Source organism: Streptomyces sp. NPDC002306, assembly GCF_053593435.1.
Genome location: NZ_JBSFCK010000027.1, coordinates 1 through 56147, shown reverse-complemented (window position 1 = coordinate 56147; position 56147 = coordinate 1). Strand labels below are relative to the sequence as shown.

Sequence of the window (56147 nt, the reverse complement as noted above, 5' to 3'; positions counted from 1 at the left end):
GCCATGGCACCTCGAACAGTGGAAAGCCGGCGGCCCGGAGGGAGGAACGGTCGGCGGGGGGCCGGTCGGCCAGGCCCAACGAGTCCGCCGAGCCGCCTTGAAGATTCGCATCGACCCATACTGTGCCCGAACAGCGACGGGCACCATCAGAAGCGACTTCTTGATGCGGGCCGTGCGGACACCAGGGCTGTTGCGACGTTCGCCGACCAGCTGATCGCCGGCCCGGTGAGCAGGAGACGCCGGCGTTCGTCACGGTCAGAGCGTGGCCCCAGCGGGACCTGACCGAGGGCGCCTCCGACCATCAACGCTGTGCGTGGCAGAGCGCTCCACGGCGTTCCCGTGACTCATGCGCCAGCTGCGGGAACGGCGCCCGGTACATGCCGGTCGGCGGCGGGGAACCCCCGCGGACGCGGTCGTCGCTGCGAGAGACGCCGGGACTGCGGACGCACGCGTGGGCAGGAGGGCGCCGCCTTTCACCGTGTGTCGGCGAGATCGTGGACGATGTCCCTCGTGGCGGGGTAGAGCGCGGTGTACGACGCGTACAGGCGGTCGTACACCGCACGGGTAGGGGCCTGGGGCCGCACGGTCGTCTCGGTCACGGCCCAGTCCGTGTCCGGCGGTACGTGTCCGAGCCCGACCGCGCAGAGCAGGGCGTCGCCGTAGCAGGCTCCGATGGTCTGCGCCGGCACGTGTTGTTCCCGGCCGGTGACGTCGCTGACGATCTGGGTCCACAGTCCGCCCTTCGTGCCGCCCCCGACCGCGACGATGCGCCGGATCGGGTCGTCGGGGTCTTCCAGGAAGTCGAGGATCTGGCGGACGCCGAACGCGATGCCCTCGTAGGCGGCCCGGAACAGGTGGCCGCGCGTGTGCCGCAGGGTGAGGCCCGCCACCACGCCTCTGGCGTGGGGGTCGAAGATCGGGGTCCGCTCGCCGGCGAAGTAGGGGAGCATCAGCAGGCCGTCCGAACCGGCGGGCACGGCCTCGGCCTCGGCGACCAGCGTGTCGAAGGGCGCTCCTCCGGTGACCTCCTGGAGCCACTGTGTCAGGGATCCCGAGGTGGACATGCCTGCCGCGATGGTGCGCCGGCCGGGTTCCACTCCTGCCGTCGTCCACAGTTTGGGGTGTGCCCGGTAGTTGCCCAGGACCTGGACGAAGAACAGGGTGGAGCCGTACATGAGCATGAGGTCGCCGGGATGCCGTACGCCGGCGGAATGGGCCTCGGCCCAGGCGTCGACGGTACCGGCGGAGACAGGTGTGCCGACGGGGATCTTGGTGGCTTCCGACGCCGTGGCGGTCACCGTTCCCACGACCTCGTGGGGGTGGACGAGTCGGGGCGTCTCCAGGTGGCCCGCGATGTCCGGGAGCCAGTCCTGCGCCCACGACCCGGCATGGATGTCGTACAGCGGGTCGCACTGGCTGGCCGTGTGGTGGTCGAGTACGTAGGCCCCGGTGAGCTTGGCGGCCAGATAGGAGTGGGAGTTGTACCACCTCCTTCCGCGCGCCCATTCCTGTGGCTCGTTGCGCTGCATCCACAGCATCTTCGGGCCCACGGCCTGGGTGCTGAGAGCTTTGCCGCAGCGTTCGAAGACGGTGTCGGCGCCGAGCCGCTCGGTGAGGTCGTGGATCTCCTGCTCGGCCCGGCCGTCGATGCCGTAGAGGATGGCCGGCCGCACAGGCTCCACGTCGCCGTCGCAGACCAGAAGGCAGGGGCCGACGCCGCTGACGCAGAGTCCGGCGAGGGTGTGGGGGCCGATCCGGTCCATCAGTTCACGGGCCACCGCGCTGAGGTCGTCCCACCAGACGGCGGCGGCGTCCACTTCGGCCCAGGACGGTCTGGGCAGCGACATGGAGTGATGACGTACGGCCGTCGCCACCACGGATCCGTCCAGCGTGGTGAGTACGCCCTTGGTGCTGGCGGTGCCGGTGTCGATGCCCAGCACGAGTTCGCTCATGGCGAGGTGTCCGTTCCGTCGTCGAAGGCGTGGCAGGAATCCTGTGAGGACAGGATGCGGGCACAGACCGGCGGGCGCTCGAAACGCAGGACGAAGCCGTTCGCGTCTTTTCGAGTCGTCGCCGCCGGTGGTGAACTGACGGAGTGTTCGGTCGGTTCGCGCGTACGCCGTAGCGGTGACGACCTGGTCCTGTGCCGATATCCCAGCCGCAGACCCCGTCGGCGAGCGGGAGACGCCCGACGCCGTGGACCTATGCCCAGGGCTATGCTCCGGCGTTCATCACCGCGTGGGCGAGCGCGGCCCCGGCTCGGCACGGGTCCTGAGTGTCGTGCCGCTGGCTGAGCTGCCGAGTCCGTAGCGTCTGCTCGACATCAGCCCTGCAGCTGTCGCGCGCTGGGCTGCCGGGATCCGATGCGGTCCCCGGACCTTCGCGGCTTCGCCCAGGACCGTCTGGGCCTGGGCGAAGGCGATGTGCGTGCCGCCCAGCCGTCATGCCCCCGGCGATTTCCTCGCCGGGGGCGCAACAGGCCCCGCGACGAGTCAGAAGAGCCCCTTGTAGCCGGCCCAGCCGTTCGCGATCTTCGTACGGGAGCCGAAGGTGCCCTTGCCGGTGCCGTTCTGCCGGTAGAGGTTGCCCGCGGTGTCCCGGGCGAGGATGTCGGCCTTGCCGTCGCCGGTGATGTCCCCGACGCCGACGACCGTGTTGTACGTGCCGCCCCAGATGCCGGCGATCTTCACCCGGGACGTGAAGGTTCCCTTGCCGCTGCCGTAGGCGCGGTAGAGGTTGTTGGCCTTGTCCTGGAGGAGGAGGTCGCCGATGCCGTCACCATTGAGGTCTCCGGCGCCGACGATCTTCTTGTAACCCTTCCAGTTGTCGTAGAGCTTCACGCGGGACGACAGCTTGCCGGTGCTGGTGCCCTTGTAGAGGTAGACGGCACCCGTGGAGGGGTTGCGGGCGATCAGGTCGGGGCGCCCATCCTTGGTCACGTCACCGGGTGCGGTCAGGACGTCGTATTGGGTCCAGCCGCTGCTCGCAAGCGTGGTGTACGGCGTCGACGGCTTCAGTGCCGCCCCGCAGGCCGGCTTGTACAGGCGCAGTGCGCCGCTGCTCAGCCGGATCAGGACGTCGTTGCAGCGGTCGCCGCTGAGGTCGCCGATCGGCACCGCTCTGACCGAGGTCGGCCAGCCGCTCGCCGAGACCTTCCCGGAGAGTTTCCCGGACCCGTCCCCTTGATGGAAGGTGAGGGATCCTGAGGAGTTCAGCGTCAGGAGGTCGCCGACACCGTCGGGCAGCGACGAGCCGCCGACGTGGTCCCGCCACACTGCCGTGCCACCCGTCAGCCGGACCGTGCCGGACTGGACCAACGCCGCGCCCTGCCCGTCGGCCGGCACAGCCGTCAGCGTCCAGGTGTACGAGCCGTTGGCGAGCAGTTCGCCCGTCGTGCCACGGCCGTCCCACGCTGCCGCGATCGAGTATGCGGCGGGTCCGCCCGCGCGCGTGGCAACCACACGGCCCGTGGCGCGTTGGCGTATCTCCACCTTCCAGGAAGCCGCCGATTCGGACAGCCACCATTCGCCGCGCCAGGAGAGCGGCGTCGCGTCCGTCTCCACCCGTGTGGCGACGCTCCGGTAGGGAGAGACCAGCGCCGCCTCGGGGCGCCCGGTGTTCAGGACGTGGACGGCCTGGTCCAGCGTGGAGTACGCGAGATCACCGTCGCGGGGGTCGAGCGCCACGAGCCCCGCGACGTCGGTCCTCCACCGCTGGACGGCCGTCCCGGTCTGGAGGCCGTAGACACCCAGCCCCCCATGGTCGTCCCGGACGGCGACGGCACCGCCGCCGAGGTAGGCCTGCCCGGTGGCGGTAAGCGGGATGCTCTTCTTGGACTGGAGGTCGTACACGCCTGCCGTGTACGGGGCATCGCTGACGTAGCACTTCCAGTACAGCCATCGGCCGACGGCCTGCAGATCGACCATGGAGGTGCACTTGGTGCTCACGGCGAAGGATGTCAGCGAGGCCCCGGTGCGCGCGTCCTTGGCGGTGACCGTGCCGCCCGGGGCCGAGGTCCACACGGTGGTCCCCCAGAGGGCAGCCGTCTGGTACGGCTCCTTGCGCAGGACCTTGCCGGAGTTGATGTCGACGACCCGGAGTTCGCGGCCGCCGCCGGCAGGGATTCCGTCGACCAGCACCAGGTTCTCGGATGCCCCCAGGATCCTCGTGTGGGCCTCGGCATCGTCGAAGGAATCCTGGAGTCCCGTCTCGATCGGGCTGCCGGGAAACGCCTCGCCCCTGCCGACGACGAACAGCTTGGGCTGCCAGGCACCGTTCACGCTCACTGCCCCGCGGTACACGGTCCGGCCGTCCCCGGTGGGATACAACTCGGGGCACAGACCATTGCCGACGCTGCATTGGTTGTACGGGATCGGCAGGCTGCCGCCCGGCACACGCTCGCCGTATCCGGGCGCGGCCTCGGCGAGCGGGCGCCGGTACGCGGAGGTGACTCGATCGCCGTACTCCAGAGTCGTAACGGTGCCGTGATCGAGCGTAAGTCGCTGGAGCTGCATCGGGACCGGCAGGATACGGAGCACACGCGTCGCGTACGGCACGGCGTCCGCTCCGGCGGTGATGTCCTGCCAGCCGTAGTCCTGCGCGGACTGGCCGCCGACGAGTTGAAGGCCGCCGTCCGGCCGCACAGCGATCCGGTCCGCCACGGCACGCGCGAGAAGTGTGCGCTCGCCGGAACCGTCGAAGGGAACGGCCACGACCTTCCAGATGGACGCCCCGTACTCCTTCTTGCCGAGCGAGGAGTCGTAGCGGCCCACGATCAACGAGTCGCCGACGACGCCGAGCACCTTGGCGTCCTTGAGGTCGACCTGAACCTCACGCTGGGGGGTGTCGAACCGGCCCTGCTCATAGATCCGCACGCCGCCGGCGCGAGGGGTGACCACCTGGAGCGCGGTCACCACGGAACTTCCGTACACCGTGCCGGAGGGCAGAAACGTGGCTTCCGCGGTACGGAGATCTACCCAGGCGTACTGTACGAATTCTTCCCCGGGGACGTTCAGAAGTGGGATGAACCCGTGGATGCCGGCCCGTCCGATACCGATGCCGTGGGCCCCCTCCGGCAGGCCTGTGACCCGACGGTCCACCGTGGTCCCGTTCTCATTGTTCAGCAGATGAAGCTCGGTCCACTGGCCGCCGGCGCCTCCGCCCAGGGTCAACACGGTGGTCCCGATCGTTCTGCTGTACTTCTGCCCCTGAGGGATGGTGACAGTGGTGGTCTCGTCGGTGACCATGTTCCGCAGCAGTACATCGCCCGTGCCCCCGTCGGGCCGCAGCGCCACGACGTCCGATGCCGCGCCGTAGTACTCCACGGGGTCGTACAGCCCAGTGCCCTCGAGCTTTCGGGTCGAACCGTCCGTGCCGGTCCACTCCAGTCCGAAGGGGGCGTTCCTGCTGAGGGCAGTGTGCAGGAACCCGGAAGGCCCGACGCTCACCACAGAGCCGGAGCCGGGTGCGACGCGCATGGTCGGGGCGATCGTGGTCTCGCTGAACGTCCCGCCGACCGCGGAAGCGGTCCAGGAGGCCGGACCGGCAGCCAGAGACAGAGATACGACCGCTGTGGCGGCGACAAGACTGAGTCGCGCGGAGCCATGACGAGCCAACGGAACCCTCCCCAGGTATTGAGACGGGACGTGCACCGTTCTCCGGCGCCCCTGACCCCCCGGCCAACACATCCGTCTCGTAAATACGCTGATCCTACAGGCGCTTCACCGACTCCCGGAGGGTGCCCTACGGCCGTCTGCGGCGTCGGTCCCGACAGGGCGGAGCATCGTGCCCCGAGGCGGGACGCGCCATGCTTGACCGCCTCGGCCGAAGAGTCGGCGGCCGTCATGCTTCCAATCGCTGGGCCGAACACTCCGCGACCGTGGCACGGGTCCGCACCACCCCAGCCGGGTGTCGCGGGCGAATTCATCAAGCCGTTCCCTTCGAAGGGAGTGCAGAAGCGTCCCTGCGAATCAGGGCGCACGCGTTCGGCCCTGCGGGGCTGCCGACCTGCGGGCGCGGGCTCCGGCTGTCCGGCCCCGGCCAGGTGAGTGCCGTCGCCGATACACAAGGAGGAACAAGGTGAGGACGAGGGCGACGACTTTCACCCCGACGGAGATGTCCGAGGCCGCAATTGTCGTAGCGAGCGCCCACAGCAGACTCCCTGCGTTGCAGGCCCTCAGCAGCCGCCTGGCGACCAGCCGACTCCGGGTGACGGGCATCGCCGGCTCGGTACGGGACCGGCGTGCCGCCTCCGTCTCCGCCTGGGCAGCCCCGTCCGCCGTCTTCCTTGCCTGACTCGCCGTCGTCACCCTGCTGGGGCCCGTCTGGGCCGGGACACGTGGTGGTTCGGTCGGAGCGGGAGGCGGCAGGAGCGGCGTGGCGGGTCGTGACGGGCCGGGATCGAGCTGCGTCGGCCGGGCGGCTGGGAACGCGGTGGGGGCCGCGGCCATCGCGCTCACCGCGTACCGGACTTCTGTGGCGGTCTGCGGACGGTCGGCCGGATTCTTGGCCAGCAGGGCGAGGATCAACTCGTCCCAGGCCTGCGGCAGTCCCGCGCGCAGCAGGCTCGGTGGAGCGGGAGGTTCGGTGATGTGCTTGTGGAGCACCACGTGCCAGGCGCCTCCCTCGAACGGCAGCCGCCCGGTGACCAGTTCGTAGAGTACGACTCCCAAGGAGTACAGATCGCCTCGCCCGTCGACGTCTGATTCGCCGCGGGCCTGTTCCGGCGGCATGTACGCCGGTGTACCCACGACCGATCCCGTGGCGGTCAGCGTGGTCGATGCTCGGGTGGTTCCGTCGAGGAACCGGGCAATGCCGAAATCGAGCACCTTGACGACCCTGGCGTCGGCGAAGGCCGTGTCGTCCCCGGTGAGCGCGATGTTCGCGGGCTTCATATCCCGGTGCACCACCCCCGCGGCGTGGGCCGTTCCGAGCGCGCGGCACAGCTGATCGGTCCAGCGAGCCACGTCGTCCAGCGGAGGAAGCCAGCCGGCGCTCTTGAGCAGACGGTCCAGCGGGCACCCGTCCAGCAGTTCCATCACCAGGTACGGCACCTCAGGACCATCGCCCATCCGCGCCGTACCGAGTTCATGGACTGTCACGATGTGCGGACTCGACAGCCTCGCGACGGCCCTGGCCTCGCGCACGAACCGGGCAGCGGCCGTCCGGTCCTGGGCGTAGGCGAGTTCGGTGATCAGTTTTACGGCCACGTTGCGGTGCAGGTTCGCGTCGTAGGCGCGCCACACCTCGCCCATGCCGCCGGACCCGATCCGCTCGATCAGGCGATACCGCCCGTCCAGCCGCCGTTCCGACATCGGGTCCCCCTTGTGATGGCCGGTTCCAGGTCCGGCGGCGTGCGTAGCGTCCCTGGTGGGAGCGGTATGGCCCATGGAGCGTGTTGCGGGAGTGCCCGCACAGCGTCTCCGATCGCCTGCGGCACGGTTCGGGTGCTCAGGACGGCTGCTGTTCCCGGTGCAACGGCGCCGGATGCGATGCACCTTCGGCGCCGTGCCCCGCGGTAGCCGCCGCCGGCACCGTGTCCTGCCCCGTACGGACCTCTCAGCTGGAGGTCTCGGTCCCGTCGAGTTCCGGGGCAGGCGAGGCGCCCCTGGATCGGGCCTTCCGCAGCGACATCATGAGGCCGGCCACCACGGCCCAGATGCCGATGAGTGAGGCCAGCGGGAACAGTGTGTCGAAGCGGTCGGTGAACGCGATCGTGGCGGACGCCAGCGAGTAGGCCAGCCCGCCGACGACGCCGAGCGCGAGGGTGGTCGGGTTGCCGACGGTGCGGGTGAGACCGCCGGCGACGGCGAGGGCTGCGATGCCCACACCCCACAGCGGATCGATGATCGTCTCGTTCCACGTCTGCACGTGGTAGATGACCGTCTTCTCGCCGCCGGCGATCCCGTCCGCACCGAGAGCGGCGAACAGGTGCAGTGCCATACCGATCGTGGTGACGACGGCGATGACCGAGAAGGCGCCGGTCACGGCGGTCATGCGGGAGCCGAGGCCGTCGCGGCGCCGGAAGGCGAGGATCGCGGCAGCGAAGCACACCGTCGCCGTCAGCAGCAGTGCATGCGAGGGGTACCACATCGAGTCGACCATCATGTCGTGCAGCTGGTCGACTTTCGATCCCCTGCCGCTGTCAGCGGGGTGGAGGGCGCCGCCTGCGAAGAAGGCGACCCCGCCCAGTGCGAGGAGAAGTCCGGCGACCTGTTCGGGGCGTCCGGAGCGGGGCAGTTGGGTGTGGTGCCGAGTCGATGTGCTCATGGTGGTTCCTCCGGTCGGGACGAATCGGTGGTTCCACCGTGTCGGTCCCGGGGGTTTCGGAACACGGTGCGCACCCTGCACCTCGACCAGGGATAACCCTCATCCGTGAGCGTTGCCGCTGTGCCAGCATGGCTGTATGTCAGCGGCCATGGAGGCGCAGGACCAGGTCCCACCGACGCTCCGCGAAGCCGGGGCGGCACTGGTGGCGCTGGTGGTTGCGACACTCGTCGGCTACGGCTGGTATCTCGGCTTTCACCTGGACAACGTGCACAACGGGCTGATCGGCGCCTCCTTCACCGCGGTGGGGCTGTACGTCGTCCGGATGCGGCCACGGCACCCGGAAGGGTGGCTGTTCGTCGCGACCGGCGTGCTGCACGCGGTGATGTTCTTCGGCCGCCAGTACGGCCTGCACAGCGCCGCCCTGGTCGGAGCGTCCTGGCTCGGCTGGATCGGGGTGTGGCCGTTGCCGCTCGCTATCGCGCTGGCCGGGTGGACGCTCATGGCGTTTCCTGACGGGCGGCTCCCCTCACCGCGATGGCGGTTCGCCGTCGCAGCGATGATGGCCGTCGCTGCCGTACTCGCGGTGGTGTCCGCGCTGTGGCCGGTGGAGTACGACCGGGTGGGACTGGCCGCCGCGCACCCGCTGGACGTGCCGGGCGGCGAAGCGGCGGACCGCTTCTGGTACTACGCGCACTACAGCTATCTGGTCTTCCAGGTGTTGTGGACTGTCGCGATCGTGATGCGCATCCGCCGCGCGCGTGGCGACGAGGCGCGCCAGATGCGCTGGCTCGTGTGCGCGGTGCTCGCGGCGATCCTGCTGCTGGTGGCGGGCCTGCTGGCGTTCGGCAGCCCGCTTCTGGGCCTGCTCGCGCTGCCGCTGATCCCGGTCGCCGCGGGACTGGCGATTCTCAAGTTCCGGCTCTACGACATCGACCCGGTCATCAACAAGTCTCTCGTCATCGGGGTCATGCTGCTGCTGATCACGGCAGCGTACGTGGCGATCGTGGTCGGTGCCGGAGCCGTGGTCCCGGCGGACGAACGAGCCCTGGCGCTGGTCACGACAGCCGTCGTCGCCGTCGCGTTCGAGCCGTTACGGCGGCGGGCCCAGCGCCTGGCGGATCGTCTCGTGTACGGGCATCGCGCGACGCCGTACGAAGCGCTGTCCCGGTTGTCGGCCCATCTTGAGGACCCGCCGCAGGAGTTGCTCGATGCCGTCGCGGCCACGGTCGCAGGAGGGGTCGGTGCCACCGAGGTCGTCGTGTGGGTGGGCGACGAGCATCGCCTCGAGCCGCAGGGCCGGTGGCCGGCCACGACGGTCGAGGCGGGTCCGGCAGCGCTCGCCGGGCTTGCCGGGTCGCGTCGGCTGGTTCGGCCCATCGTCCACCGCGATACCGTGCGCGGCGCGATCACGGTCCGCAAGCCGACGGGGGAGTCACTCAGCGCCACGGAGGCCCGACTGCTGGCGGACCTGGCCGCGCAGACCGGGCTGATCATCGGGCAGCAGCAACAGGCGCAGGAGGTCCAGGCGGTGGCCCGCCGGATCGTCACCGCCGAGGACGCGGCCCGCCGGCGCATCGAGCGCGACCTCCACGACGGTGCACAGCAGCGACTCGTCACCCTGGGGCTGGAGTTGGGTGCTCTCGCCAAGCAGGCGGAGGCAAACGGGGCGGCCATGGCGGATCGCGTCAGACACGCGCGGTCACAACTGCTCGAGGCCACGGCCGAACTGCGTGAACTGGCCCGTGGTCTGCACCCGATGGTACTGGCCCAGTCGGGACTCGAACCCGCGCTCGCCGCGCTCGCGGACCGGTCGGCGATCCCGGTGCGCCTGCACGTGGCCCACGCCGATCGCCTGCCGGGCAACATCGAGGCCACGGCGTACTACGTGGTGAGCGAGGCACTCACCAACGCCGTCCGCCACTCGGGCGCGAGCGTACTCATCATCGACGTGGCCCCGGCCGAAGGCGGCCTCGGCGTGGAGGTCACCGACGACGGCCGCGGCGGAGCACGCCCAGGACCGGGAACAGGACTGCAGGGACTGGCGGATCGCCTCGCAGCACTCGGTGGCCACTTCCAGGTCGACAGCCCCTCCGGCGGCGGCACCCGGGTCAAGGCGGTGCTGCCGTGCGAGTGATGGTCGCCGACGACGCGCTGCTCTTCCGCGAGGGAATGGCACGCATCCTCGCCGAGGAGGGCTTCGACGTGGTGGCCCAGGCCCGGAACAGTGCTGAGCTGGTCGGGCTCGTCCGCCGCGACCCGCCGGACGTGGTCATCACCGACCTGCGGATGCCGCCGGGCTTCGCGGACGAGGGCATCGAGGCCGCCGCCGAGATCCGCAGCTTCGCCCCGCAGGTCGGGCTGATGCTGTTGTCGCAGTACGTCGAGGTGCATCACGCACTACGGCTGATGGAGGAGTTCGACGGTGCGGTCGGCTACCTGCTCAAGGACCGCGTGTCCGACCTCGGCGCCTTCGCGGCCGACGTACGACGCCTCGCCGGCGGAGCCGTCGTGATCGACGCCGAACTCGTCTCCAGGCTGGTCAGCCGACGCCGCGAACGCGACCCGCTCGCCGAACTCAGCGACCGGGAGCGGCAGGTGCTGGCGCTGATGGCCCAGGGCCTGTCCAATGCCGCGCTGTCCGAGGAACTGGTCCTGAGCCCCAAGACGATCGAGGGCTACGTACGGAGCGTTTTCACCAAGCTCGGCCTGGAGCAGGGCGAGCGCGAGCACCGGCGGGTACAGGCGGTGCTGCGGTTCCTGCGCTGTCGATGAGAATGCCGTTGCTGTCGGTGGTTACGTGCCTGTGCGGTTCACGGTGACGACGACTGACGGCCGGCGGCGGCTGGTGAACCTGAATTCGTCATGTCGGCGTTGCCACTGTGCTGTTCGGGCGAGGGCGGGAAGGCGCTGACGGGTGCGTGATCACCGGGCTCCTTCGGGCGTTCGCCGACATGGTCCGACACCAGCGCGGACAGTTGCTGCTGGAGTGGATCCCGGCAGGCCGAGCAGGACGCACCGAAGCCCATGAAGAGCTTCGCCGGCTTCCTCCGCCAGGGCCTCGACGCGGTGACCGCCGGTCTGACCCTGCCCTGGAGCTCCGGGGTGGTCGAGGGCCATGTAAACCGGGTGAAGACACTCAAGCGAGCCATGTACGGCTGAGCTTCGTTCGAACTCCTCCGTACCCGCATCCTCGGAAACGGCCCATGAGACAGTCGGACACGGCTCACTGATCACCACAGAGAAGAAGGATCCATGAGACCGTTGCCCCCCGTCACCAACCGTGACGAGTTCGATGCTCTGGTCGTCAGAACCGACTACCTCGACGACCAGGCATGGCAGGACGTGGCGGCGGCACTGATGGAGCCCTGGGGAGACAGGCCGTACGAAGCGGACGTCCACTTCATCGATGATCCGGCCTGGTCAGGGGCGACCGTTGACGAGGTTTTGTCGGCGGTCCGCGGCGACGGCAGTCTGGCCGTCGTCTTTCTCGCCGACGGTACAGCCATGCAGGCCGAGAGCCACCCGCTGTTGGCGGTCACCACGCTGACGCGGGAGGAATGCGTGGACGAAGAAGACTACGAACAACTGACCGAGTTCGGCCGTGATTTCCGCGTCACCCCCGCAAGACTCCACGAGGTCCACGCGAACCTGAGCATCGGGAACCTGGGCTTCGAGGAGTTTGCGGCATGGGCTCACGATGATCCCGAGGGGATCTTCCGGTCCTTCTGAACGGGTTCACGGAACTGCGGCCAAAGTCGTTTTCAAGGCTCTGGCCGCAGTTCCGTGAAACGGCCAGGTGTCGGAAGGGCGGCCAAGGTCGATTGTCAGCGGGTCGTGACAGAGTGCGCGGTCATGGAGATCGACACGTTCTGGGACGTCATCGAAGCCGCGCAAGCCGGGGCTGCCGCAACGGGCGAGCCATTTGACGAGGTTCTCGTCAAGCAGCTCGCGGATAGACCGCGGCAGGAGATCCTGGAGTTTGCGGAACGCTTCGATGAGCTGCACGACGCCCTGTATCGCTGGGATGTGTGGGCGGCTGCTTACCTCATCGGGGGCGGGTGCTCCGACGACAGTTTCATGGACTTCCGCGCTGGTGTGATCGCCTTGGGCCGTCAGTGGTACCAGCGCGTGGCCGCTGACCCCGACAGCCTCTCCGCGCACCCTGATGTCGTTGAGGCTGTGAATGGCCGGGACCGTTCCGAGGTGCTGTTCTACGAGGACGTGAACTATGCGGCCGGCGGTGCGTTCGAACGGATCACGGGTGATGCGGATGCCTTCTACGAAGCCTGGCGCAGTTTCCGCGTGGCTGATACACAGAGCGACAACGCGGTTGATATGGGCGAGGATTTCGACTTCGACGACGACAGGGAGATGAGCCGTCGGCTTCCCCGTCTGGCAGCCCAGTTCCTTGGCACAAGCCCCTGAAAGGGGCTCCCGCAGTTCCGTGATAGTCATGACTGGGTGAGGATGCGGGCTCGGAGGAGTTGGAACGAGGCTCGGCCGCACGTGGTTGGTTTGAGTGTTTTCACGCGGTTCACGTGTTCTTCGACCACGCCGGAGCTCTACCGGAGGGTGAGTCCGGCGGTCACGGAAGTGTCGCGGCCCCGCAGCCAGACCATGGCCCGGGTGAGAGTACAACGGCCTTTCATCCAGGACACGTTGGTATGTGCTGTGTCGACACCTCTCCTGATTTCGGCAGTCCGGTCACCGGCCCGGCCGAGCGGTGGACACAGCCTCCACCACGAGGACGTCGGAGGAGGCGCTGACGCGCTCCACTCGCACATCGATCCCGGGAAACAGCACCGCCTCGACCGTCTTGCTCGCCATGCCGGGACATACTCAGCCGAAACGATCCCGCGCTCACCTCCCTGGCCTGGGGAGTCACGGAACTGCGGACAGAGCCGTTTTTGAGAATCGCCATCACCTTGTCAGAGGGCGGTGCGAATCATCACGGTGGTCGGCCCCGGCTGTGCTACGACGAGGTGGACTGCTGCGGGGAGCGGAGCACGAGCAGGGTGATCTCGCTGGGGGCGAAGATACGGAACGGCGGGCCCCAGAAGCCGGTGCCGCGGCTGGTGTAGAGGAGCGTGCGGGGGCCGTGGTGACTGAGGCCTGCGAGGGCGGGCTGGTCGATGCGGACCAGGTGGTGGAAGGGCCAGATCTGGCCGCCGTGGGTGTGCCCGGAGAGTTGCAGGTCGACGCCGCCGGCTGCCGCCCGGTCGATGAATTTGGGCTGGTGTGCCAGGAGCAGGACGGGCAGGTCGGGGTCGGCGCCGTTCAAGGCTCCGTCGAGGTGGGCGCGATGGCCGGCCAGCCCGGAGGACTCGGCCGTGACGTCATCCACGCCGGCGACCACGAGGGTGTCGCCTCCGCGTTCCAGCAGCAGATGACGGTTGCGCAGCGGCTCCCAGCCCAGCTCGTCCATCAGGTCGACCCAGCCCTGGGCCTCGCTGTAGTACTCGTGATTGCCGGTGACGTAGACGCGGGCACGGGTGGCCTGCACGGTAGCGAGAGGCGCGGCCTGCGCGCGACGGCGTTCGGCCGTGCCGTCCGCGATGTCGCCGGTGTGGCAGACCAGGTCGGCCTTGAGGGTGTTCACCGTCTCGCATACCTGTGCCGACCAGCGGGCGCGATCGAGCGGGCCGTAGTGGGTGTCGGTGATGAGGACGACGCGGGTGCCGTCCAACCCGGCGCCCAGGCGCGGGAGTTCCACGTCGAGGTTGCGCACGCGTGGCACACGGCGGGCCTCGGCGTACCCCCAGGCGAGCAGCACGGCGGTTACGCCGAGGATGGCCCAAGTGACGATTCGGGCCCGGTCCTGGCCCTCGCCGATGCCGGCCACGGTCAGCGCGAGCCGCAGCAGGACGCCGAGCAGAACCGACCAGGTGAACAGGACCCAGCTGATGCCCAGCAGGGTGTCACCGGCGATCGCCGCTCGGTCCTGCTGGCGTCGGCCGTGGCCGCGCCCCATGGCGAGCGGCATACCGACGAGGCCGAGGGCGAACAGGACGGTGCCGGCGAGCGTGACGGGCAACGGCCAGTGCTGGCCGGTGTGCAGGAGCATCCAGCACGGCACGGCCCACAGCAGGACGGGGGCGATCAGGGGGAGATAGCGCATCAGGCGGTGCAGTCGGCTCTGCCGTGGTGCTTGCGCTTCACTGTCGGCGGGGCGGGTGTTGTTGGTGTCGGTCACGCTTCCCCTTCTTGACCAGGCTGCCGTCTCGCGCACTGTATCGGGTCGTCCCCGGGCTGGCCGGACGTTGCTTGCATGGGCCCGGGACGTTGGGGCGAGGTGGCCTCTGCGGGTGGCAAGGCTCCAATGCAGTTACCGCAACCGTAGTCGCCCGCAGGAAAAGCCTCACGCCTCACCGCATGACCAGGCACGTCTCAGACGCCGTTGTCCTTGCGTGAGTGACGGGTGTGTTTTCGCTGGTCAGGTGTAGGTGCGGTGTTTCGGCGGCAGAGACGGGGTGTCGTGTCGTCTCTTGGGTGGAGGTGCTGGGGTGCCGTCGGTGATGGGGTTGCTGGAGGAGCATGAACGCGTCACTCGGCAGCGGGTGGAGGCCCTCCAGGCCGAGCTGCGGGAGGCGGAGGCGGTGTGGCAGCGGTTCGCCGGACAGGCTCCCGTAGTAGTACCTGTGCCAGTTCAGCCGTGGCCCCCGCACCCCGTCGGGGGTGCGGGGGCGGGGGCCACACACGAGGTGTCGCCGGTGCGCTTCGGCTGCTTGATGGCCGGTGTCCCCGCCGCCCGCCCCCTGGCTCGTTCCTGCGGCCGGCCCCGGCTACTGGTCGTCTGATCACGCGTGGGCAACCGACGGAATGGACCAGTCGTAACGTGGCTTCCGCCGGGTTGGATTCCCGCGCGGGAGTGCCCACCTACCCGCCCCTGAGCGTCGGCGCCGACGCGAACGCACGCATCACCGATGGGCCCGCCGAACCGACTGTGTTTCGTCACCTGGGGCGGCCCATTTGGTCGGTAGCCCCAGGTTGCTGGCCTCCCGCGATCCTATGTGTCACACCTCAGTGGCAGACTGGCGGCACAACGAAGCTCCGGAAGGGCAGGGCGACGCGGCAGGGTCACCCGTCGAGCGGCTGGCGCCACGGGGGAGATGCTCTGTGGCCGTGTCAGTTGAATACGTTGGGGGTCACGTTCACGTAGTGGCCGTCTCGGCACTGGACGGTGGCGTTGCCATTGCGGCCCCACTCACCGTCGTTGAGGTACGTACGGTGTTCGTAACGGCCGCCGAATCCGTCGTGCCACGACACCCAGCAGCCGATACCGGCCGAGGTGGCCGGCGCGGCGGGTGAGGCGTGGGCAGCGCCGGCGGTCAGCAGAGCAGCGCAGGCGGCCAGGCCGACGACGAGTCCCGGGCGGTGCTGCCAGATGGAGCGCATGGGGGGTCCCTTCGATCAGCGTGATACCAAAAGCTACCTTTTGGTTACGCAAAGTAGCGTAATGAGTCGATGCTGGCGCCCCTCGCAAGGTCGGGTCCTGGAGAGAGTTCGTCGACGGCGCGGGCAGCTCCGGCTCCGGGGCGGTCTCGCCGTACATGGCCGACGCGGTGTTCGGCTGGTGCGAGAACGGCGGCGGTACCTGCTGGATCGCCGGTATGGGCCAGGGCGGCCCGCTGACGGGATACCAGGCCGCACTGGGCGCGCTCGGCTCCGCAGTGACGATCGTGGTGACGCCGGACCTGTGGTAGGACCAGGAGGACGGCATCGAGATCGCCAAGACCATCGTCCGGCACTGCGCGGATGCCCGCAACCGGGTGGCGCTGCTGCATACCTCCAAGGAGGCGGAGCCGGCCGGCCTGCTCGAATTGAGCGAGGAGGAGCCGCAGTTCACCGCGCTCTACTACCCGTGGTTGAACGCAGCCGGCGCCGGCTGCGGGGAAGGGAAGGCGGTGCCGCCCTCAAGGCGTGTGGCCGGCATCTGGACCGTGGTGCTGCTGGCGGGCCCGCCTGCGCCCTTCCGGGAGAGCCTGGTGCATGAAGGTTGGCCGGTGGAACTGTTCGTCCAGACTGAGGCCGACTGGCGTCTTTTCGCCGAGCGGGAGACAGCGGCCCGTAAATCTCCGCTGCTGGCCATGTGCGCGGAAGGCATGTTGCTGGCCGATGCGGACGGGCTCGGAGCCGCGCTGCAGGCAGAATCCCCGGAACGGTTGGCAGCGGGGCCTCCTCCCGTATCAACGACAGAACTGGAAGACCTGCGGTACGCGCTCACCGACACCTTGGACGATCTTCGCGGCTGTACCGACCCGCTGGAGCGGACATACATTGTGGCCGACCTGCTGCAGCGCGCCTCAGAGCTGGCCCTGCTGACGGGTGGGCACTGGCTCGGCGGCGGCAAGTGGCTCTCACGGCGACTCGCTGCAGCCGAACCTGAAGTGCACGGTCGCCTGACAGCAGGCGCGGCTGCAGCGATGTCCAATACGGTCGACGGAACAGGCCACTTCACAGAAGCAGTGAGAGAAGTCCTGAAGTTGGCCGGCGGCCCCCGGTGATCTGAGTGCGGCCGCAGTTGGGACTGGGGGGTGTATCGAAATGGATCCCGGCCGTGGGATGATCTTGGTTCATGGCGCGTGGAGACCTGACGGATGAACAATGGGTTGTGCTGAAGCCGCTGTTGCCGAGGGGCGAGAAGCCCGGCCGGCTGCCGACACGGACCTGACGGCAGCTGATCGACGGCATACCTTTCGGGTCCGCACCGGCATACCGTGGCAGGACATGCCCGCCGAGTATGGGCCGTGGGGCCGGACGTACGACCTGTTCCGCCGCTGGCAGCGCAACGGCACCTGGCAGCGCATCTTCACCGAACTCGAGGCTCGGGCCGATACGAAGGACCTGATCGGGCTTCCCGCTACAACTCACACCACTCACCCAGAGGGCCGGCCGCCCGCGTCTGGGTGAAGTCTTGCACCAGGTCCCACGCCCGATCGATATCCAGGACAAAGTCGCCCGTGAACGCGGCGAGGTCGTCCATGATCGGGACGTCGACCTCGGCGCCCGAGGGCACGGTGCCGTCTCCTACGAGCAGAGACATCCGCTCGGTGTCACTCATCAGATGGACGACCGCGTGATCACCTCGGAAGGCCAGGATCAGCACCGGGAACTCCCTGTGTGGCGACCGAACCTCGACGTACCCCTCACCATGGGAACGCAGGTCGTTGAAGCGGTCTGACAGATCCTTCAACCCTGAACGCCTTTCAACCGGATGGAACTGTCCCGATTGTGGCGACGTCGCCGCCCACACCACACTCATCCAGCCCCTTCTCCCCACACAGGCCTTCGCCCACGACCCAAGGCCACGCTCCCACGCTCCACCACCACACGACTACTGGGACTGGGTTACGAGCTCTATGGAGTGCATTGCAGGTGGGAGCCGGCATGCCACCGTGATGTGCATGGACTGGGATGGCCGCCAGAATCCAGCGACACGTCAGCTCCGGCGCGGACGCCCCAGGAGAGCACTCGTGGCCGAGCTGCTGTCTTGTGCGGCCAGCCGAGGCCTGTTGTGACTTGTCGTGACCATTTGTGACCGGCCGGGCGTCGCCTGCTTCGGCTGGCGGCGACGAGGGGGCCGGTCCGGACGCGGCGGGCTGTGATCAGTCGTGGGGGGTGTCGGACGTGTGCGTCGATGCGGGGGCAGTGTGCCAGGAGCTGAGGATGCGCAGCGCGTGGTCCTCGGGGCTGCCGGGTTCCGCGGTGAGGACCATGAACGTGATGTCGGGGTCGTCGGGGCTGGTCCAGGTGTCGCAGTCGAGGGTGAGGGGGCCGACGAGCGGGTGACGGTAGCGTTTGCTGCCCGAAGTGGTGTCGGAGACGATCCGCCCGTTCCACCATTCGCGGAACTCGGGGCTGCGTACCGACAGCTCACCGACCAGGGTGGCCAGGCGCGGGTCGTCCGGGTTACCGGCCGTCTCCATCCGCAGCAGCGCCGCGCTGAGCCGTCCCGCGTCCTCCCAGTCGACGTACAGGCCACGCATGGCGGGGTCGAGGAACAACAGCCGTGTGTAGTTGCGCTCGCGCGGGGCCAGCTTGTCGAAGTCCAGGTAGAGGGCCACGGCGGCCGCGTTCCAGGCGAGGATGTCGTTGTAGCGGCCCAGAACCATGGCCGGCAGGTGGCCGAGAGCGTCGAGCATCCGCTGCACCGACGGCCGCACCCGCTGCACCCTGCGGCGGCGCGGGGCGGGTGTCTTGCCCGCCAGCTCGTACAGGTAGGCCTGCTGTGCCTCGTCGAGCCGCAGCGCCCGCACGAGGGAGGCGAGCACGGTCGCGGACGCCCGCAGGCGCCCCTGCTCGATGCGGGTGTAGTAGTCGGTGCTCATCGTGGCCAGGCGGGCGACCTCGTCGCGGCGCAGCCCCGGGACACGCCGGACGGTCCCGTCGTCGGCGAGACCGACCTGCGCGGGCGACAGCTCGGCCCGGCGCGCCTTGAGGAACGCACCGAACTCGGAGCGAGATGAACGCGCATCGGACATGACAGCCACTATGCCCCGAACAGCTCGCATCGAAAGGGGGAAGAAATCTTCCCTGGCAGGCGTCTTCCCCGGCAGGAACGTGCCTCTCCCGCACCACGGCGGCAGCGGGCAGCTTGGAGTCATGCGAACACACGTGACCTTCACCAGCGCCGGAATCACCCTCGCCGGCCACCTGTACGCCCCCGACACGGCCGCCGACGGCCCGCTTGCCGCCGTGGTCGTCGCCCACCCGGCCAGTGGCGTCAAGGAGCAGACCGCTGGCGTCTACGCCCAGCAGCTCGCCGACGCCGGCTTCGTCGCGCTCACCTTTGACGCCGCTTACCAGGGCGAAAGCGGCGGCACCCCGCGCGGCGTCGAGGACCCCGCCCAGCGCGTCGAGGACATCAAGAACGCCGTCTCCTACCTCACCACCCGTCCGGAGGCCGACCCCGACCGGATCGGCGCCCTGGGTATCTGCGCCTCCGGCGGCTACGTCATCCCGGCCGCGGTCACCGACCACCGCATCCGCGCCGTCGCGACGGCCAGCGCCGTCGACCTCGGGCTGAACTTCCGGGTGGGCCCGGACGGCACCCAGGATCCGGCTGTGCTCCAGGCCCTACTCGACGCGGCAGCCGCGGCCCGCACCGCCGAAGCCTCCGGCCGGCCGCTCCCGATGATGTCCGTACGCACCACCGAGGAGGAGGCACGCGCCGGAGGCCGCTACGCCCATGAGGGCTGGGAGTACTACTGCACCGACCGCGGCCGGCACCCGCGCCAGGCGGACGAGTTCACCTTCACCAGCATCGACAAGATCGTGAACTTCGACGCCTTCCACCTGATCGGCCTGCTCGCGCCGCGCCCGCTGCTGATGGTCGCCGGCGACGAAGCGGCCACTGCCTGGATGTCCGAGGAAGCGGTCAAGAAGGCGAACGAGCCCAAGCGGCTGCACTGGGTCGAGGGGGCCAGCCACATCGACCTCTACGACCGCTACGTCCCCCAGGTCGTCACCGAACTCGTCCCCTTCTTCACCGACAACCTCGCGGCCCGCACCGCGGACACGACGCTCTGACCTCCCCGACCGAGAGCGGTTCCGCGGCCCGGGCGAGTACCCGCGCCCACGGAACGCGCCCGTTCACCGCAGAAGGAAAAGAATCATGAACTCGTTGGACTCCTACATCACACTCGGGCGCTCCGGACTGCGAGTGAGTCCGCTGGGGCTGGGCACCATGACGTTCGGCGAGGACCACGGCTGGGGCGCGAGCGTCGAGACCTCCGAAGCGATCCTGACCGACTACCTGGATCGCGGCGGCAACCTGATCGACACCGCCAACGCCTACACCGACGGTCATTCCGAGAAGATCATCGGTGACTACTTCGCCGCGCGTCCCGGGCTGCGCGACCGAGTGGTGCTCAGCACGAAGTTCCTCTCCAACCTGTTCCCCGGCGACCCCAACGGCGGTGGCGGTGGACGCAAGGCGATGATCGGCCAGCTGAACGAGTCCCTGCGGCGCCTGCAGACCGACTACATCGACTTGTACTGGCTGCACGGCCGGGACCGCGGCGCCCCGATCGAGGAGACGATGAGCGCGCTGAACGACCTCGTCTCCGCCGGCAAGGTCCGTTACATCGCCCTGTCCGACGTCCCCGCGTGGGTCGCCGCGCAGGCGCAGACCATCGCCGCATTCCGCGGCTGGGCGCCGGTCACCGCGCTCCAGCTGGAGTACTCCCTGCTGGAACGCACCTCGGAGGGCGAACTGCTGCCGATGGCGCAGGCCCTGGGCATGGGCGTGGTGCCGTGGAGCCCGCTGCGGAGCGGGAAGCTGACCGGGAAGTACACACGCGACGGCGCCGGCGAGGGCAGCCGCGCGGGGGTGTTCGGCAAACCATCCGAACACGACTGGCCGGTCATCGATGCGGTCGCGCGGACCGCCGCCGAGCTCGGAGTCAGCTCCGCGGAGGTCGCACTGGCCTGGGTGCGGGGACGTCCCGGAATCGCCTCCACGCTGATCGGCGCCAGGACCGTCGAGCAGTTGCGGGCCAACCTCGCGTCGCTGGACGTCACCCTGACGCCCGAGCAGCGCGCCACGCTCGACCAGATCTCCGCACCGACGCTTGATTTCCCGGCCACGATGGCCGGCATGAGCGCGAGTGTCGCTTTCGGCGGAATGACCATCGACGGCACCACCTTCCCGGCCATGAATATCGCCGGGAAATACTGAACGGGCCGCCGCCGTGCGTCGGCCGTGTGTCGGCGATCGATGGACGGCCGCCCTGGCGGGTCCGCGTTCTACGGTCCTGCGCCGGCAGTTGATCGTCGGTAGTTGCGTGACTTCTGCTGCTGGTGCGTCAGTTCCTCGTCGGCGCCCGAGGCTGCGACCCCTGCCGCTGTGCGTGCCGAGCGGGCGGTGCTGGAACTGGACGCCTTCCACGCGACCAGGTCGGTCAGCCCCGGATTTCCGGGTTTCTACGCCGCGCAGTCGAGCCCGAGAGCGGCAAACGCGGCCCGCCCGGCGGCGGTGAACTCGATGCGCAGCGGAGGGACCCGCCATGGTCGCGGGACCACTGCCGTCACGCGTGGGCTATGCGGGAGTTTCGGTCCAGGTGTCGGACCGGAACTTGATCACGGCTGGAATCGTGTCGCGGAATCACTTCGACTAATCCCAGATATAGCCTGAGGAACAAGTCGGAATCGGCAATTGGCCGGACGGCTATCGTGAACCGGCTACAGCCAGGCCTTAAAGAATGACGGACGATGCTATCCGTGGTGCTGTCGACGGCTGGAGTCAAATCTCTTCAGAAGGAGACAAGATGAGCCGAGTCAGTGTCGCGCACTCCCATGCACCGGGGCATGACGAACTGGTTCCGTCGCGCTACGCGCTGAAGGTCGGCGACATCGACGTGATGGTGATCAGCGACGGGGTAATGCCGATTCCCGCCGTGACGTTGGGCACCAACGCGACCAAGCCTGCCCTGACCGCCTGGCTCAAGGACATGTTCCTGCCGCCGGAGGTGTGCGACTGGCCGCTGAATGTGGCCGTGGTGCGCACCGGTGGCCGGACCATCCTCATCGATTCCGGGCTGGGGACGGAGTTTCCGGACTTCCCGCGAGCCGGGCAGTTGGCCATGCGACTTGACGCCGCCGGAATCGATCCCGCGTCTGTGACCGACGTGGTGCTCACCCACTTGCACATGGACCACATCGGCGGGTTGCTCGTCGACGGGCTGAGGGGCCGGCTGCGCCCAGACCTGCGGGTCCACCTGGCGGCCGCCGAGGCCGAGTTCTGGGACGCGCCTGATTTCTCCCACACCACCATGCCGGCACCGGTGCCGGACGTGCTTCGTAGGACCGCCTCGCGGTTCCTGGACGTGTACCGCGGCCAGTTGCAGCCGTTCGAGACCGAGTACGAGGTGGTGCCAGGAGTGATGATCTCTCGCACCGGCGGTCACACTCCAGGCCACAGCATCGTTCGCCTCGAATCCGGCGGCGACCGGCTGACGTTCGCCGGCGATGCCGTGTTCCAGCCCGGGTTCGACAAACCCGAGTGGCACAACGGCTTCGACCACGCCCCTGAGGAAACAGCCCGCATCCGGATCCGCCTCTTGAAAGAGCTGGCGGCACGCGGCGAGCAACTGGTCTGCACTCACCTGCCGTTCCCGTCTGTCTGCCACGTGGCGGTCGACGGCGATGCCTTCCGTTTCGTACCGGTCGTCTGGGATTACTGACGTCGCCTCGTCAGGCCCGCGCAGGCTGCGAAGGGCGTGCGACAAGCCTGACGGTTCATTGGATCAGGTCGGTGTGCGGATGTTCGGGCGAGGTGGGGCAGACGTAGAGCTGCATGTTGTCGGTGCTGCCGACTTCGACCGCGGTTGGCTGCGAGGGACGCAGGCCGGCGACATGACTGTCGGCGTAGGCTGCGGCGTGGTCCTCGCGCGGCGCCCAGCTGCGTCTTCCTCCACCGTCCCATTCGAAGGAAGCGATGGTCAGCAGCGGGACCATCTGAGCTTCGCAGACAGCGCAATACTGGCGATACGGGTCGGTGCGGCCCCACGGTGGCCAGCCGCCGACCTTCCAGCCCGGGGCGTTGGCCAGATGGATGTCATAGAACTCCGCCGGACAGTCCGCGTACGAGCTGTCCACGCCGACATTGGCTGCCTGCCATCTGCTCCAGACTCCCACCGCCGTCCGCATCTCCGCGCTCAGATCAAGGCTGTTGGGGTACTCGGTGATCGCTTCTGGCGCGAGCAGACAGGGCTCCGGCACGTAGCCCGGCCAGTCAGCCTCGTACGGTTGCGGCGGTATGGCGAGGATGTCGACGATCGTGTCGGCGGACCGCCAGAACAGGGCGGTCGACGGCTTGTTGTCCGGATCGTGGTCGTAGGGGCACCAAAGAACCTGCAGTAGATCCGCTTGTCCGGGCGGCCGCAACAGGGGGAAGTCGCGCAGATACAGCTGGGCCACGGGCAGCATGGGGACCGGGCACTCTGCGGGCCAGGGAGGGCCGGCGTCGAATCGCTCCGCGATCCTCACGGCGTCCTGTTCCTTGCTCGCCACCTCCTCGGACGTGAACGCGGGACCTTGAGGATCACGATGTTGCCGGGCCCGCCTGCGCCTTTCCAGCCGCACTTCTACCGGCGACTCACGGAACCCGCTGTCCAGGTGCACCCCTTCGCAGTGCGGCCACGGCTCCTCAGCCGGCCACAGCAACGGCCCCCCGACTGAGCTCTCCCACATCGAAGGTGACCCAGCGCGAGGGTGCAACCGAATCGCAGGACGCGCCAACGGCACCAGCTCAGGAAAGACCGCGGTTACGTCCACGGGCCGCAGTGGAGTAGTACGTACGAAAACCATGCCGGCGATCCTGCCACCAGCCACCGACAACCCCCTCAGAGATCCGGCATGGCCGACCACCTGCGGCCGTCGGCGGAGACGGCGAGCTCGGGGCGTAACCCGGTAGCGAGTATGCAGAGAGCGCCCTCTCCTGTTCACCACCCTCGAACGCTTCCAGACCCACGGGCCGCAGGTCACTTCTCCACCTCCCACCACTACAAGCGGGCCGGCCGCGACACGGTCCGCATCCACGCCGGGCAGGGCCGCGACACCCGCACCGACCTGTACCAGGACCGCCGCGCGTACGTGTGGAACGACGACCGGGACGCCGCGACCCTGCGCAACGGCCACGGCCGTTTCGTCGACGACGAGTCCTGGGGCCGCACCCGCGGCGGCCGCGACTGACACGCTCACCCTTCGCCGGTGTGGCTGCTGAGCACGGCTGCACTGACTTTTCCTCTCACGGCGGCGTGCCCGGAGTTGCACGGCCCGGGCGCGTGGCCGCCATGTGCGTGCAACCGGCGACTTGCTGTGCACAGGCGCAGAGGGTCAGTCCTGGCCGAAGGCCGGTGCCGGGCCGGTCGGGATGTCGGCGGGCTGAAGATCAGCGCGTGGGCGGTGCAGGCGTACGGGATGCCGCCACCGGCCGATAGCGTCACGAGCGGTGTCGACTTGGATTTCTACGACGAGTTCGGGCTGGACCAGCGAGGCATCGAGGCTGTCTGGACCCCATCCTGCGGAGAACGTCCAGCCCGTCCATGGGTGGGCGCGCCGTGCCGGGGCAAGCAGGCCGGCGATGGTACGGGCAGTTGCTTGGGGGAGGGTGGTGGTGCGTCCGCTGTACTGGAGTTGCCCGTCGGTGTCGTATCTTCCGAGCAGCAGGGTGCGGGGCTCTGCCAGGGTGCCGGTGATGGCGCCGACGATCGCTTCGGTCGTCTCGCGGACCTTGTACTTCAGCCAGCCGCGCCGTGATGGCTGGTAGATCCCGTCGAGCTGTTTGAAGACGATGCCTTCCATGCCGACGGTGGTCCAGGTGAGCCATTCGCCCACGAGGCCCTGGTCGGTGGTCGACGGGCACAGTGCCCACGGCGCGGTCAGCTTGCGGGCGGTGAACAGGGATTCCAGTGCGGCCCGCCGTTGCCGGTAGGGCCAACTGGTGGTGTCGGTCCCGGACAGGCGCAGGAGATCGAAGGCGACGAAGTGCGCCGGCCCTTCGCTCACGGTCGGGACTGCGCCGGCCTTGCGGTGTTGCAGCCGGCCCTGGAGCTGTTCGAAGGCGAGGCGGCCGTGTTCCCAGACGACGAGTTCACCGTCCAGCGCGCTCTTGTCGGGAAGCTGCGCGGCGCCGGCCACGATCTCCGGGAACGCGGGTGTCATCTCGGTACCGCACCGGGACCGCAGCATGACCCGCCCGGCGTCGATGCGCAGCAGGGCCCGGTAGCCGTCCCACTTCGGCTCCGCGGCCCAGCCCGGCTTCAGCGTCGGCTCGGGGGTGGGGGAGGTGAGCATCGGTTCCGGCAGCGTCCACGTCACACCACATGCCTTCCACCCGGAGGGCTTGCCGTTCGGCTGCCACGCCGGTCCCGCGTCGGAATGTGCCGCACCGGGTGGTGGTCAGGCCTGGGGGCGGGTGCTGGTGAAGCGGACGGCCGGCCCTCACGTTTCTCGGGCAGCGGCCACAAACCACCAGCACAGGGGGAGGCCGCCGCCGCCGTATTTGGGGTGCGGCGCTGGCAGCCGGAGCAGGGTCCGACGAGGCTTTAATACCGCCCGTACTGTCGGACCGGCCGGATAGAAAAATGCGTGAACGATGGAATAGTGCGAAACCGTGGCAAATGTCTGCCACGTCCCCTGCGGTCGGGCGTGGGCGGCTTCGGTTGGGGCAACCGTGTGCGAGGCCGCCCCAACCGAATGTCCAGGAGCAGGTCAGGAGTAGTCGCCTTGTCCGGCCCGGCGCAGGACGTCGCGTTCCCGGCCGGTCTGGGTGTCGGGCGAGTCCTCGTGGTCGATGACGACGGTGTCGTTGGCCGGCTGGGCTCGTACCTGGGCTCCGTAGGCGTCGGTCGCCTTCACCAGGAGGGCGTCCTGGTGGGCGGCGGGCCAGCTTTGGATCAGGTAGGACTCCACGTTGTCGTCCGTGCTTTCGTCGACAGCCGTGTCCCTTCCGAGTGCGTGGACGCGCAGTCGGTACTGGCCCGGGCCTCGGGAAGCCAGCGAGGGAAGATCAGCGGGGTCGTCCGTCATGGGTGTCACCAGCACTTCCCCGGCGGAGGAATGGCATGGCATCTCAACGATCTCTTCCCAGTCCGGAGCAGGGCCGGGTCTCTGTGAGTGCGTTTCGACCGTGACACGGACGTTGCCGGTATGGATCCCGGTTGCCACCTCGATGACGCCGCCGGCAGCGGATACGAGCCCGTTGTGGGTTGCGTCGAGGTCGTCGGCCACGGGCCCTTGCGGGTCTGTGATCTGGAAGAGGTGGTACTCGGCGCGTACCAGGGCTGTTGTTCGGGCTGGCTCATCGTTCACGGGGTTTTGTCTTCCGGTCTCATCCGCCTGGGGTCTACCTGATCCATACCAGGAACCGGTCTCCGTCGAGGACGCGGCTGTAGGTGTAGAAGCCGTTGAGCGCCCTGCCGGCGTCCGCGTTCTGCGTGGCGTTGATCATTCGGCGACTGAACGGGCCGCCGCTGTAGCGCGCGCCCTGCCACGTGCTGGCGAAGGGGTACTCGTCGCATGATCTACCCGAAGGGCGCGGCAGGCTGCTGGGGCAGGCCTTCTTGCGGTTCTCGGTGATCTTCGAGCCGTTGGTGAGCCGCGTCAGGTAGTTCGTCGCACCGTACTCGCCTGGAAGTCCGGTGGCCTGGGCGTCCTTGATGTGCCTGGCGAGTGCTGGCCACGGCCCTGTCAGGCTGTAGCTGATCACCGGAACGGCCTGGGTTTTCACGCAGCCGACCTGACGAGAAGCGCCGGGCAGGGCGTTGTCGCAGCGGACATCGACGGTGGACAGCTTCGTCGCGTCCGACGGCGCTACCCGGGGTGGTGGGCTGTGCGAGCGGTTCGAGGGCGACGCCCGGGCGCCCTCTACACGGTCACTCGCGCGTAAACCAAGGGCGCGTCCTCATCGGTCTCGTCGACGGTCAGCAGGGCCGTTCCCATGGTGTCGCCCTTCTCTGGGATGTCCGCGTAGAGGCCGGCGAGGTGTCCCTTGGTTCCGATCTTCCAGGAAAGGCCGACGGAGTCGATGTCGTCCTGCTCCAGGACGACATCACCGGACCGCAGGTCGTCAGTTGTCCCGCCCACGGAGCTCACGAACTCCTTGAGGCCTCGGGATGTGGTGCGGAAGCGCAGATACATGTCCTGGCCGCTCTCTGCGCTGCCGTCGCCCGGAACCACCAGGTAGGAGACCTCTTCGGCTTCCGTCGGCACGTCGAGCCGGAAGGCGTCCTGCAGCGCGGCGCCGGGGACTCCGTGCCTTTCGCCAGAGGAGGCCCGGGGCTCGGGGCTCACAGCGACGCCCGCAACCGGCCAGACCACCATCGCGACGGCGGCCAGCGTCACCACGCCGCACAGCACGAGCAGCAGCGGTACACCAGGTCCCCGCGGAGCGCGCTCCCGGAATGCTGTTTGCGATATCACGGCTTCTTCCTCATCTTGGAGGTGCCTTGGACGTTGTAGTCCTGGGCGAGTCCCACGGTGTACCGACAGGCGATCTCGGGCTCGGCGATATCGTAGTTGAGCACAGGAAGGCAGGCCCTGGCCATCAATCGGGGCCTGCGTCCAGTGCTGCTGCGCGGACGTTCGAGGGCTGCTCGCCCGAGCCTGCGGGTAGACCGCACGAGGCTCGCGGCAACGTCAGTCCTACTGCGACGCGGGCCGCCACTGCGACTGCGGCCAGCAGCTCGTCCAGTTCACTGGCCAGGTGCTCGTGGCCTGCCCGAGGTGCGGTGGCCGCTCGCTCGTCGTGCCCCGGCCGGTCCTCGCGGCACCGGCAGCGCCCGGCTGCGTTCCAGCAGCGAGTGCGGGAAGTAGCTCCCCGACCTCAGCTCCGGGACGGCCAGTTCGACGGTGGCGGCACGGGTATCAACTCGCGTGGTCGGTAGCCGTTGCGGTGGTTGGCGCGTTCGCCGCTGACCTGCCCGGATTCGGCGTGCAGACGGCTTCGGCCTCGGCGGACATGAGCGCGTCGGCGAACGTCTTGACCATCGCGCGCAGCAGATCGGGACTTGCCGAGGGCGTGCAGGGGCAGGCTGTTTGTTGCGGTCATCGTGCTGTCCCCCTTCGGGCTTCGAAGATCAGCCGGTGGCCGTTCATCTATGCGGGCCTCATCCCCACGCTGGAGCAAACCCCCGGATCAGGTCGGACCCGTACGCCACTTCCCAGGACGCAACACCCCCCACCCGTGAACAGCATGGCCCGGTCGGCACGTTCGGCGACCCGCTTCTCGACCGTGGGCCGGCGCTTCGGACAGGTGAGCGTCCCGCCCGTGCTCACGGACGCTTCAGATGCTTGATCGGGTTTGTCCCCTCTCCCTGACGTGTAAGGAACGGCTCTGTCCAGCGTGTCAGGGGAACTGGTCGTGCCGGCCCGTAGGTACATGGTTGCCCAAGTCCCGACCGTGGATGGCCGAACGCGTCCGGGAAACGGGCAACAAGCGGGCACTCTCGGGTGGGTGAACCGACAACAGCCTCCACGCCACGGAGCCCTTCATGGCCTCACCCAGGGGCTTCGCATCACAGAAGCGGGCAGAATCGGTCATCAAATGCGTAGCGGTGAACCTGGCCAGTAGGGGCATTCGGCTTGTACAAATTTGCCACCGGAGCTTGAACGGGCAGGGGCTGCGGAAATTGCCGGCCAATGTGTGCTTGACGCGCAGAGCCACGAAACGGAGGTGTCGCCGTGGATGCCGACGAGCGAAGACGCAGAATTCTGGAAACGGCACGCCGTTCTGGATCTGCGGACGTCGGAATGCTTGCCGCGGATCTCGGCGTCTCGAAGGAGACCGTGAGGCGTGACCTGAACTTGCTGGAGGGACACGGGCTGGTCCGGCGTATCCATGGCGGTGCCCATCCCGTGGAGAGCGCGGGCTTCGAGACCACGCTCGCTTTTCGTACCACGATGCATGTCCCTGAGAAGTCCCGGATCGCAGACGCCGCGGTCGAACTCCTCGGGGACGCCGAGACCGTGTTCATTGACGAGGGATATACGCCGCAGCTGATCGCTGCCGCCCTTCCCCGCGACCGACCCCTGACCGTGGTCACGTCCTCGCTGGTCACCGCAGGTGCCCTGACTACCGCCGAGAACATCAACGTGTTTCTGCTCGGGGGCCGGGTGCGCGGCGGGACGCTGGCCACAGTCGACCACTGGGTGACTCGCATGCTGTCCGGCTTCGTCATCGACCTGGCGTACGTCGGCGCGAACGGCATCTCCCGCGAATACGGACTCACCACGCCCGACCCCGCGGTCAGCGAGGTCAAGGCACAGGTTCTCCGGAGTGCCAGGCGCCGCGTCTTCTCTGGAGTCCATGCGAAGTTCGGTGCGGTGAGCTTCTGCCGCTTCGCGGAAGTCGCCGAGTTCGAGGCGATCGTCACCGACGCCGGGCTGTCTGCCTCCGAAGCACACCGCTATTCGTTGCTGGGGCCCGAAGTCATTCGGGCCTGACCTCGATTCATCTCCCGCTGCCACCCCGCGAGGACGGGGCCGTGGTTCCACATGCCTTCGAAAAATCCCCTGGAGTCAGTCATGCGCACACGAAGTATGTTCCACGCTCTCGTCACGGCAACAGCCGCAGGCTCGGTGCTGGTCGCCTGTAGCGGGGCGGGCGGTTCCTCGAGCTCTGATGACGGCGGCAAGAGCATCAACGTGCTGATGGTCGGTAACCCGCAGATGGAGGACATCCAGAAGCTGACCAAGGACACCTTCACGAAGGACACCGGCATCAAGGTGAACTTCACGGTCCTTCCCGAGAACGAACTGCGCGACAAGGTCACCCAGGACGTGGCCACCCAGGCCGGCCAGTACGATGTCGCGACCATCGGCGCCTACGAGGTGCCCATCTGGGAGAAGAACGGCTGGCTGCACGAACTCGGCTCCTACGCCGACAAGGACGCGGGCTTCGACAAGGCCGACCTGCTCAAGCCGATGGTCACGTCCCTGTCCGGGGCCGACGGCGAGCTCTACGCCCTGCCGTTCTACGGCGAGTCCTCCATGCTCATGTACAACAAGGACGTCATGGAGGCGAAGGGCATCACGGTGCCCGAGCACCCGACCTGGCAGCAGATCGCCGACATTGCAGCCAAGGTCGACGGCGCCGAGCCCGGCATGAAGGGCATCTGCCTGCGCGGCCTCGCCGGCTGGGGCGAGCTGGGTGCGCCGTTGACGACCGTGGTCAACACCTACGGCGGCACCTGGTTCACCAAGGACTGGAAGGCCCAGGTCAACAGCCCGGAATTCAAGAAGGCCACGAACTTCTATGTCGACCTGGTCAGGAAGCACGGTGAGGCGGGCGCGGCGCAGGCCGGGTTCACCGAGTGCCTCAACGCGCTGAGCCAGAAGAAGGTCGCGATGTGGTACGACGCGACCAGCGCGGCCGGGTCGCTGGAGGACCCCGCCTCCAGCAAGATCGCTGGCCACGTCGGTTACGCCTATGCACCGACCGCCGAGACCAAGAGCAGCGGCTGGCTGTGGGCCTGGGCGTGGGCCATGCCCAAGACCACGAAGAACGCTGACGCGGCCTCGAAGTTCATGCTGTGGGCCTCCAGCAAGAAGTACGAGAACCTGGTCGGCGAGAAGCTCGGCTGGTCACGCGTCCCGGCCGGCAAGCGGGCCAGCACGTACGAGATCCCGCAGTACAAGAAGGCCGCCGCGTCGTTCGGCGATATCACCCTGAAGTCCATCGAGGGCGCCGACCCGGCCAACCCGGGCGTCCAGCCCAGGCCGACGGTGGGTGTCCAGTACGTGGCCATCCCCGAGTTCCAGGACCTGGGAACCAAGGTCACCCAGGAGATCTCTGCCGCCATTGCCGGCAAGACCAGCGTGGACAAGGCACTGGACGACGGCCAGAAACTCGCCGAGGACGTCGCCAAGAACTACCGGTGACCGTCACCCGCCCGGCCGGCCCCGGTGCCGGCCGGGCACCGCTTTCCCACCCTGGCCGTCACCGGCAGAGGAAACTTCCATGACCACGCTCACCGTTCCTCCCAAAACAGCATCACCAGCCAGCCGCCCTCGCAGGGCAACCGGCGCCAGCAAGTGGCGCCGCCGGTTCCCGCTTCTGCCGGCACTGGTCTTCACCGTCGTCGTCACTCAACTTCCCTTCGTGGCGACGCTGATCATCTCCACCTTCCAGTGGAACATCCTCAGGCCGGGCGACCGGCACTTCGTCGGCCTGTCCAACTTCACGTTCGTCCTCACCGACGAGCGGCTGCGCACGGCCGTGCTCAACACCGTCGTACTCACCGCGTCGGTCGTACTCATCAGCGTGGTCCTCGGCCTCGGTCTGGCGATGCTGCTCGACCGCCGGTTCACCGGCCGCGGACTGGCCAGGACGATGCTCATCGCGCCGTTCCTCGTCATGCCGGTAGCGGCGGCACTGCTGTGGAAGCACGCCATCTACAACCCCGACTACGGCCTGCTCAGCGGCACCCTCAGCGCCGTGTACCGCCTCTTCGGAGCGGACAACGGCCCCACGGTCGACTGGATCTCCTCCTACCCGATGCCCGCCGTCGTGGTGTCGCTGGTCTGGCAGTGGACCCCCTTCATGATGCTGATCCTCCTGGCGGGCCTGCAGGCGCAGCCCGGTGACGTCCTGGAGGCGGCGCGCATGGACGGCGCATCGGCCATGGCGACCTTCCGCTTCATCACACTGCCGCACCTGCGCCAGTACATCGAACTCGGCGTCCTGCTCGGCACGATCTACGTCGTGCAGACCTTCGACGCGGTCTACAGCATCACCCAGGGCGGCCCGGGCTCCCAGACCACCAACCTGCCCTACGAGATCTACCTGACCATGTTCCGCAAGTACGAGTACGGCCAGGCGGCCGCCGCCGGGGTGGTCGTCGTCCTCGGCTCGATCGTCATCGCGACCTTCGCGCTGCGCACCATCGCTTCGCTGTTCCGCGAGGAGGTATCCCGATGACCGCTCACATAGCAGTCGCCGCCCCGGGCACGAGACTGAAGAAGCTCCTGCGCCGCCACGACGACCCCGGCGGCGCGCCGAGGCTGTCGCCCCTGTGGACGTTCGTCGCCTGGCTGGCCACGCTGGCGTTCTTCGCGCCGGTGGCGTGGATGGTGCTCACCTCCTTCCACCAGGAGGCGGACGCGGCGACCAACCCGCCGACACCCTTCGCCGCACTCACCTTCGACCAGTACAAGCTGCTGTTCAGCCGGGACATCACTCCCTTCCTCCTCAACTCGACCACGGCCAGCGTCATTTCGACGGCCCTTGTGCTCGCCCTGGCGGTACCGGCGGCCTACGCGCTGTCCATCAAGCCGGTCGAGAAGTGGACCGACGTCATGTTCTTCTTCCTGTCCACGAAGTTCCTGCCCGCCATCGCGGCCCTGCTGCCGGTCTACCTGATCGTCAAGGACGCCGGGATGCTGGACAACGTATGGACGCTGGTCATCCTCTACACCGCCATGAACCTCCCGATCGCCGTGTGGATGATGCGCTCGTTCCTCGCCGAAGTCCCCAAGGAAATCCTGGAGGCGGCCGAGGTCGACGGCGCCAACCTGTTCACCGTGCTGTGGCGGGTCGTCGCACCGATCGCCATGCCGGGACTCGCCGCCACCTCGCTGATCTGCTTCATCTTCAGCTGGAACGAGTTCATGTTCGCCGTGAACCTCACCGCCACCAACGCGTCGACCGCGCCGGTCTTCCTGGTCGGCTTCATCACCAGCGAAGGCCTCTTCCTCGCCCGGCTCTGCGCCGCCGCCACCTTGGTCTCCCTGCCGGTCCTCATCGCCGGCTTCGCCGCCCAGGACAAACTCGTCCGCGGCCTGTCCCTAGGAGCAGTCAAGTGAAAGCCGCCGTCATCGAAGCCCCCGGCAAGGTCACCGTCACCACGGTGCCCGATCCCACCCCCGGGCCACGCGAGGTCGTCGTGGACGTGGCGGCCTGCGGGCTGTGCGGCACAGACCTGCACATCCTCCAGGGAGAGTTCGCCCCGACACTGCCCATCGTCCCCGGCCACGAGTTCGCCGGAGAGATCGTCGGCATCGGCACCGAGGTGACCGAACTCGCAGTCGGAGACCGGGTCGCCGTGGACCCCTCGCTGTACTGCAACGAGTGCCGCTTCTGCCGCACCGGTCGCAACAACCTGTGCGACCGATGGGCCGCCATCGGCGTCACCGTCGCCGGCGGCGCCGCAGAATACGCCGTCGCCCCCGTCGCCAACTGCGTCCGACTGCCTGAACACATCGACGTCGCAGACGCCGCCCTCATCGAGCCCCTGTCCTGCGCGGTACGGGGATATGACGTCCTCAACGCCAGGATGGGGGCGAACGTTCTCATCTACGGCAGCGGCACCATGGGCCTGATGATGCTGGAGCTGGCCAAGCGCACCGGTGCCGCTTCGGTGGACGTCATCGACCTCAACCCCGAACGCCTCGCCACAGCCGCAAAACTGGGCTGCTCCAGGGCGGCCGCATCGGCAGAGGAACTCCAGCAGCCTCGCGGCTGGGAGGTGGTGATCGACGCCACCGGCAACGCGGCCGCCATCCAGGACGGCCTGGAACGAGTGGGGAAAGGAGGAACATTCCTGCAGTTCGGCGTCGCGGACTACGCGACAACGGCCACCATCTCGCCCTACCGCATCTACAACCAGGAAATCACCATCGTCGGCTCCATGGCCGTCCTGCACAGCTTCGAACGCGCAGCGGACCTTTTCGCCACCGGAGTACTCGACCCCCAGGTGTTCATCAGCCATCGTCTCCCCCTGGACGACTATCCGCAGGCACTCGCCCAGTTCGGCGCCGGGCAGGGAAGGAAGATCGTCATCGTGCCCTGACCCCAGGCGGCCACGTCTGCGTTTCCCGCCGTCCTTCATGCCGGGGCGGCACGGTCGCGGTAGCAGAACGTCCCCCGGCCAGAGGGGAACCGAGACAGGAAACAAGCAGTAGTCCCTCGACGCCGCCCAGGCACTGGCCGTGTGGAGCAGGCACCAGTTGGCCCCCCGGGGCCTTGCTCCGCACGGCCGCCAGATGTAGCGCCCCATCAGGCAACGTTTGCCTCTTGGGACGGCGACTGGTGGTTGGCCAGACGCGCACACCCAGTCGCAGGAAAGGACCGGTGACGGTCAGGTCCCGCGTAGGGTGCTGGGATGTTCAATCGGCTTGAGGTCAGGGCGTTGCCACCGGGTCCCCGTTGGGCTGCTCAGTTGCAGTTTCGGATCGACGGCGAGGATGTAGTGGCGGAGGCGGTCGGAGAGGGAGGCCGCGGCCCGTTTGCGGAGGAGGCGCTGCCCGCCGACGGCCACGGTGCCCTCTGGGCGACTGGCGAGGGGCGACGCGTAGAGCTCGGCGAGCCTGCGTGCACGGGCGGATGCTGTGGCTACCTGTCCGTGTTCGTGCAGCGTCACGACGGGGTTGTGGAGTGGTCCGACTGGCGGGCGCCCGTAGACAAGGTGCGGCCCCCAGCCTTCTGTTTTGACGCCGATCAGTACGACGCCGAACTGACCCGAGCGCTGACAGACCGGCGCTGGCAGCTCTACAGAAGAGATTGACGCGCCGCCGGTCCTGCCCTGGGCGGGCGCTTGCGCGTCAGGCTGTGCGGGTGGCTGAACGAGTACGCGTCCGTGGGCGTGATGACGATGCGGGCCGGCGATTGCTGCGGACCCCGCCCCCATCATCCACTTCGAGATCCGCGCCCGGCGTATGAGCTGATCGACCGGCGACGGCACATTGGCACGCGCCCTCTTCAGACCATTGGTGATGAGATGGCGACCGTCCTCGGATTGGTCGAGGTCTGCGGCATCGACCTGCTCGACGACATTCCCGCCCTCACGGACCACTGGGCCAAGGCCGCCAGAGGTTCCCGACCGGGGGACGATGGCGGACCGCTTGAAGGCGATGCTGGTGGGCTCGGAGGTCGCGATCGTGGGCCACTCCTGGCGAGCCGAGGTCAAAGTCGCGCAAGAGCGCATCGCCCCAAGGGAGTTGAGAGACTGTCGTGACGGGTTGACACCCTGATTCCAGACGCCCATCATCGGTGGAACTTCGGCGAGGTTCCTCGTGCATCCAGCTGTCGCAACAGGCACTGGGCTTCGCACGGCACAAGTTTGAATCGTTTCAGTACCTCCGTTCCCCAGACATCCGCACCCCCACCCAGGAGGTTTCCATGCGCCGTCGCCCACCACTGAGCAGACCGCCGGGCCGGCATCATCTGCTCGGCCTCGCCGTCCTCGCGGCGGCCGTGTTCGCCACGGGCCCGACCCCCGCTGCCGGCGCCGTACCGATGTCCGCCACGCAGAGTGCGACGGACGCCCGGGCGGCGGCAACAGACCCCCTGAACTACTCACCGGCCTCGCGCATCCTCAAGCCGACCGCCGTCTACCGGACGTCCGGCAGCGTTGCGAACCCGCAGAACGTGCTGACCGGACAGTCGACGAGGATCTCCGGCTCGCAGTCGGCCGTCACCCTCGACTTCGGCAAAGAGGTCGGCGGTGTGACAACGTTGTCCTTCGGGAGCGTGAGCGACAGCGGGCAGCGAGTCGGCCTGGCCTTCAGTGAGTCGTCCCTGTACGTCGGCAACGACAGCGACCTCAGCAGCGGCCGCGGCAACGAGGACGGAGCCCTCTACGCTACGGCCTCAACGGGCGGCGCCTACACCGTCCCCACCACTCAACTGCGGGGCGGCTTCCGCTACCTGACCGTCTTCCTCGACACCTCGGGCTGGGTGGATCTCAAGGGTGTCAGTCTCGCTTTCACCGCGGCACCCGGTAAGTCCGACCCGGCGGACTATCCCAACTACTTCCACTCCAGCGACGACCTGCTCAACCGCATCTGGTACGCCGGGGCCTATACGGTGCAACTCAACACGATCGCCTCGAACCAGGGCCGAGCCTGGCCGCCGCCGGCCTCGGCCTGGGACAACGGCGCGACTGTCGGCGTGGGGGATTCCGTCCTGGTCGACGGCGCCAAGCGCGACCGCACGGTGTGGCCGGGCGACATGGGCATCGCCGTACCCACGCAGTACGCGTACTCGGGCGACCTCACCTCGACGCGTAACGCACTGACGACGATGTACGACGTGCAGTCGGCGTCGGGTGAGATCCCCTGGTCGGGGCCACCGTTCAACCTCACCGGCTCGGACACTTACCACACCTGGACGCTGCTGGCTACGTCGACGTACTACACGTACACCGCCGACCGGGCGTGGCTGGACTCGGAATGGGCCGACTACAAGCGCGGGATGGCCTTCATCACGAATAAGATCGACGGCAACAACCTGCTCAATGTGACCCGCACCCAGGATTGGGCCCGGGTCGGCCAGGGCGGGGAGAACATCTCCGCGAACGCACTCTTGTACGCGGCGCTCAGGGGCGGCGTAGCCCTGGCCACGGTCGAGGGCGACGGCGTACTCGCCGCGACCTGGACCGGTAAGGCGGACGCGATCAAGGCAGCGGTCAACTCCCGCTTGTGGGACGCTTCGAAGGGCCTGTACAAGGACAACCCCACCAGCGGTCTGTACCCGCAGGACGGCAACTCGCTGGCGGTCTGGTACGGGTTGACTGATTCCACGACCAAAGCGAAGAGTGTCGTCGCTGGACTTGGGAAGAACTGGGGCGCGTACGGCCCCACCACCCCCGAATGGGGCGGCAACGTCTCGCCCTTCGCGGGCGGCATGGAGCTCAACGCGCGCTTCACCGTGAATGACGACTACACCGCCCTGGACCAGATCCGCCGTACCTGGGGTCACATGCTCGACAGCGACATCGGCACCAGAAGCACCTTCTGGGAGGGCGTCAAAGCGGACGGCGGCCTCGCTTATGGCGGTTCGTTCATGAGCCTGGCCCACGGCTGGTCCTCGGCGCCCACCTCCACGCTCACCTTCGACGTCCTCGGCACCGCACCAGAGTCGGCGGCCGGCCGCTACCGCTTCGTCCCGCACCCCGGCGACCTGACCAGCGCCGAGGGCCGTATCACCCTGCCCCAGGGTGCCGTCGACGCCTCCTGGTCCCGCGCCCCCGCCGCCGGCACCTACTCGGCGCACCTGACCAGTCCGTCCGGCACCAGCGGCCGCATCGGCGTCCCGAAGTTCGGCGGCGGCAACGTCTCGGTCTCCGTGAACGGCACCGTCGTCTGGCGCGACGGAACCTTCACGCCCGTCTCCGGCATCACCGGCGCGAGCCAGGACGACACCTACGTCTACCTCACCGGCGTCGCCCCGGGCAGCTACACCGTGACCGCCACCGGTCTTGGCACCCCAGCCGCACCCGCCGACCTCGCCACCACCGGTGTACTGCGCGCGGGCTACTCCCGGTGCGCGGGCGAGGGCGGTACCTGCTCCTTCAGCGGCACCCGCTCGGTGGCCTACGGCGCCGGGACGTACACCTACAGGACGGTGACCGATGCCGCCGCCTGCACCAGCGGCTCCTTCGGCGGCGACCCGGCGCCGAATCTCGTGAAGTCCTGCTACGTCGCCGACGTAGGCGGTCCGCCGGGCTACACCGTCTGCGCGTCCGAAGGCGGCACCTGCGCCGTGCCCGGATACAACCGTGACGTCGTCTACGGCGCCAACGGCAACTTCGTGCACCAGGTAGCCAACGGCTCCGTCGCCTGTTCCAACGCCCACTTCGGCGATCCCATCGACGGCGTCGCCAAGTCCTGCTACCTGGCCTCGGCCGGGCCACCGGCCGGCGGCTGGACCAAGTGTGCGGACCAGAACGGGACCTGCACGGCTGCCGCCGGACAGCCGGTGACCTACGGCACGTTCGGAGCGTTCACCACGCTGAGGGCCACCGGTGACACCCCGTGCAGCGACGCGACGTTCGGCGACCCGATCCCCGGCGAGTCGAAAGCGTGCTACACCGCCACCGGCGGCCCGGTCGGCTATGCCACGAACTGCGCTGAAGAGACCGGGACCTGCGCCTTCAGCGGGCAGCGGACCGTGGCCTACGGCGCGCGGGGCATCTTCGTCTACAGGACGTTCACCGGCGGCACCAGTTGTACGACGGCGGCGTTCGGCGGCACGGACCCGCTGCCGGGTGTACGGAAGGGCTGCCACCTTACTCCCTGAACACTCCGGCGGTCCGCCTGAGTTCGTTTGGCGGGCCGCCGGATCAATCGGGTTACGCCACCGCCTCCCTCCGGAGTTGCACGGTCGCGAGCGGGCTCAGCTTCGGCTCCGCCTGCCGTAGTGCCTTCTCGCGGCGACGGAGGTGATGTCCTCGGTGAAGCCGGCGGTGGCCAGACGGGAGCGGACCCGGCGGGCGCGGACCCGGCGGGCGCGGAGCCCGCTCTCGGTGGCGGTGGCGGTGGCGGTGGCGGTGGGGCTCGACGAGTGCGGCGGCGCGTTGCAGGCCCGGGCGGTCCTCCGGTGAGGCTTCCGGCAGTGTCTGGCGCAGGGCCGCCGCGATCACGTCCGCGCCCCGGATGGCCGGCACGAAGTGGTTCTTCTTGCTCGGCCCCGTGAAACCTGTCATGAGGATGAGCCCGGCGGTCAGGTTCGCCGCGGACCACGCGACTTGAGGAGCCTCAGAAGTGCCGTCCGGGGCTACAGCTCGCCGGGTCGGCCGCAGCGGTAGAGGAACGGGCTGATCTGGCCGGTCAGGACGCGCTTGAGGCCGCAACTGCTCTCCAGTAGCCGCGCGCTCCCGGATCCAGATCGCCCACACGCAGGGGGTCGTAGCCGGCGCCGCCGATGAGCCGCGGTGACGTTCCTGGCGTCCGGTTCGCCGCGTGGCAGGTTGCACGGCGTGACACACCGCTCACCGATCAAGTCGCAGGCGGATGCGGAGACCGTGTTGAACGCCTTCGCCGTCGGACCGCCGACGACGGACGTGACCTGAGGCGCGCGTGACGGAAACCCCGTGTAGAAGTTGGTCACGTCGATGGTCACCTGGCCGTTCAGCACGGTCACACCGCGCAGCGCCTCACCGATGAAGTGACCGGGGACAGCCACGACGACGACGTGCGCGACCGGAGCGTCGCTTCCGTCCCCCTCGCAGGGCCCTGACCTTGTGGCCGGCCTTCGCCCACAGCCGAGCCGGGCCACCGTCGACCCGCCCTCGTTCGATCACCGTGATGTCCCTGCGGGTCCTCGCTGCCTCTGTCGAACGATGAAAGCGTGGCGGGGGAAGAACAGCCCGGTGCTGTTCTTCCCCCGCCACGCCGGGTGATGTGTCAGACGGCCTGGGCGGTCGGCAGGATGGTGATCTCGGTGAGGTTGACGTGGCGCGGGACGGCGGCCATAAAGGCGACGGTCTCGGCGACGTCGGCGCCCTGCAGGACGTCGATGTCGCGGATGAGGTCGGCCATCAGCTTGGAGGCGTCGGGGTCGGTGACGTGGTCGGGGAGCTCGGTGTCGACCATGCCGGGCTCGATGGTGGCCACGCGGACCATCTTGGGGCCGAGTTCGACGCGCAGCAGCCGGGTGAGGTGGCTGATGTACGCCTTGGTACCGGAGTAGACGGAGAACTTCGTCAGGATGCGGGTGGCCGCGATGGACGAGGTGTTGATCAGGTCGGCGGCCCGGCCCGCGGCGGCGGACTGCGTCAGGTGCGGGACGAAGGCGGCGATCACGTTCATCAGGCCGCCGATGTTGAGGTCGATCTGCCGCTGCCAGTCGTCGACCTTCAGTTCTTCGATGCCGGAGATGAGCTGGACGCCGGCGTTGTTGAACACGAGGTCGGCCGTGCCGAAGCGCTCGGCGACCTGGTCGGCGGCGGCCTGGACGGCAGCTCGGTCGGTCACGTCGACGGCCAGAGCGAGCGCGGTGCCGCCGGCGGTCTCGATGTTCTTGACCACGCCGTCCAGACGCTCCTTGCGCCGGGCCAGGACGACTACGGTCGCGCCGAGTTCGGCTAGGCGCTCGGCGGTCACGGCACCCATGCCGCTGGAGGCGCCGGAGACGACGGCGACGCGGCCGGCGAGGGGGGTACCGGTGAGTAGGGCAGCAGACATTACGAAACCTCAATCTCTTCGATCGCAGGGGGTTGGGAGGGTGCCGGCGCGGGTCCGGCACCCGGCGGAGCGTCAGGCGTCGTCGTGTGCGGTGGCGGCGGACTTTTCGCGCCAGGGGGCGAGGTCGTCCTGGACCTGCTGGTACTTGGCGTCGAGTCGCTCCAGGGTGTCGCGTCCGAGGTAGAGGTGGGTGGGGAGCTTGTCGGTGGAGGCCACTTCGACGATGAGGGCGGCGCCCTTGACGGGGTCGCCGAGCTGGGCGTGGTTGGCCTGGTCGATCCAGTCCAGGGTCACGTGTGCGGGGGTGTCGTCGTAGTCGCTGATGCGGTTGTGGGCGACGGACAGGGAGCTGGCGTCGAGGAAGTCGGTGCGGAAGACACCCGGCTCGACGACCATCGACTGGATCCCGAAGGGTGCCATCTCGGCGGAGAGGGCTTCGCTGATGCCGGCGACGGCGAACTTGGAGGCGGAGTAGAGGCTGACGCCGGGCTCGCCCTCGAAGCCGGAGCGGGATCCGATGTGCACGAGCCGCCCGGCGCCCTGCTTGCGCATCACGGGCAGGACGGCGCGGGTGACGTTGATCAAGCCGAAGACGTTGAGGTCGAACAAGGACCGGGCCTCGGCGTCGGTGATCTCCTCCAATGCGCCGAGCAGGCCTCGGCCGGCGTTGTTCACGAGGACATCGATGCCGCCGAACTTCTCTACGGCGGCGTCGACCGCCTGCGGGATGCTGTCGCTGTCCGTGACGTCCAGAGCGACCGCGAAGACCTTGTCGGAACTCTTCAGATCGTCCGGTACACCCGCCGGGTTCCGTACGCCGACCACGACATTGTTACCGCCTGCCAGAGCGGCACGGGCGATTTCCGCGCCGATTCCACGGGAGGCACCGGTGACAAACCACGTAGCCATGGGAAAAACCTCTTTCGTTGCTTTCCCCTTGTGGGGGGATTTCCTCTTGACGTATTCGAGTGTGCCCCTGGTTCATGCTGCTATGAAGGCTGTGGTTTTCCTGGGAGTCCCACACCCTGGATGAGGGCGGGGCTTGGCGGAGCGAGGCATGTCTGCAGCTTGAGAGGGGGTACCTCTGTTCGAACAGCGATGGCCCGCCCTCGGTCGGTCCGCAGGCCGGACAGAAGGCCGGTGGCGCGTCATGCTCCGTGCGGCGCGGCTAATGGCGCTTGAGCAGATATGGGTGGATCCACATGACGGCTTTTCGACCCGGGAAATCCTCTGCGTCAAATTCAAGGTGCCGTCGAGGATAGCGGCGCAGTATGGATTCCCCTTTTCGTCCCCGCGAGTCCTGCCGGGGCACATGAACCGGCCGGCAGACGGCCCGTGACGGCGGCACGTCCTCAGGTGCCGCGCACGGGGTTCTGCTGGTGCGGCACCGCGGGCGCGCTGACGGAGCCCAGCAGGGTCAGCCCGTCGGCGGAGGGCGAGTCCGGCTCGGCTTGCAGGATGACGAGCTGCTGCCCTGGGGCGCTGCGGATGTTCAGGGCCTCGTGCCGTAGCTCCAGGTCGCCCACGACGGAGTGATGGACCTGCTTGATCTCGTAGGGCGGGACCCGGGTGTACTCGCGCGCCCACTGCGCCCGGAACTCGCCGCTGCGCACCGACAGCTCACCGACCAGCTCGAGGATGCGGGGATCCTCCGGGCTGCTCGCGGCGGTCTGCTGAAGGTCGGCGACCGCCCGGTGCCGGGCCCGTTCGGGGCTGCGGTAGAAGGTCTTCGCGGCGGGGTCCAGGAAGAGCATGCGCAGGACGTTGTCGTGCTGCGCGAAGTCGCGGTACAGGGCGTCGGCGAGTGCGTTGGTGGCCAGCAGGTCTTGGGCGTGACCGATGATGAAGGCCGGCGTTTCGGTCCAGCTCTCGATCAGCTGTCGCAGGTGCGGCCGGACACGCTCGACACGGACAGGCGCCTTCGTACGGCGGGACGCCGGCTGCGCCAGCCGGAACAGCGCCCGCTTGTCCTCGTCGCCGAGCTGCAGCACGCGCGCGATGGCCTCCAGTACCCGGGGCGAGGGGCTGAGCTCACGGCCCTGCTCCAGCCGGCCGTAGTAGCTCAGGCTGATCCCCGCGAGCGTCGCGACCTCGTCGCGCCGCAGCCCGGGCACCCGTCGCCGGCCGGCGACAGGCAGCCCGGCTGCTGCGGGGCTGAGGCGTTCCCGGCCGGCACGGAGGAACTGACCCAGCCCTTCCACCGAGTCAAGGCGCGTTTCGTTGTCCATAGCACCGAGGCTAGGCGGAAAACGCCAGGAAAAGTCCCACCTACGGTGGGTGCATTACACCCAGGATTGCGGGCCCAGGGGATCCCGGGCCTTGGTGAAGAACGGCGCGCCCCGCTGGCTGCCTGCGGTCGCATTCACTCTCTTCCGGACAGCTCCAACTATGCGGCAAGTAACCGGGAATCCGTCCCAAGACATGCGCGGGATTGAAGTCACCCCATGTGACGCGCGTGCTACACGATGTCATAATGTGGGCTTGAGGGCTCCCCGTGGCCCGAAAGCCACCTAGTCTTGCGGCATGAGCAATGGGACGCCTTTGGGTGATTTTCTCCGAGCCCGCAGAGAAGCCCTGAAACCGCACGACGTCGGTCTGCCCGAACACGGGCGGCGCCGGGTGCCGGGACTGCGCAGAGAGGAAGTCGCGCTGCTCGCCGGAGTCAGCTCCGACTACTACATCAGACTGGAACAGGGCCGCGAGAACAGCCCCTCCCCACAGGTCCTCGACGCGGTGGCACAAGCGCTGAAACTCGACGCGGAGTCCACCGACCATCTCAACCGCCTCTGCCTGGCCGCCTCACAGCGCCCTCACGACTGGGGTGAGGCAGATGTCAGTCCGCAGCTTCTCCAGTTGATGGAGGGCTGGGATCACACCCCTGCCTTTGTCGTCGGTCCGGCCCTGGACATCATGGCGGGCAACTCCTTGGCCACGGCCCTGCACAGCGGTTTCGAGGAGTTCGACAACCTCGCCCGGATGGTGTTCGTCGACCCGGCGGGGCGCGACTTCTACCAGGAATGGGAGCGGGCTGCGCACTCCTGCGTCGCCGAGATCAGGGCCGCCTACGGCCATGATCCCGAGTCCGCCCGCATCGCCGAGGTCGTGGCGCAAATGTCCGCCCAGAGTCCGGAGTTCGCCGCGCTCTGGCAACTGCACGATGTCAAGAGCAAGTCCCAGGAGGGCAAGCACCTGAAACACGCTCAGGTCGGTGACCTTCACATCAAGTTCGCGGCCTTCACCGTCAACGGAGCCCCGCACCAGCAACTCGTGGTCTACCAGGCCGAACCCGCCAGTCCCACAGCGGCAGCGTTCGAGACGCTGAGGATCATGGGTACGCAACCGAAGCAGGCCCGGACAGAAGCGATGGACGCGAACATGTGAGTTCCAGTGGAGGCTGGTCCTGCCCCACCCAGGAAGAACACGGCCTTCATGAGGGTGCCCTCGTCTGCCGACACTCGATGCCACAGACCGCACGGCACCGGGAGCAGACATGATCACCGCGAACGATCTTCAGCCGCACCCTCTGGACCAGGTTCACCGCCTCATCGAACCGGGCCCCGTCATCCTGGTCACCACCCGCCACCGCGGCATTCCGAACGTGATGACCAACGGGTTCAACATGATGGTGCGCCACGCGCCGCCGCTGATCGCCTGTGCCATCGGCCCTTGGGACCACAGCTACCAGGCCCTGGTCGAAACCGAGGAGTGCGTCGTCTCGGTGCCCACAGCCGACATGGCCGCCGTCGTCGTCGACATCGGCAACTGTTCGGGCACCGACGTCGACAAGTTCGACGAATTCGACCTGACCGCCGTGACCGGCGAGAAGGTCCAGGCACCGCTGGTCGCCGAATGCTTCGCCAACATCGAGTGCCGGGTCGCCGACAGCTGCCTCGTGGCCGCCTACAACCTCTTCCTGCTGGAGCCCGTCAGGGCCTGGACCGACCCCTCGCAGCCCCAGCCGCAGCTGTTCCACCACCGTGGAGACGGCACCTTCACCCTTGACGGGCCGACCATCGACCTGAAGGACCGCATGACCAAGTGGGAGTACCTCCTGTAGACGGGCCCGGGACCAGGCGACGACCGGCGGGCCGCAGTCGCCCCACAAAGCCGCGAAGCGCCCATGCCGGGACTCCGGGTCATCAGTCCGTGCACGTCAACGGACGCGCGCCGTGGCGGGGCCTGTGCCACGGAAGCGATTGACGGCCTCAGGCAGCCCAGCACACGCCCGACTCCTCCTGTGGCGCCGGCGCATCCGAACTTGCTGGGCGCCGTCCTCTGCGCCGCCTCAGCAGGACACGGCCGGAGACGGTCCGGGCCTGTTCCCGGGACCGGAGAGCGACAGATCGGCGGTTGCCGGGGCTCCGCGGCGCCTCGTTGTACGGCGTGAAGGGAGATGCCCCGCAGTCAGGATTTGCCGGTGGCCGGGTGGTCGGAATCGATCTTGGTGAGCAAGCGGTCGTAGATGGCCCCAAGAGCCGCCATCTCCTCTTGGGTGAGGGAGTCGAGGAAATACCGGCGGACGACCTCGACGTGTTTTGGGGCGGCGGCAGAGATGGCGGCACGGCCTTCCGGCGTGAGGCGGATCATCGAACCGCGCGCATCGGTGGCGCAGTCCTCGCGGGCGACGAGCCCTCGTTGTTCCATGCGGCGCACCTGGTGGGACAGACGGCTGCGTTCCCAGCCCACCATCCGCCCCAGGTCGCGAGCCCTGAGTATCCCGTCAGGTGATTCGGACAAGGGGACGAGGAGTTCATAGTCCACCGAGGACAGGCCGGCATCGTCGCTGAGCTGCTGGTTGATGACGGATTCGATGCGTCGGCGTAGGTCCAGGAAGGAGCGCCAGACGTGAGCCTCCTGCTCATTGAGCCAGTGTTGACGTCGCATGGTGTAAACGGTAGCAAGTTAGTGACACGACAACAAAAACGGGAATACTGAACCCTTCCAGCTCGGAACGTTCGGCTGTCGATCGTTCACTCTCTGTGACGCAGGGCTGGACTTTGGAGGGTTCCGGACCCGGGCGGGGAGCACCGCGGACTTCTGCACTCCGAGGTGCGGTCGGGCATGCCCGCGTCAACAGCAGCGGCTGTGCCGGGTGTGGCCGCATGCTCTTGGTGCTGCGAGGGGGCATGAGCGGGTGGCCACGCGGACTGGACTCCTCGGTCTAGGGCGACGTGGCCAAGGAGGGAGCGGGCCTGCTCGGGGGTGACCGCGTTGGCGATCGGCGTCCATGGCGTGGTCGTGGAGGCGGGTGCCGGGTACGACATGGGCCCAGTAGGCCTCGGTGGTGCCACGGCCGCCGACCCGGTACCTGGTTTCGTCGAGCGTGAGTTCTGGGACGAGATCTGTTCCCAGGAGCCGGATACCTCCAGCAGGAGGTGACGCAGGTAGTTCTTGAGAATGGCGCGGTCAACGGCTTTTCGGTCTTCTCGAGGAACTCCTCTACACGCAGCGGCCAGTGCGTGACGTCGTACCTGGGCGGGATGTCCACGAAAGGACCCCGACTTCTTGGCCAGCGGGTGCAGCTCGTCCCAGTGCCAGAGGTGCGGCACCGCGCGGGGCACCGGCTGATGTGGCATCAGGTCGTCGATCCGCGTCCACAGGGGAATCATGCGGGCGGCATCGAACTGCTGATACTGGGCCTTGGGTTCGTGCTCGTTGACGGGAACGCCGGATTCAGGATCCGGGTGCTATCGGTGCTGTCATGATCTTGATGCTCCGGTTTGTCTAGCGGTGTTCTGGCGGCCGGCGCCATGGAGCAAGCGGCGGCCGGCGCTCTGGGGGAGTGGGCGAGCTGTGCGCCTGTGGCCTGCTGGACGAGGCTCAGTCAGCCGGCGGCCAGGCGCCGATCTGCTCCAGCAGGGAGTACAGGTTCGCGACACCCCAGTGCTCCGTGATCTTGCCGTCGACCACACGCATGGCATCGACGGTCTCGAAGTGGATCTCGCGCCCGGTCCCCGGCACCCCGAAGATGTCGCGCCTGTGGGTCCCGTAGTACGTCTTGTAGGTCGTCACGAGATTTCCGTCGGCGGCCTGCCAGTGGATCACGGCGTGGAAGTCGGGGAAGGCGGTGCGCAAGGCGTGGTAGAGCTCCTTGGCGCCGGCTTTGTCCGGGGTGCGGCCAGGCTGCGGAGTGTGGTCCACGAAGTTGTCGGCAAACAGCTCGTCGAAGAGTTCGAAGTCGCCGCCGCCCTGCACCTCTTCGGTGTTGCGCCGAACGATGGCCTTCGCGGCCTCGCTGCTGCTCACGGGGGAGTCCTTCCGTAAAAGAGGTTGTCGTTGGGCACTCAGATGACCGTAGTGAGGCCACCGTCGACGATGAGGGCGGTGCCGGTGACGTATCTGGACAGGTCCGAACCGAGGTAATACGGGGCCGGACTGGCCGACTGGCCGACGCAGAGGCGTCGGCGAGGGCCTTGGCCATCAGCAGGACGCCGCCCTTGCTGGTGGAGTGGGCGACTGTGAATCCGGCACCGACGATGCCTGCCATGCTGCCCATCAGCGCGATGCTTCCAGCCTTGCCGCGGTCCTTCATCTGGCGTGCCGCCGCCTGTGCTCCGAAGAGCACGACGTCGAGATTGACGGCCATCAGCGGGTCGAAGCTCCTTTCGGAGACCTCCGCACGGTCTGAGTGACGTGTGATGCCAGGCCAGCGTTGCACACCATCCCATCGACTCAGGCGAACTCGCCCGCAGCCGCGACCAGGTCGTCGACCCGGAGTCGCTCGGTGACATCCGCGCGGACGAAGCGTGCAGGAACGCTGAGGCCCTCGATTTCCTGCATGGCCAGTGCGCCCCCTCCAAGGGGTGCGGTGAGATCGGCGATGACGACGGCCTTCGCTCCATGCTGTGCGGCCCATACCGCGACCGCCCGGCCGATGCCGCTGGCCGCGCCGGTGACGACGGCATTGCCGGTGAGAATGTCTCTCATTGCTGTATGTCCGATAAGACTTGGCTGGGCTGGCACGAACTGCACAGGTGCCGCGTCAGCCGGAATCAGCAGCGGTTCTCAGGTGCTGGCTGCACGGTCCGGACTGCCGGGGGATACGTCAGAAGGTGATGACGACCTTGCCCGGCAGATGCTTGTGGGCGTAATCAGCCAGCGCCCGCGGGGCGTCGGAGAAGGAGTAGCGCCCACTGATCTCGACGCGGAGGCGGCCTTCGGCCACCTGGCCGGCAAGGCTTTCGAGCCGGCCCGCAGGGGTCCGGGTACCGGTATAGACGGCGGTGACACCGCGATCGAAGGCGGATGGGCCTCCTAGGGGGGAAATCAAGCGGCCACCAGCGCGGACGGCGGCCGCAGAGCCGGCCAGCGCGGGGCCCGCCTGGGCCAGGTCGATCACCACGTCGACGCCGCCGGGCACCCGGCGCAGCGCCTCGGCGGTCACGTCCGAGGTCTTGTAGTCGACGGTGGCATCGGCACCCAGCCGGCGCAGGAGGTCTTCCTCGTCGGCGCGACCGGTGGCCAGAACCTTGGCGCCGGCCTGCTTGGCGAGCTGCACGGTGAAGGAACCCACGCCCCCGGAGGCGCCGATCACCAGTACCTTCTCGCCCGCCTGCAGCTTGGCCTCGTCGATGAGCGCAGCGGCGGTCAGCCCGGCTGTCGGAAGTCCGGCCGACTCGGCCAGGCCCAGTGCGGCCGGGCGGAGAGCGGCGGAAGGAGCGTCCTGGACAAGGACGTACTCGGCGAGGCCCCCGGAGGGAACGCCGTTCCAGGCAAGGACGCCGTCCCCCACGGTGAAGCGGGACACGCCCTCACCGACCGACTCGACGACACCGGTGACATCGACGCCCGGGACGAAGGGGTGCTGGATCGGCAGATGGTCCTTGACGCCACCGGTGACGAGAGCGAGATCAATGGCGTTGAGTGCCGAAGCCTCGACGCGGACCAAGAGCTGGCTCGGTCCAGGAACGGGCTTGGGGATATCGGTGATGGCCAGATCTTCCACGGGCCCGTAGGAACGGGCGACGAGCGCCTTCATGGGGTCCTCCTCGGCGGCATCGGACGGTGAGGGCAGGACGGTGAGTTGTCCCAGCCCACGGCCCTATCTAGAATTTGTTGATGAGTCCACAATACGCGGCGTTGTTGACGTGTCAACCAGCTTGGTGGGGTTCCGGACATGCTTCAGCCGCAGCGGCTCAAGAGGGCCGGTCCTGGCCCTCCTCGTCGAATCGCCCGATGAGGCACTGCCTGTCGGCGGGCTCGGGTGCGGCGCCCGCATGGCGCAACGTGGCCCTCCTGTTCCAGGAGGGCCCACGCAACGACAACCGTGGTTCGATGATCAGGCCTGCCGGGTGGGCCGTGCCGGGATTGGGGCGGCGGCTCCCTGTCGTGCCGAGATGGTTCGCCGGTCTTCATTGATCTCGTGACCAACAGGGATGTCGAGGTGGCGAGCGCGTCGGGCGGCGAGGCGCTCGGCGGCCCCTCTTGGGGCGTTGCGGCAGACCCGTCGTCCATGTCGGGCGCCTGACGGTGGCGTCCCGTCGCACGCGGCGGTCGGCTCGGGATCGGGCGACGGTGGCGCCCTCGCCGCCCAGCTGAATCGGACGGCAGCGGAAGCCGGAAGGCCTGGAGGATCCACCCTCGATCCACCTTGGTCCAATGTTGATGCATCAACGAAATGCTGTAGTGTGGCTGTATCGCCCGTGAGCCGTAGATCCGAAATTCCGGGCGTGGCGGCACGGTCGCCTACATGGGCCGACATGCGGCCCTGGCAAGGCGCATCGGGAAAACGGAGTTGCCGCGCGGCAGCCAACACCGGCCGGGCGCGGCGCAGGTTTGTCGAACCCGGAACGCTCCACGTCCGCCCGCCGGTTCCCCTGGCGTCAGCGAGAGGCGAATCGCACCGCGAGCATCTTCGGTCGCAACAAGATCACCAATGAACGGAGAATTCCGTCATGAACACGCATGTGAAGTCTGCCGTCACCTACTCCTCCTCCACTGAATTCAGCGGAGAAATCGCCAAGGAGATCGCCGAAGTCGCAGCGAAGGCCGGTGTCGAAGATCGGCTGAAAGCCACCGAACTCGCTCCGGAAGCGGCCATTGCCTCCAATGAAGCCTGGGCTGCCCATGCAGTCGCCGGCGCCGGCATCCCGGCGGCGACCCCGACGACGTCGAGTGGGCGGACGCCGTCATCTTCGGCACCCCGACCCGCTTCGGCAGCGTGTCCTCGCAGCTCAAGCAGTTCATCGACTGGCTCGGAGGCCTGTGGGCCCAGGGCAAGCTGGCCACCAAGGCTTACAGCGGGTTTGTCACCAGCACCAGCCAGCACGGCGGCCAGGAATCCACCCTGCTTGCTCGGTACAACTTCATCCATCACTTCGGTGGCGTGATCGCTTCTTCCGGCTGCACCGACCCGGTGAAATGCGCTGACGGCAACCCCTACGGCCCCTGCCACGTGGACGTCCAGCGCAGCAACGCCATCGGTGACCAGACCCGTAACGCCGCCCACCACCAGACAGCGCGCGTCGTCCAGATCGCGGGCGCTCTCAAGAGGGGGCTCGCCGCCTGATCACTGTGCCGGACGGCGGCGCGTCCCCAAAACGGTTTCTGCAGGTGTGCCGCCGCCGGACCCTACATACGGCCCGCCACCTTGCTTCGGAGAACGTCCGGTCTCCGGTGCCCTCACCTTTCACCGTCCTCAGACGTCGTCCACGGGGTCTCGGGCCGCCAGGTGCCCCAACCGACTCGGGGAGCGAGGGCCGTTCGTCTACCGCTATACGAGCCCAGAAGGGCTGTAATCATGAACAGTTCGGAACCTGCCGCCACCTGTCCTGCCCGGTCCATCTCCTCGGATAGGGAGTCCCGGCCAGGCAGCAGACCCCCGAGCAGCACTGCGGCCAGTGACGGTCCCCCCTCCGACGGCGGCAGGGGATCGGCGTTGGACACCGATTCCCTGTGGATAGTGGGATTTCGCTTCAACGTTGCCGACAGTCACTCGGTCCGGCACTTCTACCTTGTCCGACAAGCATCAGGGCCAGCGCAGGCCAGGGAGATCGCCCTTCGGCTGGCCTGCTCCGCCGGCGAGCGAGGAGCACGCGGTGACGCCGCCCTCGACGAGAGCTGGACCGAGCTTCGACGTATTGGCCGCGACGAAATGGGCAAATGGGAGTTGAGCCCCCGCGGATGAAGGCAGCGAATCAGACAAGTGCCGCCGTCCGCTGTGGAGATGCGGGATCAAGCCGATGATTGCCTGACGCGTGTCGCCCGTGGCTCCGGGTTGGACAAGAGGCGGTATGTGGTCGGACCTGCCCTCGCCCGGCTGCACCAGCCCAAGCGACTCCACACCCACTACGAGCGACGCGCCGACTGCGGGGTCGGTAGCGGAGGCGCGCCTCAGGCACGTTCATTCGCGGATGCAGCTCCGGAATACCCGCAGTGAGGGCTGCCGGCCGTCAACCGGAGTCAGTACCGGCTGGAGCCCTGCAACGGCTTGAGCACAGCGACAGTTCGAGATCTTAGCGGGGCCGGGCCTCCGGGGCCCGGCAATGCCTCGAACGATGACCCATGATCTCCGCTGGGCACTCCTGGCTCTGAGGGTTGCCGAGGTGCTTGAGCCGGCGCCGTTGTGCGCGGCCCCCCACACAGCATCATGGAGGTCAAGTGCTGCTCGGGAGCTGCGTTGATCAGATCGTGCCAGTCACGGGAAATCGGGAGATCACCAGCCCCGGATGCGTCCTGCCAGCTACAAACGGATCTTCGGGTGATCTGCTCGCGCTTGCAGGGTCTTTATCGCGGTCGCCCTGGAGGGCACGGACAACGACAACATCTCGCCAGTGGTTGACCGCCGTGGAGCGGTCCGGCGGCATCAACGTTTTGCTGAACAATGCTGGCCGCGGACTACTCGGGGCGCTGGAGGAGAGCACCGACGCGGAGACCCGGTCACGGTTCGACCTCGACATCGGCGGCCTGATGAACGTGATCGCCGCGATCTCCCTGCACCTGACCCCATCCGCCGCCGCGGGCGGCCCGCTGACCTGATGAGCACCTCGTCCATCGCGGCCCCCGCATCCTGACGAGATTCTCCGTCCACTCCGGCACCAAGGCCTACAACGGTCACCTCACCTGGACGCTGCGCGTCGAACTCGGCCCCAGCACGGGCCGTCGCCTTCATGGCAGCCGTCCCGCGTCATGTCAACCTCACCAAGAACGCTATCTTGCCCACCGCCCAGGCCGTCCGACACACCACCCGACGTGGCGGACGAGAACAGACCAGCGTCGTCCCCCCGCCACGCCCCCATCGTTCGACAGAGGTCGAGAGGACCCGGCATGAACTCAGCGCTGGCTGCCAGGCTTCCTGCAGTCCGGGTAGAACGCCTTCAGGCCCGAGCGGGGCAGTTTGACAGGGTTTCGCTGGTACGCAGTGACGGTGTACTTCGTGTCCGCGGTGGCGTCGGCGAGTCCCGTGGTCGCGCTGCCGAGGCGCGCCTCCGTCTGGTAGACGCCGTCGCCGGAGTAGGAGAACACGGCGAGGTCGGGACGGGAGTTGTGGTCGTAGTCGGCCACGGCGACGCCGCGTGTCTCAACGAGGTCGAGATGCCGGGTGTGCTGCCCCCGGCCGGAGGCCGAGAAGGGCCCTGATACCAGCTGGGCCACAGCCGGTTCGATTGCGTCGTCCCCCTGATTCTGACCGCTGGCCACCACCACCAGGTCGCTCCATCCGTCGCCGTCGAAGTCCGCCACCGCTCCGACTACGTCTTCCTCGCCCGAGCCGGAACCGCCGACCAGTTTTCGCACGCCGACCGGGGTGCCGTAGCTCGCCGTACTGCCGAAGGCGATGCTCAGTCGAGCACCAGTGTGGGAGGGATCGGAGACGCGGTCGGTACGGCCGTCGCCGTCTACGTCAGTCATGAGATCCCCTGACGGTGTCAGGCACGCTACGACCGCGGGCTTGCCCGTGGGATGCGGCGGACCTTCTACGGCCGACTCACCGCAGGCGGCGAGCAGGGTTGCGACGATCGCCCAGACCATCGCCTGACCGAACAGCCGTTGGTGTCGCTTCGACCGGGTCGTTGTTCGCATGACGGCGGCAAGGGCCTTTCTCGCAGCGGGACGTGGACGGGTATGGAGGACCGGTGGGTTGAGCCCTTGAGTCGGCGGGGCCATCTGATGAAGGTGGTGCCGCTGGGCGAAGCACCTTACCCCTCAGCCGGACCTCCTCCACGTCGAGCATGCGCTGCACGGTCCGCAAGACGATGTCGTCGATACCGCCGGCGTCTCGCAGGTCCGCGAGTGTAGAAACTTTGGGCTGTCGGACCTGCCGCAGCGGGGCCTCACCCCGAGGAAGGCCCCCTGACGGTGCTGTTCCTCGACAACGAGGCTGAGCTGTCCATCTGGGAACAGGGGCGGGCGGCGTGGTCCGAGGAGAAGCTCCCCGGTGCCCAGCTGGCCTACCACTTGGCGCTCTGGCTCTGGGGTCCGGATGCCGGCGATGTGGACTTGGAGTTCGACTCGATGCAGGCGGAGGAGGGGTGATCCGCATGGTGCACTCCAGGCAGGGCTGGCAGATCGGCTCCACCCTCGCGCCGGCCTTCTGGACCACACCCGTCAACTGGGATGTCCTCGTGTCAGAGACCAAGCACTTCGACCGCTTCGTGCGCCAGGGCGTGTCCCCGATGGGCATCGCCCCGCCTTCATCCCGGAGCCTTGACAGGAGATGCGGTCCAGCCGGCCCCGAGCACGGTGATCACAGTGCGGCTGATGTGATCACGGCGACGTGGCCGTCTTGGACAGGCCCGTTCACCCGGCTGAGCCCGCGCTGCCTTGCGCGCACTCGTGACCGCTCTGCGCCGTGAGGGAGCGGACGTCGTCCGACCAGACCGATCCTGGATCCTTCGACTGGAAGGACCGTGCCCTGCTCATCGCGGCGTATGGGCATATAAACGTGACGAAGGCGCGAGTGTTCAGGCCGCGTTCTCCATCTGTGCCACTGTCTATCCCAGTTCCCATATTCCCAGGGTGCTGCGACGCAGTAGGCAGACCTCACTGCGTGTTCCGTCCGCGGGCGTCCACGCATGCTGCAGCTGTTGACTGGCGCAACGAGCACGCTCCGCCGCCAACTTCTCGGCGTGATCGTGCCCCGAAGCCTCGCGGACTCGGTAGTAGTGGCGTACCAGGCGGCCATCCGCCACCCAGAAGTGGAAACCCACCAAATACTGCACATCGGGGTCCGCGGTATCCGGGTCCCCTCTGCTCAGTTCCATTGCGCCCGACATTACGGGCTGTGTCTGCCCGGTCGTTGTGTACTTGGCGGTGCACGGCGGTGCCTCCTGTTCCTCAATACTCCTTGTCGCGATTCGTGTGTCCGGGCTGGTCATGTCAAAGCCTTTCCAGTCGTAGCGGGCAAACAGTGTGGTGCCTCACATCTACCGAACCACCGTGGAGCGGAGTTTGGGACGCTCAGCCGTGCCCGACTCATCCTGGGTGCCGCATACCTACCCTCACCGGCACCGACGGCAAGGGAACCGCGGGAAGGCCGTACGTTGCCTCCACCGACGTGAGGTTGGTGCGCGGACCTTCCGTTGTGCTGGGGCCAGCCACCGGCGTGGTGGCTGGCCCCAGCACCTCCTCCAAGGCCTGACGCCAAGCATCTGGCTGGGCGCAGGCCGCACGTCGGCTGACGACTGGAGTCAGCGGCCCGTCGGCCGATGCCTTTCGCCTTGCCCGGGGCTCGCCGGCGCTTTCCGGCGGCTGAGCGTCGGCGAGCCGGCCGCGCTGGACCTGATCCCGCCGGTGCTGCTCATCGGCTTCACGATGATCGGAATCACCCAACTCATCCGAAGCGATGGGCAGGCACCAGCCCGAACCGGACCGGCTGGCGGACCCAGGCCAGTGCCTTCTCAGCGCTCACCGCCGCAACGGGGTGCCGCCGCAACGGCGGCGCGTGGGCGACGAGGTACGGCTGGGAGACCACGGGACGAGGGCGGGGACTCTCAGGCGGCCGGGGTGTTCAGCACGTACTCACGCGAGGCGTGCACCTCTGCGCGCAAGGCGGCCAGGTCGACGTCGAGGACGTGTCCGTCCCACTTGCGGGGCTCGCCGTTGACGAGGACCGCGCTGATGTTGCGGGCGTCGGAGCCCAGCACGATCGTGCCGGTCGGATCGTTGAGGGGCATATTGTTGAGTTCCTCGGCCCGGATGACCAGCAGGTCGGCCTTCTTGCCCGGGGTGAGCGAACCGGTCACGCCGGCCAGGCCGTTGGTGCGGGCGCCCTGGAGGGTGGCGAAGTCGAGGACGTCGTGGGTGGTGATGCGGGCGGGCTGCCGACCGGTGCCGTGGGCGGCGTTGACCGCGCGCATCCGCTGGATGGCGTGCAGGGCCCGCATCTGCGTGAACATGTCGCTGGCCAGGGCGACTTCGACGTCGATGCTCAGTCCCGGGCGGATACCGGCGGACAGCGCCTCGTCGACGGCGGGGATCGCGGTCTCCAGGCCGATCTGGGCGTCGGAGGTCGGCGCGAGAGCCACGGTGGTGCCGGACTCGCCCATCGCCTGCCATGCCTCGGGGGTCAGCCCGGTGGAGTGGATGAGGGTGACGTCGGGGCCGAGGATGCCGTCCTTGGCCCAGCGCAGCACTGCGTCGGAAGAGGCGGTGCCGAAGACGGCGTCCACGCTCACCCCGATGCCCAGCTCCTCGGCGACGCGCGCGAGTTCGGGCCCGTAGGCGAGCGCGGGTCCGGCGATCTCGTCGGTGGCCAGGGTCGCAAGGCGCAGTGTGAGCAGCTGGTCGGCGCTGCTGAAGTACCGCTCCTTGAGGCGGGTCAAGTCGCCCGGCCACTGCCGGTCCCAGTCACCGAAGTGAGGGCCCATAGAGGCGTGCACGCCACGGATGCCGGTGTCGCGAAGGGCCTGGACTGCGGCGTCGGAGTGCTCTGCGGTGCGGGAATTGTGGGAGAAGTCGAGCATGGTCGTGATGCCGCTGTCGAGCGCGGTCAGGGCGGCCAGTCTGGTGCCGATGTACATGTCCTGGGGCCGGTAGACCGTGGCGTAGCCGGCGAGGGTGGCCATCACGTAGGCGCCGAGGTCGTCGACGTCTGGCATGATCCGGCGCAGCTGGGCCTCCCAGGCGTGCCGGTGGGTGTCGACGAAGCCGGGGGCGAGGATGGTGCCGGTGGCGTCGACGACCACGGCGTCCGCCGCGTCGAGGTGGGGGCCGACGGCGGTGATCGTGTCGCCCTCGACGAGGAGGTCGGCGCCGTCGATGACACCGAGGCCGGGGTCCATGGTGACGACGCTTGCGCCGGTGAACATGATGCGCCGCCGGTCGGCGGGCCGCCGCTGGATCTCGTCGAGAACGGCGGCGCTGGTGGTGTCGTTGACGTGCATGAGGCTCTTCTTTCAGTACGGCGGGGGAAAGGGGACGAGGTGACGGGGGCGTCAGCCGAGCTTCATGACGTAGCCCGCGTGGTGGAGTTCGTCGTCTCGGAACTCGCCGTAGGCCGAGAAGCCGAGGTCGTCCAGATAGTCGATGCGGTCACCGTCGATCCAGTACCGGCCCTGGTAGGCGTGCGGGCGGCCGCCCCGGGTCTCGTCGTAGCGGCCGTCGGCGGTCAGTTCCTGGTGCAGGAAGTCGTTCCGGTCGAGCCAGACACCGACCCGCGGGCTGCCTGTCAGGTCCTCCCCGTCCGGAATGCCCGTCTCGGGTTCGGCGGCCCGGCCGGGGACGTCGGCGCCTGCCCACAGCACCGCTCGGCCTGCCGAGACGAGCGCGCGGACCTGCTCCGGGTGGGTCAGGAGGGTGGCCACCGCGCATGGCACGTCGTCGGCGAGTTCGTCGGGCACCACCAGGAAGTCGGAGGCGTTGCCCGGTGCCAGTGTCGCCACGTACTCCGAGCGGTGGCCGCGGCCGCCGGCCAGCGCGATGGCGTCCATGACGGCAGGGGCAACGGTGGTGCCGGTGGCGTCGACGACGATGGCGTTGTCGTCCCCGGCCGCGGTCACGATGCCGGGACCGACCCCCACGATCAGCGGGCCGACGCACAGGATGTCCGCGCCGACCATGGCCCCGATCAATGGGTCCATGGTCAGGATCCGGGCGTTCGTGAACAGGACAGGATCTCGTCCAGGGCCTCGGGGTTCCAGCTCACGGTGGCGGTGATCGTCATTGAGTGCTCCTCGGTGGGGTCGCCTCGTCGGTGTGTCCGCTGCGGGAGTAAGCGTCGTCGCGTCAGGCGGCTACGGCAGCCGCCTGACCATCAGGTTCGTCGCGCGGTGGGACCGGAACCAGGCCGCCTTGGCCCTAGTAGGGCTTGGTCAGGTCGGTTGTGGTGGTGCGTGTCCTGTGGGCAGGGTGTGGCGTTGAGAGTGTGTGACTCCTGACGAAATTGCTGTGGTGCGTGGCGAGTTGGAGGCGTTCGCGGCGGAGGTGTTCGAGCCGTTTGCGCGCAAGGATCAGCGCCGGTGGGGGCAGGTCTATCTGCGGGGACTGCTGACCGACGGGCAGCGTAAGTCGGTCGAGCCGATGGCCGCCCGGCTCGG

50 protein-coding genes and 3 pseudogenes are annotated in these 56147 nt (G+C 68.1%); 25 read left to right on the top strand and 28 right to left on the bottom strand.

Annotation, left to right across the window (positions count from 1 at the left end; all coding sequences use genetic code 11):
- Positions 1-473: 473 nt before the first annotated feature.
- From ACWCQK_RS32835 to ACWCQK_RS32820, 4 genes are all read right to left on the bottom strand, one after another.
- Positions 474-1952, bottom strand: a complete 1479-nt coding sequence (locus ACWCQK_RS32835; RefSeq protein ID WP_451161269.1) for an FGGY-family carbohydrate kinase — start codon at positions 1950-1952, stop codon at positions 474-476.
- A gap of 540 nt (positions 1953-2492) precedes the next feature.
- Positions 2493-5477, bottom strand: coding sequence for an FG-GAP-like repeat-containing protein (locus tag ACWCQK_RS32830; RefSeq protein WP_451161267.1), 2985 nt, complete (start codon positions 5475-5477; stop codon positions 2493-2495).
- A gap of 492 nt (positions 5478-5969) precedes the next feature.
- Positions 5970-7313, bottom strand: coding sequence for a protein kinase domain-containing protein (locus tag ACWCQK_RS32825; protein WP_451161265.1), 1344 nt, complete (start codon positions 7311-7313; stop codon positions 5970-5972).
- 244 nt (positions 7314-7557) lie between these two features.
- Entirely contained in the window at positions 7558-8268 is a 711-nt protein-coding gene (locus ACWCQK_RS32820; RefSeq protein WP_451161263.1) for a hypothetical protein, read from the bottom strand.
- Positions 8269-8404: 136 nt separating this feature from the next.
- Between ACWCQK_RS32820 and ACWCQK_RS32815 the strand changes: the two genes are divergently transcribed.
- From ACWCQK_RS32815 to ACWCQK_RS32795, 5 genes are all read left to right on the top strand, one after another.
- Complete coding sequence (locus tag ACWCQK_RS32815) at positions 8405-10402, top strand: sensor histidine kinase (RefSeq protein WP_451161261.1); 1998 nt, start codon at positions 8405-8407, stop codon at positions 10400-10402.
- Positions 10402-11040 carry a response regulator gene (locus ACWCQK_RS32810; RefSeq protein WP_451161302.1) on the top strand — a complete coding sequence of 213 codons (639 nt, stop codon included), beginning with the start codon at positions 10402-10404 and terminating at the stop codon, positions 11038-11040. Before ACWCQK_RS32815 ends, ACWCQK_RS32810 begins: the two co-directional genes overlap by 1 nt.
- A gap of 252 nt (positions 11041-11292) precedes the next feature.
- Entirely contained in the window at positions 11293-11427 is a 135-nt protein-coding gene (locus tag ACWCQK_RS32805) for a hypothetical protein (RefSeq protein ID WP_451161259.1), read from the top strand.
- 93 nt (positions 11428-11520) lie between these two features.
- Complete coding sequence (locus ACWCQK_RS32800; RefSeq protein WP_451161257.1) at positions 11521-11997, top strand: DUF6924 domain-containing protein; 477 nt, start codon at positions 11521-11523, stop codon at positions 11995-11997.
- 123 nt (positions 11998-12120) lie between these two features.
- Positions 12121-12693, top strand: a complete 573-nt coding sequence (locus ACWCQK_RS32795) for a DUF4240 domain-containing protein (protein WP_451161255.1) — start codon at positions 12121-12123, stop codon at positions 12691-12693.
- Positions 12694-12972: 279 nt separating this feature from the next.
- Here the strand turns inward: ACWCQK_RS32795 and ACWCQK_RS32790 are convergent, their stop codons facing one another.
- From ACWCQK_RS32790 to ACWCQK_RS32780, 3 genes are all read right to left on the bottom strand, one after another.
- Entirely contained in the window at positions 12973-13095 is a 123-nt protein-coding gene (locus ACWCQK_RS32790; protein WP_451161253.1) for a hypothetical protein, read from the bottom strand.
- A gap of 145 nt (positions 13096-13240) precedes the next feature.
- Entirely contained in the window at positions 13241-14461 is a 1221-nt protein-coding gene (locus ACWCQK_RS32785) for a metallophosphoesterase (protein WP_451161251.1), read from the bottom strand.
- 932 nt (positions 14462-15393) lie between these two features.
- On the bottom strand, positions 15394-15663 hold the full coding sequence (locus ACWCQK_RS32780) for a hypothetical protein (RefSeq protein WP_451161249.1): 270 nt from the start codon (positions 15661-15663) through the stop codon (positions 15394-15396).
- 155 nt (positions 15664-15818) lie between these two features.
- Between ACWCQK_RS32780 and ACWCQK_RS32775 the strand changes: the two genes are divergently transcribed.
- The 3 genes from ACWCQK_RS32775 (at position 15819) to ACWCQK_RS32765 (ending at position 17178) form a co-directional block, all read left to right on the top strand.
- Entirely contained in the window at positions 15819-15971 is a 153-nt protein-coding gene (locus ACWCQK_RS32775; protein WP_451161247.1) for a hypothetical protein, read from the top strand.
- Between the two features lie 66 nt (positions 15972-16037).
- Entirely contained in the window at positions 16038-16772 is a 735-nt protein-coding gene (locus ACWCQK_RS32770; RefSeq protein ID WP_451161245.1) for a nucleotidyltransferase domain-containing protein, read from the top strand.
- Between the two features lie 100 nt (positions 16773-16872).
- Positions 16873-17178 (top strand): transposase, encoded by a 306-nt coding sequence (locus tag ACWCQK_RS32765; RefSeq protein WP_451161243.1) that lies wholly within the window; start codon positions 16873-16875, stop codon positions 17176-17178.
- Here the strand turns inward: ACWCQK_RS32765 and ACWCQK_RS32760 are convergent.
- Positions 17129-17530, bottom strand: coding sequence for a hypothetical protein (locus ACWCQK_RS32760; protein ID WP_451161241.1), 402 nt, complete (start codon positions 17528-17530; stop codon positions 17129-17131). The genes ACWCQK_RS32765 and ACWCQK_RS32760 overlap by 50 nt on opposite strands.
- 343 nt (positions 17531-17873) lie before the next feature.
- On the bottom strand, positions 17874-18749 hold the full coding sequence (locus ACWCQK_RS32755; RefSeq protein ID WP_451161239.1) for a helix-turn-helix transcriptional regulator: 876 nt from the start codon (positions 18747-18749) through the stop codon (positions 17874-17876).
- Positions 18750-18870: 121 nt separating this feature from the next.
- Here ACWCQK_RS32755 and ACWCQK_RS32750 point away from each other — a divergent pair, with 121 nt between their 5' ends.
- The 3 genes from ACWCQK_RS32750 (at position 18871) to ACWCQK_RS32740 (ending at position 22451) form a co-directional block, all read left to right on the top strand.
- On the top strand, positions 18871-19797 hold the full coding sequence (locus ACWCQK_RS32750) for an alpha/beta hydrolase (RefSeq protein WP_451161237.1): 927 nt from the start codon (positions 18871-18873) through the stop codon (positions 19795-19797).
- Positions 19798-19882: 85 nt separating this feature from the next.
- The gene (locus tag ACWCQK_RS32745; protein WP_451161235.1) at positions 19883-20947 is read left to right on the top strand and encodes an aldo/keto reductase; all 1065 of its coding nucleotides are present in this window, start codon (positions 19883-19885) and stop codon (positions 20945-20947) included.
- 589 nt (positions 20948-21536) lie between these two features.
- Entirely contained in the window at positions 21537-22451 is a 915-nt protein-coding gene (locus tag ACWCQK_RS32740; RefSeq protein ID WP_451161233.1) for an MBL fold metallo-hydrolase, read from the top strand.
- Between the two features lie 55 nt (positions 22452-22506).
- On the opposite strand, the gene ACWCQK_RS32735 is transcribed toward ACWCQK_RS32740, so the two are convergent.
- Positions 22507-23577, bottom strand: a complete 1071-nt coding sequence (locus ACWCQK_RS32735; protein ID WP_451161231.1) for a hypothetical protein — start codon at positions 23575-23577, stop codon at positions 22507-22509.
- Between the two features lie 111 nt (positions 23578-23688).
- Between ACWCQK_RS32735 and ACWCQK_RS32730 the strand changes: the two genes are divergently transcribed.
- Positions 23689-23961, top strand: coding sequence for a lamin tail domain-containing protein (locus ACWCQK_RS32730; RefSeq protein WP_451161229.1), 273 nt, complete (start codon positions 23689-23691; stop codon positions 23959-23961).
- 144 nt (positions 23962-24105) lie between these two features.
- Here the strand turns inward: ACWCQK_RS32730 and ACWCQK_RS32725 are convergent, their stop codons facing one another.
- The 5 genes and pseudogenes from ACWCQK_RS32725 to ACWCQK_RS32705 all read right to left on the bottom strand — a co-directional run.
- A complete protein-coding gene (locus tag ACWCQK_RS32725; RefSeq protein ID WP_451161227.1) occupies positions 24106-25089 on the bottom strand; it encodes an ATP-dependent DNA ligase in 984 nt (327 codons plus the stop codon).
- A gap of 393 nt (positions 25090-25482) precedes the next feature.
- Positions 25483-25800 (bottom strand): hypothetical protein, encoded by a 318-nt coding sequence (locus tag ACWCQK_RS32720; protein ID WP_451161225.1) that lies wholly within the window; start codon positions 25798-25800, stop codon positions 25483-25485.
- A 316-nt stretch (positions 25801-26116) separates the two neighbouring features.
- Positions 26117-26500, bottom strand: coding sequence for a NucA/NucB deoxyribonuclease domain-containing protein (locus tag ACWCQK_RS32715; protein ID WP_451161223.1), 384 nt, complete (start codon positions 26498-26500; stop codon positions 26117-26119).
- 137 nt (positions 26501-26637) lie between these two features.
- Positions 26638-27117 carry a hypothetical protein gene (locus ACWCQK_RS32710; RefSeq protein WP_451161221.1) on the bottom strand — a complete coding sequence of 160 codons (480 nt, stop codon included), beginning with the start codon at positions 27115-27117 and terminating at the stop codon, positions 26638-26640.
- A 434-nt stretch (positions 27118-27551) separates the two neighbouring features.
- Positions 27552-27786 (bottom strand): annotated as a pseudogene (locus tag ACWCQK_RS32705) (transposase); the annotation flags it as partial.
- Positions 27787-28452: 666 nt separating this feature from the next.
- Here ACWCQK_RS32705 and ACWCQK_RS32700 point away from each other — a divergent pair.
- The 5 genes from ACWCQK_RS32700 (at position 28453) to ACWCQK_RS32680 (ending at position 33560) form a co-directional block, all read left to right on the top strand.
- A complete protein-coding gene (locus ACWCQK_RS32700) occupies positions 28453-29214 on the top strand; it encodes a DeoR/GlpR family DNA-binding transcription regulator (protein WP_451161219.1) in 762 nt (253 codons plus the stop codon).
- A gap of 81 nt (positions 29215-29295) precedes the next feature.
- Positions 29296-30651: an ABC transporter substrate-binding protein gene (locus ACWCQK_RS32695; protein ID WP_451161217.1), complete on the top strand. Its 1356-nt coding sequence runs from the start codon at positions 29296-29298 to the stop codon at positions 30649-30651.
- 79 nt (positions 30652-30730) lie between these two features.
- On the top strand, positions 30731-31690 hold the full coding sequence (locus ACWCQK_RS32690) for a carbohydrate ABC transporter permease (protein WP_451161215.1): 960 nt from the start codon (positions 30731-30733) through the stop codon (positions 31688-31690).
- Positions 31687-32574, top strand: coding sequence for a carbohydrate ABC transporter permease (locus tag ACWCQK_RS32685; RefSeq protein WP_451161213.1), 888 nt, complete (start codon positions 31687-31689; stop codon positions 32572-32574). The genes ACWCQK_RS32690 and ACWCQK_RS32685 overlap by 4 nt, the downstream gene beginning before the upstream one ends.
- Positions 32571-33560 (top strand): zinc-dependent alcohol dehydrogenase family protein, encoded by a 990-nt coding sequence (locus tag ACWCQK_RS32680; RefSeq protein WP_451161211.1) that lies wholly within the window; start codon positions 32571-32573, stop codon positions 33558-33560. The genes ACWCQK_RS32685 and ACWCQK_RS32680 overlap by 4 nt, the downstream gene beginning before the upstream one ends.
- A gap of 288 nt (positions 33561-33848) precedes the next feature.
- On the opposite strand, the gene ACWCQK_RS32675 is transcribed toward ACWCQK_RS32680, so the two are convergent.
- Positions 33849-34757: a hypothetical protein gene (locus ACWCQK_RS32675; RefSeq protein ID WP_451161209.1), complete on the bottom strand. Its 909-nt coding sequence runs from the start codon at positions 34755-34757 to the stop codon at positions 33849-33851.
- Positions 34758-34888: 131 nt separating this feature from the next.
- On the opposite strand from ACWCQK_RS32675, the gene ACWCQK_RS32670 reads away from it, so the two are divergent.
- Positions 34889-37789, top strand: coding sequence for an alpha-L-rhamnosidase-related protein (locus tag ACWCQK_RS32670; RefSeq protein ID WP_451161207.1), 2901 nt, complete (start codon positions 34889-34891; stop codon positions 37787-37789).
- 145 nt (positions 37790-37934) lie between these two features.
- A complete protein-coding gene (locus tag ACWCQK_RS32665) occupies positions 37935-38093 on the top strand; it encodes a hypothetical protein (RefSeq protein ID WP_451161205.1) in 159 nt (52 codons plus the stop codon).
- Between the two features lie 173 nt (positions 38094-38266).
- On the opposite strand, the gene ACWCQK_RS32660 is transcribed toward ACWCQK_RS32665, so the two are convergent.
- The 4 genes from ACWCQK_RS32660 to ACWCQK_RS32645 form a co-directional block, all read right to left on the bottom strand.
- On the bottom strand, positions 38267-38674 hold the full coding sequence (locus ACWCQK_RS32660; RefSeq protein ID WP_451161203.1) for a dinucleotide-binding protein: 408 nt from the start codon (positions 38672-38674) through the stop codon (positions 38267-38269).
- 221 nt (positions 38675-38895) lie between these two features.
- Positions 38896-39675, bottom strand: a complete 780-nt coding sequence (locus ACWCQK_RS32655) for an SDR family oxidoreductase (RefSeq protein ID WP_451161201.1) — start codon at positions 39673-39675, stop codon at positions 38896-38898.
- Positions 39676-39747: 72 nt separating this feature from the next.
- Entirely contained in the window at positions 39748-40584 is an 837-nt protein-coding gene (locus ACWCQK_RS32650; RefSeq protein ID WP_451161199.1) for an SDR family NAD(P)-dependent oxidoreductase, read from the bottom strand.
- A 443-nt stretch (positions 40585-41027) separates the two neighbouring features.
- Positions 41028-41903 carry a helix-turn-helix transcriptional regulator gene (locus tag ACWCQK_RS32645; protein WP_451161197.1) on the bottom strand — a complete coding sequence of 292 codons (876 nt, stop codon included), beginning with the start codon at positions 41901-41903 and terminating at the stop codon, positions 41028-41030.
- Positions 41904-42198: 295 nt separating this feature from the next.
- On the opposite strand from ACWCQK_RS32645, the gene ACWCQK_RS32640 reads away from it, so the two are divergent.
- Both ACWCQK_RS32640 and ACWCQK_RS32635 read left to right on the top strand, forming a co-directional pair.
- Entirely contained in the window at positions 42199-43056 is an 858-nt protein-coding gene (locus ACWCQK_RS32640; protein ID WP_451161195.1) for a helix-turn-helix transcriptional regulator, read from the top strand.
- 109 nt (positions 43057-43165) lie between these two features.
- Positions 43166-43732, top strand: a complete 567-nt coding sequence (locus tag ACWCQK_RS32635) for a flavin reductase family protein (RefSeq protein WP_451161193.1) — start codon at positions 43166-43168, stop codon at positions 43730-43732.
- Between the two features lie 347 nt (positions 43733-44079).
- On the opposite strand, the gene ACWCQK_RS32630 is transcribed toward ACWCQK_RS32635, so the two are convergent.
- The 5 genes and pseudogenes from ACWCQK_RS32630 to ACWCQK_RS32610 form a co-directional block, all read right to left on the bottom strand.
- Positions 44080-44559, bottom strand: coding sequence for a MarR family winged helix-turn-helix transcriptional regulator (locus ACWCQK_RS32630; RefSeq protein WP_451161191.1), 480 nt, complete (start codon positions 44557-44559; stop codon positions 44080-44082).
- 936 nt (positions 44560-45495) lie between these two features.
- A complete protein-coding gene (locus ACWCQK_RS32625) occupies positions 45496-45921 on the bottom strand; it encodes an ester cyclase (protein ID WP_451161189.1) in 426 nt (141 codons plus the stop codon).
- 157 nt (positions 45922-46078) lie between these two features.
- A pseudogene (locus tag ACWCQK_RS32620) lies at positions 46079-46333 on the bottom strand (SDR family NAD(P)-dependent oxidoreductase); the annotation flags it as partial.
- A gap of 14 nt (positions 46334-46347) precedes the next feature.
- Positions 46348-46602 (bottom strand): SDR family NAD(P)-dependent oxidoreductase, encoded by a 255-nt coding sequence (locus ACWCQK_RS32615; RefSeq protein ID WP_451161187.1) that lies wholly within the window; start codon positions 46600-46602, stop codon positions 46348-46350.
- Positions 46603-46720: 118 nt separating this feature from the next.
- Positions 46721-47653 carry an NADP-dependent oxidoreductase gene (locus tag ACWCQK_RS32610; protein WP_451161185.1) on the bottom strand — a complete coding sequence of 311 codons (933 nt, stop codon included), beginning with the start codon at positions 47651-47653 and terminating at the stop codon, positions 46721-46723.
- A 916-nt stretch (positions 47654-48569) separates the two neighbouring features.
- On the opposite strand from ACWCQK_RS32610, the pseudogene ACWCQK_RS32605 reads away from it, so the two are divergent.
- Positions 48570-49183, top strand: a pseudogene (locus ACWCQK_RS32605) (flavodoxin family protein).
- A gap of 1304 nt (positions 49184-50487) precedes the next feature.
- Positions 50488-50652 carry a hypothetical protein gene (locus ACWCQK_RS32600; protein ID WP_451161183.1) on the top strand — a complete coding sequence of 55 codons (165 nt, stop codon included), beginning with the start codon at positions 50488-50490 and terminating at the stop codon, positions 50650-50652.
- A 294-nt stretch (positions 50653-50946) separates the two neighbouring features.
- Here the strand turns inward: ACWCQK_RS32600 and ACWCQK_RS32595 are convergent, their stop codons facing one another.
- On the bottom strand, positions 50947-51642 hold the full coding sequence (locus ACWCQK_RS32595) for an FG-GAP repeat domain-containing protein (RefSeq protein ID WP_451161181.1): 696 nt from the start codon (positions 51640-51642) through the stop codon (positions 50947-50949).
- A gap of 327 nt (positions 51643-51969) precedes the next feature.
- On the opposite strand from ACWCQK_RS32595, the gene ACWCQK_RS32590 reads away from it, so the two are divergent.
- Complete coding sequence (locus tag ACWCQK_RS32590; protein ID WP_451161179.1) at positions 51970-52146, top strand: hypothetical protein; 177 nt, start codon at positions 51970-51972, stop codon at positions 52144-52146.
- Positions 52147-53603: 1457 nt separating this feature from the next.
- Here the strand turns inward: ACWCQK_RS32590 and ACWCQK_RS32585 are convergent.
- Both ACWCQK_RS32585 and ACWCQK_RS32580 read right to left on the bottom strand, forming a co-directional pair.
- Entirely contained in the window at positions 53604-54995 is a 1392-nt protein-coding gene (locus ACWCQK_RS32585; protein WP_451161177.1) for an amidohydrolase family protein, read from the bottom strand.
- 51 nt (positions 54996-55046) lie between these two features.
- Entirely contained in the window at positions 55047-55691 is a 645-nt protein-coding gene (locus ACWCQK_RS32580; RefSeq protein WP_451161175.1) for an Atu4866 domain-containing protein, read from the bottom strand.
- A gap of 286 nt (positions 55692-55977) precedes the next feature.
- Between ACWCQK_RS32580 and ACWCQK_RS32575 the strand changes: the two genes are divergently transcribed.
- Positions 55978-56147, top strand: a 170-nt coding sequence (locus ACWCQK_RS32575) for a transposase (RefSeq protein WP_451161300.1), incomplete at its 3' end; no start/stop codon positions are given.

Bases quoted from the DNA above. Each gene is read 5' to 3' on its own strand.
- ACWCQK_RS32775 (WP_451161247.1), top strand. From the start codon at position 15,819: ATGGCCGACGCGGTGTTCGGCTGGTGCGAGAACGGCGGCGGTACCTGC.
- ACWCQK_RS32735 (WP_451161231.1), bottom strand. From the start codon at position 23,577: ATGGTTTTCGTACGTACTACTCCACTGCGGCCCGTGGACGTAACCGCG.
- ACWCQK_RS32580 (WP_451161175.1), bottom strand. From the start codon at position 55,691: ATGGACCCATTGATCGGGGCCATGGTCGGCGCGGACATCCTGTGCGTC.
- ACWCQK_RS32750 (WP_451161237.1), top strand. From the start codon at position 18,871: ATGCGAACACACGTGACCTTCACCAGCGCCGGAATCACCCTCGCCGGC.
- ACWCQK_RS32765 (WP_451161243.1), top strand. From the start codon at position 16,873: ATGGGTTGTGCTGAAGCCGCTGTTGCCGAGGGGCGAGAAGCCCGGCCG.
- ACWCQK_RS32820 (WP_451161263.1), bottom strand. From the start codon at position 8,268: ATGAGCACATCGACTCGGCACCACACCCAACTGCCCCGCTCCGGACGC.
- ACWCQK_RS32790 (WP_451161253.1), bottom strand. From the start codon at position 13,095: ATGGCGAGCAAGACGGTCGAGGCGGTGCTGTTTCCCGGGATCGATGTG.
- ACWCQK_RS32825 (WP_451161265.1), bottom strand. From the start codon at position 7,313: ATGTCGGAACGGCGGCTGGACGGGCGGTATCGCCTGATCGAGCGGATC.
- ACWCQK_RS32795 (WP_451161255.1), top strand. From the start codon at position 12,121: ATGGAGATCGACACGTTCTGGGACGTCATCGAAGCCGCGCAAGCCGGG.
- ACWCQK_RS32760 (WP_451161241.1), bottom strand. From the start codon at position 17,530: ATGAGTGTGGTGTGGGCGGCGACGTCGCCACAATCGGGACAGTTCCAT.
- ACWCQK_RS32585 (WP_451161177.1), bottom strand. From the start codon at position 54,995: ATGCACGTCAACGACACCACCAGCGCCGCCGTTCTCGACGAGATCCAG.
- ACWCQK_RS32615 (WP_451161187.1), bottom strand. From the start codon at position 46,602: ATGAGAGACATTCTCACCGGCAATGCCGTCGTCACCGGCGCGGCCAGC.
- ACWCQK_RS32810 (WP_451161302.1), top strand. From the start codon at position 10,402: ATGGTCGCCGACGACGCGCTGCTCTTCCGCGAGGGAATGGCACGCATC.
- ACWCQK_RS32640 (WP_451161195.1), top strand. From the start codon at position 42,199: ATGAGCAATGGGACGCCTTTGGGTGATTTTCTCCGAGCCCGCAGAGAA.
- ACWCQK_RS32670 (WP_451161207.1), top strand. From the start codon at position 34,889: ATGCGCCGTCGCCCACCACTGAGCAGACCGCCGGGCCGGCATCATCTG.
- ACWCQK_RS32780 (WP_451161249.1), bottom strand. From the start codon at position 15,663: ATGCGCTCCATCTGGCAGCACCGCCCGGGACTCGTCGTCGGCCTGGCC.
- ACWCQK_RS32675 (WP_451161209.1), bottom strand. From the start codon at position 34,757: ATGATGGGCGTCTGGAATCAGGGTGTCAACCCGTCACGACAGTCTCTC.
- ACWCQK_RS32830 (WP_451161267.1), bottom strand. From the start codon at position 5,477: ATGCGCGTCGCACCCGGCTCCGGCTCTGTGGTGAGCGTCGGGCCTTCC.
- ACWCQK_RS32755 (WP_451161239.1), bottom strand. From the start codon at position 18,749: ATGTCCGATGCGCGTTCATCTCGCTCCGAGTTCGGTGCGTTCCTCAAG.
- ACWCQK_RS32655 (WP_451161201.1), bottom strand. From the start codon at position 39,675: ATGTCTGCTGCCCTACTCACCGGTACCCCCCTCGCCGGCCGCGTCGCC.
- ACWCQK_RS32685 (WP_451161213.1), top strand. From the start codon at position 31,687: ATGACCGCTCACATAGCAGTCGCCGCCCCGGGCACGAGACTGAAGAAG.
- ACWCQK_RS32630 (WP_451161191.1), bottom strand. From the start codon at position 44,559: ATGCGACGTCAACACTGGCTCAATGAGCAGGAGGCTCACGTCTGGCGC.
- ACWCQK_RS32690 (WP_451161215.1), top strand. From the start codon at position 30,731: ATGACCACGCTCACCGTTCCTCCCAAAACAGCATCACCAGCCAGCCGC.
- ACWCQK_RS32650 (WP_451161199.1), bottom strand. From the start codon at position 40,584: ATGGCTACGTGGTTTGTCACCGGTGCCTCCCGTGGAATCGGCGCGGAA.
- ACWCQK_RS32835 (WP_451161269.1), bottom strand. From the start codon at position 1,952: ATGAGCGAACTCGTGCTGGGCATCGACACCGGCACCGCCAGCACCAAG.
- ACWCQK_RS32635 (WP_451161193.1), top strand. From the start codon at position 43,166: ATGATCACCGCGAACGATCTTCAGCCGCACCCTCTGGACCAGGTTCAC.
- ACWCQK_RS32740 (WP_451161233.1), top strand. From the start codon at position 21,537: ATGAGCCGAGTCAGTGTCGCGCACTCCCATGCACCGGGGCATGACGAA.
- ACWCQK_RS32730 (WP_451161229.1), top strand. From the start codon at position 23,689: ATGCAGAGAGCGCCCTCTCCTGTTCACCACCCTCGAACGCTTCCAGAC.
- ACWCQK_RS32695 (WP_451161217.1), top strand. From the start codon at position 29,296: ATGCGCACACGAAGTATGTTCCACGCTCTCGTCACGGCAACAGCCGCA.
- ACWCQK_RS32815 (WP_451161261.1), top strand. From the start codon at position 8,405: ATGTCAGCGGCCATGGAGGCGCAGGACCAGGTCCCACCGACGCTCCGC.
- ACWCQK_RS32610 (WP_451161185.1), bottom strand. From the start codon at position 47,653: ATGAAGGCGCTCGTCGCCCGTTCCTACGGGCCCGTGGAAGATCTGGCC.
- ACWCQK_RS32595 (WP_451161181.1), bottom strand. From the start codon at position 51,642: ATGGTCTGGGCGATCGTCGCAACCCTGCTCGCCGCCTGCGGTGAGTCG.
- ACWCQK_RS32665 (WP_451161205.1), top strand. From the start codon at position 37,935: ATGTCCTCGGTGAAGCCGGCGGTGGCCAGACGGGAGCGGACCCGGCGG.
- ACWCQK_RS32645 (WP_451161197.1), bottom strand. From the start codon at position 41,903: ATGGACAACGAAACGCGCCTTGACTCGGTGGAAGGGCTGGGTCAGTTC.
- ACWCQK_RS32720 (WP_451161225.1), bottom strand. From the start codon at position 25,800: ATGACGGACGACCCCGCTGATCTTCCCTCGCTGGCTTCCCGAGGCCCG.
- ACWCQK_RS32800 (WP_451161257.1), top strand. From the start codon at position 11,521: ATGAGACCGTTGCCCCCCGTCACCAACCGTGACGAGTTCGATGCTCTG.
- ACWCQK_RS32805 (WP_451161259.1), top strand. From the start codon at position 11,293: ATGAAGAGCTTCGCCGGCTTCCTCCGCCAGGGCCTCGACGCGGTGACC.
- ACWCQK_RS32745 (WP_451161235.1), top strand. From the start codon at position 19,883: ATGAACTCGTTGGACTCCTACATCACACTCGGGCGCTCCGGACTGCGA.